Origin of the sequence: Prosthecobacter sp. (assembly GCF_034366625.1) — a bacterium.
GTDB lineage: Bacteria > Verrucomicrobiota > Verrucomicrobiia > Verrucomicrobiales > Verrucomicrobiaceae > Prosthecobacter.
In genome coordinates, this window is sequence record NZ_JAXMIH010000029.1 from 1 (window position 1) to 53,470 (window position 53,470).

A 53,470-nucleotide genomic window follows, 5' to 3' on the forward strand; every position below is an offset into this window, starting at 1 on the left:
ACGACAGTGTCAAAAAAGCGCCGCGCCTGGTTGAACCGGGCGCGGCGTCGAGGAATGCAGGAATGAATCAGGCACCGATGTGCTTGGAGACCAGTTTGGTCATCTCAAACATCGACACCGTCTTCTTGCCGCCGAACACGGCCTTCAATGCGTCATCGGCATTGATGTTGCGCTTGTTCTTGGCGTCCTGGAGACCGTTTTTCTTGATGTAGTCCCGGAGCTTTTTCGTGATCTGGCCACGAGGAGCGGGTTTGCTGCCGACGACGACTCCGAGAATCGCGTCAGGCTGCACCGGCTTCATCAGGGCTGGATTGGGCTTACGTTTGGCTGCGGGCTTCTTGGCAGCTTTTTTGGCTGCTGGTTTGGATTTGGTTGCTGCTTTCTTGGCCATAGTGTTGTTGGCGGCTGTTGCCGTAAGTGCAGGTTATGTGAGCCAGCCGTGAAGCGTCAACGCAAATTTCATCAATCTTTAGGATTGTTTCCCTGCGCAGAAGCCTCTTTTTCGCATCAGCGGCGCAGAGGAAAAGCCGCCCCCCGGGATGCTTTGAGCAGGGCTCATGTGCGCGACACGATTGTGTGTTTTTCGATACATAAAATCAGGAACCAAGGGCTGCACATGCGGTTGGAGCCATATCCGCCGATGAACTCCGACAAAACTTTTCTCAGCGTGCTCATCACGCTGGTCATTCTCTCCGCCATCTTTTTTGTGATCGAGCGCATCGTGAGTCGCGGGCGAAACCGCGTGCAGCCGGTGATCCGGCGAGGCTGGTTCACCGATGTGGTCTATTGGTTCACGACCGTGCTGCTCACAAAACCCCTCGTGCGAGTGATGCTGATCCTCCCTGCGGGAATCTTGATCCTGGCGCAGATTGTGCCCGCAGAGACCTTCAAACTGGGCGCCTACGCCGGCTACGGACCGCTGAGTCATCAGCCGGTGTGGCTGCAGGCGGTGCAGATTTATCTGCTCGGCGATTTTTTCTCCTACTGGACGCACCGGTTGTTTCATCGCGGCCGCTGGTGGCCGTTTCATGCGGTGCATCATTCATCGGAAGACCTCGACTGGCTGGGCAGTCTGCGCGTGCATCCGGTGAATGATCTGGTGAACAAGCTGTCGCAGGTGACGCCAGTGCTGCTGATGGGTTACAACCCCACCGTGACGCTGACGAGCGCGCCCATCCTCACGTTTTATGCCATTCTCCTCCATGCGAACGTGAACTGGGACTTCGGGCCGCTGCGCCATGTGATCGCGACGCCGGTCTTTCATCGCTGGCATCACTCGAAGGACCGAGAGGCCTGGGACAAGAACTTTGCGGGCCTCTTTCCGTTCTGGGACATGCTGTTTGGCACTTTTTACATGCCGAAGGATCGCTACCCGGAGAACTTTGGCATCTGCGAGTCGATGCCAAAAGGCTGGCTCGGGCAGATGTGGGAGCCGTTCGCGTGGATTTTACGACGGGGAAAGAAAGTGAATCCGCTTTGAGGTTTCACACCTTCGCGCGGCTCTCCACCCACTGCACCGCGTAGCGAACCAGCGCCGCGCCATCGGTGATGCCGAGCTTCTCTTTGATGTGCGCACGATGCGCCTCGACGGTGCGTGCGCTGATGCTGAGCTGCGTGGCGATGTTCTTGGTGGCCACGCCTTTGCCGACAAGGGCGAGAATTTCCAGTTCGCGGTCAGTGAGGGCGTCCATGCCGGTGGCCTTGGAGCGGGAGGCGCCGGTGACCTGCTCCAGCATGCGAACATTGAGTGTTTCGCTGACGTAAAGACTGCCGGAGAGGACTTTGTGGATAGCGGTGACGAGGTGATCGGCGGCCTCCTCTTTCATCACGTAGCCACGGGCGCCGGCACGCAACGAACGCTCACCATAGAGCGCCTCATCGTGCATGGAGAGCACGAGGCAGTGCGTGGATGGAAGCACGGCACGGATGTCTTTGACGAGCTCGAGGCCGTTTTTGTCCGGCAGGGTGAGGTCGATGACGGCCAGATCTGGCTTGAGCTTTCTCACGACCTCAAGTCCTTCACGCGCGCTGCCCGCCTCGCCAACAACATCGAGCCCATCCTCGGCACGAATCAACTGCGCGAGGCCGTGACGCATGATGGGGTGGTCGTCGATGAGGACGACACGCTTTACGGATTCTTTGCTGGTACGGGAACGCTGCATGTGACCTGGGTGCCGCCGGCGCTGCGCGGCAAGACGTGGATGGCACCGCCCATCATTTGAGCGCGATGGCTCATGGTCAAGAGACCCATTCCAGTTCCTTTCGAGGCCTTGTCAGGAATGCCCACGCCATTGTCACGCACAGTAAGGACGATATTTCCACTCTGCCTGGCGAGGTGAACATTGATCCGGTTTGCCTGGCTGTGCTTCACGGCATTGGAAACAGCTTCCTGCGCGATGCGGAAAAGCTGCACGGCCATCTGGGTGTCTTGTACCTGGACCGGGTTGTCGTAGCGGAAGTCGCATTTGATCTCGTAGGCGCGCGCGGTGCTTTCCGCCAGCTCCTCCAGAGCCGCCATGAGGCCGCCGGCATCAAGCACTACGGGCATCAGCCCGCGCGAGGTCTCGCGGGCGCGTGTATTGGCCTTGCTGACGAGGTGGACGATCTCCTCCAAACTCCGTGCCTCCGGGCTGCCGGACTTGCTGAGGTTTTTCTGCGCTACTTTTGCCAGGCAGCCGATGGCGGCTAGTTGCTGGCACAAATCATCATGAATGTCCTGTCCGATGCGCACCTGCTCCTCCTCACTGATGTGGAGGATTTTGTCTTCGAGTGCTTTCCGCTCTGTGAGATCGCGAATGATGCCGGTAAAGATGCGCCGGCCGCTGGGAAGCACAGCTTCGCCCACGGAGAGGTCGATGGGGAAAACCGTGCCGTCTTTGCGCTGCCCCACCACTTCACGCCCGATGCCGATGATGCGTTTCACGCCGGTGCGCAGGTAGTTTCGCACGTAGCTGTCATGCCTGGCACGGTAGGGCTGCGGCATGAGCATGCTGATGTTTCGGCCGATGATTTCGCCGATCTTGTAGCCAAACAGGCGCTCTGTGGCGGTATTGGCAGTCTCGATGATGCAATTCTCGTCGATGGTGACGATCGCATTCACCGCCGTCTCGACGATGGTCGCCGCACGCTGCTCACTGGCCTGCAGCGCAGCCTGAAGCTCGGCGATGCTGGGTGTGGTGTGCGTTTTTTTCGGCATGCATCAGCACTCAGTCGGCGGCGGAGACGAATCCGTCGGGTTTCACGGCAAGAATCGAACAGGGGGCGTTTTGCACAATTTTCTCCGCCGTGGTGCCGATGAGCATCTCGCGGAGGCCGGTTTTGCCTCGCGTACCAAGCACAACGAGGCTGGCATGCACCTCGCTGACGTGGTCTAGGATGGCCTCGCGGATGTTGACGCGCTCCTTGATCAGAGCGGTGATTTTGACATCACCGGCATCGCGTGTGAACGGCGCGATGAAGGCGTTCAAATCCTTGCGCCAGTTCTCCACCGCCTCAGGATCGATGGTGGCGGGCAGTGATGGCACGAAGCCGCCGTAGTCCAGCGACATGGCGAGGGCGCTCTGATACACATGCAGGCAGTCGAGCGAGGCACCGTCCTGCTGCGCCACATGCAGCGCGCATTGCACGGCCTTGGCGGAGTTTTCGGAGAAATCGACGCAGGTGACGATCTTTTTGAACGGCCCCTGCGCATCCTCACGCACAACAAGAACATCGACGGGGGCCTTGCGCACGCATTTCGCGGCGATGGCTCCAATACGGTGCGACTCATTCTTCGACCCTTTGGCCCCCATGACGAGCAGGTCGGCGCTGTGTGCACGACAGGCTTCGACCAGTTCGGCAAATGGATGGCCAATGCGCACTTCCGCATTCACCGCCACAGCTCCCACCTCGGATTCAGCCACAAACTTCTTCAGCCGCTCCAGCCAGTCGGCCCGGATGGTGGCTTGGTCGGTGGAGAGCGCCTTTTTCAGCTCATGCACGAGAAATTCATCCATGACATGCACGGCGGTGATGGCGGCGCCGTCGAGCGAGGCACGGCGCGCGGCTTCACGCAGGGCGTTGCGGCAGGACGCGGTGAAGTCGATGGCGGCGATGATGTGATGGAGCTTTTTCATGGTGTGGCTGGATTTGAATGATTTCATCATAGTCTCCCTCTCAAAGCAATGCCGTGCGGCATTTGCGTGCTTGTGGGCGGGCTTTGTCCTACAGACCGGCCTCTTCCTGCGCCTGCTCGACGGCCGCCTCCAACGTCCACAGCGTCTTGTCAAAAGACTTCTGCCGCGCGCGAAATTGCGCCTCCTCGGTGAGACCGTTGAGCGTTTCCATTTCCTTCAGGGCAAAGGTGTGATGCTCTTCGAGCGCCTTTACGCGGGTTTTGAAGTAATCGCGCCCGCCCTGCTCCTTCAGCACGTCGATGTGCGCTTTCCAGCGCGTGAGCACATCGCCTGCCTTTTTCAGGTATTCCTCGCGACTGGTGGTCAGATGCTCCTTCGCCTGCTTGTACCACTCGCGGCCTTTGACCTCGGACGGCTCCTTCACCTTGGAAAATTCGTTCTTCAGTCTCTCGGCGGCGCGACGCAGTTGTTCGTTGAGGCTGTCCTCCGCCTGAACGGAGGCGAGGCAAAGGCCGATGCTTAGGCTGGCAAGAAGGAGATTTTTCATGATGGCGAGGGATACGGCTGGATGCCGTGAACCATGCATGCTCTTTTCTCCGGCGAAAGAATTTCCACGCCGCACCGTCAACTTCACGCCCATGATCCGCACGCCAGCCCTCTCCACCCTCACCTTGGTTCTGCTGTCCGCCCTTTCGAGTGCCCAGCCCGCTACAAAACCCCTGTTCTGGCCTGCAAGGAACGGCCCCACGCTTGACGGTGTCGTCCCGCAGGCGGAGGCAGCACGCATTCCTCTCGAATGGGATGGCGAGTCCGGCAAAAACATCGCCTGGCGCGTCGAGTTCGAAGGCGAAGGCCACTCCACTCCGGTGATCGGTGGCGACTTGATCTGGTTCACCGCCGCCACGACCGATGGCAAACAGCAGTTCGTGTATGGCATCGACCGCCACAGCGGCAAGATCGTGCATCACAAGTTGGTCTTTGAAAACGCCGTCCCTGAGGAACTCGGCAATCCGCTCAACAACTACGCCGCCCCGTCGCCCGTGCTCGAGGAGGACGCGCTTTACGTTCATTTCGGCACCTACGGCACCGCGCGCATCGACCCGGTGACTGGTGCGAAGGTCTGGGAACGTCGCGACATCAACGTGCGCCACTACCGCGGCCCTGGCTCCTCCCCCATCATTTACAGTGACCTCCTCATCCTCACCTTCGACGGCATCAACGAGCAGTTCGTGACCGCGCTCGACAAAAAGACCGGCAAAAGCGTCTGGAAGACCGCCCGCACCACCGATTACGGCGATCTCGACAAAGAAGGCAAGCCCACGCGCGATGGCGACATGCGCAAGGCCTACCACACCCCGGCGGTGTTTGAGATCGGCGGCAAAGAGGTGCTGGTGTCCATCGGTTCGCGTGCTGCCTTTGGTTATGAGGTCAAAACGGGCAAGGAACTCTGGACCATCCGCCACGGTGGCTTCAACGCTGCCATCCCGCCGCTCCGGCTGGGTGGTCTGCTCATCCTCAACACCGGCTCCGAGCGCGCGCATACCCTTGGCGTCCGCCTTGATGACAAAATGACCGGCGACATCACCGAGAGCCACATCCTCTGGGATCGCGAAAAGCGCAATGCCAGCGAATCCGCCCCCGTTCTCGTCAACGGCACCCTGTTCCAGACCACCCGCGGCGGCATCGTGAGCGCGGTCGATGCCAAAGCCGGCAAAGACCTTTGGGAGGACCGCATGGAAGGCCAGCACCTCCCTGGCCCCCTCGTTTTGGGGGACAAGCTCCTCTTCTCCAATGACCGGGGCCAAACCTTCCTCGTCCGCGCCTCGGCGGAAAAATTCGAACTGGCAGGCAAAAACCAGCTCGCCGAGCCCATTTCCGCCTCACCTGCAGCTGCTGATGGAGCCCTCTTCATCCGCACCAAAAAGGCGCTCTATAAAATTGCCATCAAGTAGCCATGCTACTGGGTTTTTGAGACTGCCGTCACTCAAACTACTGCAATTCGCCCATCCAATGTGCATACCGGCCGGGAATCGCTGGCGGTGTCGAACGACCTCAAGGAATGATTTCTATCACTGCACAAGCCGCGTAGGAGAAAAATCCGTGGATTCTCACAAAACCGTCGCAAAGATGTTCGAGTTGTGCTAGTGTCAAGGTCTCTATGGCTACCACTACACCGACACGCAAGACACGTTTCTCACGCCGAGTCCCTGATCATGTCACAGACGAGCTCGTCAATGTTCTATCCAAGCCTGAAACATACGAGTTCAACACTCTTTTTGGCTTGGTGTATGACAATCTCAAGCTGAAAAACGCCGTCAGCGGTGGAGAGGAAATGCTCCGCCTGCGTTCCTACGAGAAGCTGCAGAACCTCGTCAGCCGTGGCCTCTGTGCCAAGGTGGGCAAGACCTACCGCGGTCTCGAAGGCCTCCGCGCTGCACACAACGCCGCCATCGCTGCCCGCAGCGCCGCCGTTGTGGCCCGCACCTCGGCTGCTGCTGCCGCTCGCTAATCCTGGCTTCAATCAGGGCCGCCTGCTTCCGAGCATGGCGGCCCTTTGCTTTCCGGGTTTGACGCTGCCCGGCCTCTCGCTACCCGTCCATGGTCATTCACCCCCATGTTTGAGAACTACATTCCTGTCCTGCTCCAGATCGTCATCGCTGGTGGCTTTGCCGTCGTGACGCTGATCGCCTCCGCGCTCCTTGGCAAATCCGCCAAGCGCAATGCGATCAAGGACTCCGCCTACGAGTGCGGGATGCTGCCCATCGGCGACAGCCAGCCGCGTTTCAGCGTGAAATTCTACATCGTAGCGATGCTCTTCGTGCTGTTCGACATCGAGGTCGTCTTCCTCTATCCTTGGGCCATCATTTACAAGGACTACCTCGCCGCCTTTGGCCCCTCCATCCTTGCTGTGGCCACTGGCTTCGTTTCCATCCTGCTCGTCGCCTTCGTTTATGCCTGGAAGAAGGGTGTTCTCGACTGGAAATCCTAGTCCGTCGTGCCCTGCAGTCCGTTTTCGCCTCCATGATTGCCTACCTCAGCCTGTTTCAGCTCAAGCCCCAGGTAACGGAGGAAAAACTGGAGCACATCATGTCCCAGACCCGCGTCATGCTCCTTCGCGTGCCCGAGGTACTCACCGTTAAAACCGGCAAGCGCGTCAACCCTTCTGAGCCCTACCCGTGGTTCGTCTATCTCGAGGTCGAGAGCATGGACAAGCTCGCCATCTGCCAGGACGACCCGCACTACATCAAATTCCGCGAGGAAGTCCTCAAGCCCAACATCTCCGAGCAGGAATCCACCGCCTTCGAGATGGAGCCGCGCAAGGACGTGAAATACTCCTGATCGTAATCTCAGGGCTGCGTTTGGCGACGCATCAGTTCACGCACGTATTTGCCCAGCATGTCGAACTCAACATTCAGCCGGTCACCCGGCTTCTTCGTGTTCAGATTCGTCAGTTGAAACGTGTGAGGGATGATCCAGCACACCACCGTGCTCTCGGTCACCTCCGCTGCGGTCAAAGAGATGCCATCCAGGCAGATCGAGCCCTTTGAAATGATCAAACCGCGCTGCTCCGCCGGAATCTCGACCTCCAGCCGGTGATCCTGCCCATGCTCGCTCCAATCGAGTATCTTCACCGTCGCATCGACGTGTCCTTGGACAAAGTGGCCGCCAAACCGCGCGCCCATTGCCATCGCCCGCTCCAAATTGACCAGGGAGCCGGTTTGTAGATCGCCAAGGCTCGTGACTTTCAAAGTTTGCATCAACAGATCGAAGCACGCCGTCTGCGCTGCGGCATCTTGCGCCGTCACCGTGAGGCAACAGCCGTTTACCGCCACGCTTTCGCCATCCGCCAACTCGGACGCCATCACACCCACCTGCAACGTCAGCCGCGCGCTCTCGCCGCGTGGCTCCAGCGAAAGGACCGTGCCGGTGGTTTCAACAAGACCTGTGAACATGCGCCGAGATAAACGGGCAAACCGCCGCTGTCGATGCGCTGTTCGCCCAAATCTTCACCGGGAAGGATAAGGCAATGGCGGGCCGTATTGATCCCCGCTGTGTTCCGCCGCTTTCTCCAACTTGGCACCTTGTGTGTCTCCACGAGTCTCCTCTCGGCGGAGCACTGGGCCTTTCAGCCGCTGAAGCCGGTCAAAGGCACCAGCATTGACGAATTCATTCAGAAGAAGCTCGTCGAGCACGGCTTGAAACCTTCGCCACGCGCCGATGCGCACACGCTCGCCCGTCGCGCCTCGTTTGATCTCACCGGCCTGCAACCTGAGCGGACAGATGTGCCCTACGAGCATTTCGTGGATCAGTTGCTCTCCAGTCCCCACTACGGCGAGCAATGGGCCCGCCACTGGCTCGATGTGGCCCGCTACTCGGACACGAAAGGCTACGTCTATGCCCGCGAGGAAAAGAACTGGGTCCATGCCACGCCGTATCGCGACTGGGTCGTGCGCGCGCTGAACGAGGACATGCCGTATGACCGCTTTCTGCTGCTGCAAATCGCCGCCGATCAGGTCGTGCCGCCCAAATCACCCGATCTCGCGGCGATGGGCTTTCTCACGCTCGGTCGGCGCTTTCTTGGCGTCACACATGACATCATCGACGACCGCATCGACGTCGTCACGCGTGGCACGCTCGGCCTCACGGTCGCGTGCGCCCGCTGCCACGATCACAAGTTCGATCCCATTCCCACACGCGACTACTACGCGCTCTACGGCGTCTTTCAGAGCAGCGCGGAAGCTCTCGCTCCGTGCGCCGATGGCGAAAACGCCGAACTAACCGCGCTGGTGAAAAAGAACCGCGATTTGATGACGAAACGCCGCAACGAGCAGATGGCGCGGAACCGCGCCCGCATGGCCGACTACCTCGCCGCGCAGAAACATCTCGACGATTACCCGGAGGAGGTCTTCAGCCAGATCCTCGACGAAAAAGACCTCAATCCCTTCGTCGTGCATCGCTGGAAAGCCTGGCTGGAGAAAAACCCCGGCATTGAAATCACCAACGAGTGGCTTCGCAGCCCCGGCTCGCCCGCATTCGTCCCAGACGAGCACATCGCGAACATCGAGATGTATTTCCCGACCGGCATCACCACCGAGCTGTGGAAGTCGCAGGGCGATGTGGACCGCTTTCTCATCAAAAACAACACCACTCCGGCCCACGCGACTCTTTTGACCGACCGTGCGTTCCCGAGCACGCCGCGCGTCTTCAATCGCGGCAACCCGCTCACGAAAGGCGATGCCGTCTCACGCCAGTTTTTGAGCCTCTTCGGCCCGCAGCAGCCTTTCAAGCAAGGCAGCGGACGTTTAGAACTCGCGCAGGCCATTATCGACCCGCGCAATCCGCTCACCGCCCGCGTCATGGTGAACCGCCTTTGGCAGCATCACTTCGGTCGCGGCCTCGTCAGCACGCCGAGCGATTTTGGCAAGCAAGGCAGCCCGCCGAGCCATCCTGAGCTTCTCGACTGGCTCGCCCAACGCTTCATCGATTCCGGCTGGAGCATCAAGGCCATGCACCGGCTTATCATGCTTTCGGAGACGTATCGTAGAACGAGCTTCCAAGCTCGTTCCAAGGACGAACTTGGAAGTTCGTCCTACACCGACCCCGACAACCGCCTTCTCGCCCGCATGACCCCGCATCGCCTCAGCTTCGAGGAAGCACGCGATGCCTGGCTCGCCTCCGCGGGCCGCCTGAATTTGCGCGTGGGTGGCCGCCCCGAAGGATTGTTCACGGCCAGCAACACACGCCGCACGCTCTACACGCTCGTGGACCGCGAAAACGTGCCGATGGTTATGCGCACCTTCGATTTCGCCAATCCTGATCTCTCCATCCCCCAGCGCACTGAAACCACCGTGCCCCAGCAGGCCCTCTTCGGCCTGAATCACCCCTTCGTCGTCCAGCAAGCGAAGGCACTCATAAAGTGGTCCGCACAACCGGAGCGAAGCGGAGATAGCCAGCCGCAGGCTGCCCGAAGGGCGAGCGAAGCGAGGCAATCCTCTGAGCGGCGCTCCGATGCGGAAAAGACACACTTCATCTACCAGCGCCTCTTCCAACGTCCTCCCACACCCGAAGAACTCACCTCCGCTCTCGCCTTCGTCCAAACCGACACCACGCCCTTCATCGCCGCGCCCGATCACTCGAAGTCCTGGCACTACGGCTACGGTGAATGGGACGAGGCCGCAGGCCGCGTGAAGAACTTCAAGCCGCTGCCGCATTTCACCGGCCACGCCTGGCAGGGCGCGGAAGACTGGCCGAACGCTCAACTCGGCTGGGCACAACTCACGGCCGAGGGAGGTCATCCCGGCAATGACCGCAAACACGCGGTCGTTCGCCGTTGGATCGCACCGACCGACGGCAGCTACGATCTGCATTCCACACTCATCCACGAACCCGAGGTGGGCGATGGCATTCGTGCGTTTGTGAGCCATTCACGCCTTGGCAAACTGCGCAGCACGACTCTGCTCGGTTCCAAAGCGGACCTGCAACTCGACTCCATCGCTTTCCAAGCCGGTGACACGCTCGATTTCATCGTCGATATCGGCAACGGCCTGAACAGCGATCAATTCCTGTGGTCGCCGAAGATCTCACCGTCCGTCACCGCGACCACAGGCGCGGGCGGCGACTCTCCGAGCGACGCTTGGGATGCCCAGAAGGACTTTCCCGCCCAGCCGAAATCCCAACTCAACGCCTGGGAGCAGTTCGTGCAGGTGCTGATGCTCTCGAACGAGTTCATGTTTGTGGATTGATATGAGATGGGGAAGGAGCGTGGATGTACGACTGTTTTACCCTCTTGCCATTCGAGTGATGTCTGGTTCGATAGCGTGCATTAACTGATTATTGAGTTGGTTTCGAGTTGTTGATGCTGTTGCTGATGGATCGAATCCCGTCTGATCTTTTTGAAGAACTACTTTAACGGTTTCAGCCCCCAATCCATCGACATCAATTACCAATGCATACAGCCTGCCGCTTTTCTTGCCCAGAACAGCTACAAGATGATCTTCCATTCTTTTCTCGAATGTCGGCTCTTCAGTGATGTACTTAAATTCAACAACGAATCTTCTTCTGTCGGTGCAGTAGTATCCGCGATATGCTTGAGGGATGTCGTATGGTGAAAGCGACACCTCTAGCTTCACGGCTTTGATTGTTTCCGTGGTTTTGCGATCCAGTAGTCTTGAATCGAATCGATTCCAGACACCTAGTCCTGGCGATTGCTGAGCAGTCTGTTCAAGCATAATCCAATGGTTTCGAATTCTTCTTTTAGATTGTCGTGATTTCTGATGCGGGAATTGCGGGAATCGACCACAAGAACACCCCATCGTTGCCCGCCAACTTCAATAGGGATGCCCCAAAGAGAGCGAGGGAACGTTTGGCCCCTCTTCATACGTTTGGTGACCCAATTTACAGGCACGTTTGTGCTGCCTGCATAGCGCTCAAGAGTTCCCTGTGGGGGAGACACTTGACCAGCCCTCAACTCGGGAAGATCGAAAACATACTGGCAGCCGCCAGTCGCGTAAACACGCCCAGCAAAACCCTCGCACTGATCTGGAGCATCAAGCGGCGCAAAGAACCTCACTTTCGTGTTCAACGTAAAAATTCCAGATCTCTCAAAGGGCACCAACCACCCATGCCAAGGCATTTTCCATTTCAACCAACCAAATGGGCTGGTGAAACTCCAGGCGTGGCGGAAAAGTGTGACTCTATATTGCATCTCGTCATTAATTGCTGGAAACGCATTTCGTCGGAAGTCGTCTAAAAGGGCTTTTACAGCCCGCTCAGTTGCAGATGGGAGCAAGCTGCCACGCATCGCAAGCGACATTGCAGCAATTATCGTGCACAACGGCAAGAACCAAAATCCATTCTCCTGAACTTTCTTGAACTGCGGGCGTAGTGCCTTAGCCAGCCCACTATGACTGCTTGCTGTTTCATTGGTAGCGATTTGGCCAGCCACCGGAATTGTCGCTGCACCAAGCTCCATTCTGGCAACGGCTCCGGCCCCAACTGATAAAATCAAAGCCAACCAGTGAACCACCAGCAAAACTGGTCGCCCCCATCTTCGTAAGAACTTGCGCTTATGCATTAAAGTCTGAGCAAATTGATTTATCTAAAAAAACGATGAAAAACTAATGGGCCAGAATGTCAATCGCTCAAACATGTTGGGGACATAAACATACGTGCATTATGGTTGGTGCGGGAAGATGGCGATACGTGAACCAGCTAGTTTTCCCCTAACTCGTCAAACAATACAAGACCCCAGGTTGTTTGCTCGTATCACACCCGGATGCCACCTCCTCTCACACGCCGAGATTTCCTGCGCCGCTCCGGCATGGGCATGGCGGCGCTTGGCCTGGCGGATTTGCAGGCGGCGAAACCACACTTCGCGCCGAAGGCGAAGCGGGTGATTCACTTCTTCCTCAACGGCGGGCCGTCGCATGTCGATACGTTTGATCCAAAGCCGGCGCTCAAACTCTACGAGGGGAAACAGGTCCCAAGTCATCGCATCACGGAGCGGAAGACGGGCGCGGCGTTTCCTTCGCCCTTCAAGTTTCAGCGCTACGGGCAGAGCGGGATCGAGGTGAGCGAGTTGTTTGAGAAAACAGCGGCACACATCGACGACATCGCCGTCATTCGCTCCATGCAGGCGCAGGTGCCGAACCATGAGCCGTCGCTGATGCTCATGAATTGCGGTGATTCGATCCAGGCTCGTCCCAGCATGGGCGCTTGGCTGACGTATGGCCTTGGCAGCGCGAATGAGAACCTGCCGGGCTTCATCGCGATGTGCCCAGGTGGCATGCCGATCAAAAGCGCTGAGAACTGGCAGTCCGCCTTCCTGCCCGGCGCGTTTCAGGGGACGTATGTCGATTCGAAGCACGAGGCGGTGGATCGCCTGATCGAAAACATCCGCAGCCCGCATGCGGACACGAGCGTGCAGCTTCGCCAGCTCGACCTGCTGCGTCGCATCAATGCCGCGCATCGGGCAGAGCGTAGTGATCCACGGCTGGAGGCGCGGATTCAGAGCTTCGAACTGGCCTTCCGCATGCAGATCGAGGCCGCAGATGCTTTTGATGTGAGCAAAGAGCCTCAACATATTCGCGAGTTGTATGGCGAGGGCGTGCATGCGCGGCAGACGCTCATTGCACGGCGCTTGCTGGAACGCGGCGTGCGCATGGTGCAGCTCTGGCATGGTGCGGGGCAGCCGTGGGACAATCACGACAACATCGAGACGAATCACCGCAAGCTCGCCGCGCAGATCGACCAGCCCATCGCCGCGCTGCTGCATGATTTGAAGCAGCGCGGCATGCTGGAGGACACTCTGGTCATCTGGGGCGGTGAATTCGGCCGCACACCGACCGTGGAGCTCGCCGGAGGCAAATCGAAGTTGGGACGCGATCACAATCACTATGGCTTCAGCGTCTGGATGGCCGGGGGCGGCATCAAAGGCGGCACCGTGCATGGCAGCACCGATGAATTCGGCTTCGCCGCGCAAGACAATCCCACCAGCGTGCATGATCTGCATGCCACGATCCTGCATCTGATGGGCCTCAACCACGAGGAGCTGACCTACCGCTACGCCGGTCGCGATTTCCGGCTCACGGATGTGTATGGCGAGGTGATCCGTCCGATCGTGGCTTGATCAGCTTTTCTCACAGAACTTCCGAAACGCCTCCTGCTGCTCCGGCGTCGCCACCCCGGCCACGATATGACCCGCAAGGCTTCGGAGAGCCGCCGCTTCCGATCCTGAAAGCCCAAGCTGCTCCACCATCGAGCGGGCAATCGCCGCGAAGGTGTTGCCGTTGTAAAAACAGAACGGAGCCATGCGATGGCAGCGGCGGCAGAGATCCACCACTCCCATCAGCGTCATCGGTTGTTGATGGGACGCCTCCCAAAGCGTCTTGGTGGTTTCGTAGCCATCCGAGGTGGGTTTGTGCAGCGCGTTCTTCTGTTCGCACAGGGAAGCATTCTGAAAGATTACCAAATCCCACGGCACCTCGGCCAGCCATGCTTTAACCTGGCTCATGGCGATCAGAATTTTGATTTCTTCACTGCCGCCTTGGCCTGCTTGATCTCTTCCACGCCAGCACTCCTCAAGAAGCCCTTGCCTGTCTTTGCATAGACTGGATCAGCGGCGAAACGATCCTGAATCGCCAGCGCATCCTGCAAGATGGCCTGCGCCAGCGGATGATTCGCATACTTGGCTTTGAGTGCTGCGTCCATGCGCGAAGAATACCTCTTGGGGCCGGTTCCGGCAATGCTTTGTTCCGACCTACTGCTTCAAATACGCTATGAGGTCCGCCATCTGCTGGGGGGTGATGGCGGCTTCGAGGCCTTCGGGCATCAGGGAAATGCCAGGGCTGGTCAGGGACTTGATCTCACTGCGCAAAACGGTGTCCGTGCCGCCGTCGGCACGTTTCAGCGTCAGGTTGCCCGCCGTTTCACTCGCGATGAGGCCAGCAAGCGTCCGGCCATCATTCGTCTCGACGATGTAGAGCGCAAAGTTCGGCGAGACCTCGCGGTTCGGGTCGAGAATGTTGGTGGCGAGCTGTTCGGCGGTCCACGCTTTGATCGTGCCGAGGTGCGGGCCGACATCGTTGCCCTTGTCCGCGAATTTGTGGCAGACCATGCAGGCGGTTTCATAGACTTTGCTGCCGCGCGTGACGTCGCCGGTCATCGACATGACCGAAGCGTATTTGGCGATGACCTCCTTGCGATTCGACGACGAGCCATCGCCGATTAGTTTCGCGATGCGCTCGGCCAACGCGGGCGTCTTCTGCCGCCCCAGCGTTGCCTTCGCGGCGACGCTCAGCTGCGCGGGCGTGATTTTCTTCGCCTCGATGGCGTCTAGGAGCTTGGCGATGCGGTCCGTGCGCGACAGCAGGATCGTGGTGGCCTTGTCACGGAGTGTGGGAGTCAGCTTCGGCCATGATTCGATGAGGATGTCGGCAACAGCCGACTCGCGGTAGCTGCCGAGGGCTCCGAGAGCGGCGAGCTGGAGTTCAGCGGGCATATTCGATTCAAAAAAAGAAGACCATAGCGTTTCATCGAACCGGGAGATCGTCCGTGCGGCAATCAACCACGAGAAATCGGTCGAAATACTCGAATTTGATTTTAAACCAGCCGCCGAATGCTCAGCAACTCGATCAATCCAATCGATGGCCGATTGCTTCATCTCCGCAGACCGCGAGGTGATAGCCTCACGAATAGACCTGCCCGTCTTGGCCCGAATCGCTTGGGCTACGCGCGCCGTGATGAGCACCATTTGCTGATGTTTGTCTTCGCTTCGGGCTCCGTAGGCTAGATTGGCGAGAACATCTGCGGAATCACCCTTTTCCAAATCCTGGACCAAAATCTTTACGATCTGCTCCATCAACTCCTGCCGGCCAATCGTCATGGGAAGTGTGACAAGGGTCTTTAATTGAAAATGCAGCGACCCGCGCCCGGCGAGCAGAATCATCGGGCGCAACCATGGATCTTCGCAGCCTTCGATGATGAAATCACGCCATGCGAAAGCTGATTCAAAAGCGATGTCTCTCCCTGCCATGAACATCGACCATGCAAAGCGGGCATTGGGATCTTTTGATTTGGTCAGGTGCTCGAAGTGACGATGCGTGGGCCAGCCTTTGTCGATCCATGAGCTTATCACGTCGGCGACGGCTCTCTGAGCTCGTCCGGGCCATTCTTTGACAAAGGCAAACGCACGGGCATCAGCATCTTTCACCATGCCTTGAAGCAGAAACAGTGCGTGTGTCTTGCCTCGTGGCGAACACTGGTTGCCTTGAATCAGATCCGTGAGCATCCAAGTCGAGGTAAAATCTTGGCGCTCAAACAGCAAACGTTGCGCGGTTTCGCGGTGCCAGGCGTTGGGGTGGTCGAGGAGGGTGACGAGGTCTTTGGTGGGCGCGTGGCTTAGCAAAGTGGTCCGCACAGTCCTCTGTGCGGTTCGGGTGTTGGCGTTTTGCGGACTTTGGGTGCCAGCGGGTGGATTCGTTGACGCACTGGCCTGCGGTGCGCCGCTCAGGGGACTGAGCGGACCACTCTTTGGCGCTAAGCGCCAAATCCGCCCGCGATCGCGACCACGCAGCAGATCGACGGCGGTGTGGATGTCGTCGGGGATGCTCCAGGGGTGCTCGATGACTTCGCGGTACATGTCGCAGACGTGGAGGCAGCCGTCGGGGGCGTTGACGAAGTTCACGGGGCGGAACCAGAGGTCGTCGCTGGTGCAGAAGTTCTTGGTGCCATCGACTTGCACGGCTTTGAAGGTGACGCCGTCGGGCACGAGCTTCATGCGGTAGAAGAGATTTCCGGCCACGTCGGCGACGAAGGCGAAGTCGCGATACTCTTTCGGATACGCATCGCCGCGATAAACGGTGATGCCAGCGCTGGAGGTGACGACACCAGCGCCGACGAGCTCACTTTTTGGCAGGTGGCTGCCTTCCTGCACCCAGCGTTTCGCGCGGAAATCGCGCCAGGGCTCGGGCGGGCTGGTGCGATAGACGGGAAGCTGGTCGCCAGCCTCGGCGCAGTCGTTCAGGGCGCTGGGGACGACGAGATACGGGTTCCGCGCGAGGTAACGATACGGCAGCACAACGTGCTGGCAGGGATTGCGGATGTTGCAGAGGAAGCGGTTGCCCCAATCATCGAAGGTGTTGCCAAAGCGTGCGCCGCCGCTTTCGAGGCGCACATCGCCGGTGCTGGGATCGAAGGAGAAGTCGTTACGCTTGATGGGGAGCGGTTTGAAGTCCTTCGGCAGCGGCATGACGTCCTCGCTGCCGGGCACGCGCTGGATTTCGCCGCCATTTGAGCCACCGGCGATGTAGATGCGGTGATCGAGGCCCCAGATGGGGTTGTTCATGACGGCCTGGACGTTGAGCTTTTTGAAGCCAGTGAAGACTTTTTGCCGCACATCGGCCACGCCGTCGTCATTCGTGTCCTTGAGATACCAAACGTCTGGCGTGGCGGTGACGAAGATGCCGCCTTTCCAGCACGCGGCACCGGTGGGCCAGGAGAGGCCGTCGGCAAAGACGGAGGCCTTGTCGAAGATGCCGTCGCCATCGGTATCGGTGAGCAGGCGCACCTTGCCGAGGGGCAGGTCGGTGGGGTTTTCTTGGGCAGGCTTGTGCGCGGCTTTGTCCGTGTAGGGGTAGTCGTTCATCTCGCACACGTAGGCGCGGCCATCGGCATCGTAGGTGATGGCCACGGGATCGGTGACGAGCGGCTCAGCGGCGATGAGTTGCATCTCGAAGCCGTCGAGCACGTGGAAGGTCTTCGCGGCGTTTTGCGGCTCCACTGGCGGGGTGGAGGGGAACTTCAGATCCTTTTCAGCAGCCCAGGAAAGGCCTGAAAAAGAAATCACGAGAAACAGACCATGCTTTGTCATGCTCTCAGCACGAATGGCGCGGACGATTTCTTACCGCGCGGCTTCGGCGCATCACTCAGCGCCGGAGCTGTCCATGACGCACTGCACCCAGGTGAACACCGGTGTGTGCGGCGCGTAGAGATGCCGCAATTGGGCAAAACTCGCCGAGTCCGGCGACCCGTAGGGACCTGTCTCGCTCATGGTCTGATCCTGCTTGTGTGTGTGCTGCAGGCCAAGCACATGGCCAATCTCATGTGGCAGCCATTTCGTGATGGGATCGCCCACCAAGGCGAACGACTTCGTGCTCCACCATTCGGACGGATCGAGGTAGATGTGGCCGCGTTCGCTGCTCCAAGGGAAGGTTGCGTGTCCCATGCTGCCAAGCTGGCCGTCCCAAGCGCGTCCGGGCGGTTTGCCGAAACTGATCACGATGTCAGCCGGTTCGCCGATCCGGGCTTGGGCAAAGGTGAAGACGCCAGCGGCCTCCCAACTGTGGAAGCTCTCATTGATCTCCCGCAGCAGCTCGGCCTCAGAGAGGCGCTCAGGCACCGGTGTGGTGGTGTCCAGGCGCCAAGTCAGGTGCCGTTTGTTCCAGAGCTGCGGCTTGCTGTAGCTGACCGGCGTTTTGCGAATCTGCTGCTCCTGCCAGGCAATCTCGTGATAGGCGCAACTGCCCAGGAGACAGGCAGTTCCTAAGGCAAGGCTTAGCGCGAGTGAGTGTTTCTTCATGGCAGAGGTGAGATTCGAATTTTTGAATCTCACCCATGAGATGAATTCGCATATGTAAGAGTTGTAAATGGTTTTTCACGCCCAAGTCACATAATTCCGGCCAGATTTTGCCCCCCTTGCATCCCCGCCATGACTCGCCACACTGGCAGCCCCTTTTCCCCGCCATGGCCTACATCAACGAAAACTACAACAAGCTCAAAGCCGGTTACCTCTTCCCCGAAATCGCCCGCCGCGTGAAGGTCTTCACGGAGGCCAATACCGAGGCCGCGAAGCGCCTGATCCGCTGCGGCATCGGCGATGTGACCGAAGCGTTACCTGAGGCCGTCCGCACGGCCATGCACAAGGCTGTCGATGAAATGGGCGACCGTGCCACCTTCCGCGGTTACGGCCCGGAGCAGGGCTACGACTTCCTGCGCAATGCCATCGCGGAGCATGATTTCAAATCACGCGGGCTGAACATCGAAGCGGATGAGATTTTCATCTCCGACGGCAGCAAGTGCGACACCGGCAACATCCTCGACATCTTCGGTGCCGGGAACAAGATCGCGATCACCGACCCGGTGTATCCGGTTTACGTCGATACAAATGTCATGGCTGGCAACACCGGCGACGCCGACGAAAGCGGCGCCTACGCTGGCCTGCATTATCTCAAATGCACGCCTGCCAATGGTTTCGTGCCTGACATTCCTTCCGAGCCTGTCGATCTCGCTTACCTCTGCTACCCGAACAATCCGACGGGAGCCGTCGCCACTCGCGCACAGCTCGAAGCCTGGGTGAAATACGCCCTCGCGAACGGCACCACGCTCCTCTACGACGCCGCTTACGAGGCGTTCATCCGCGATCCCGAGCTGCCGCGTTCGATTTATGAAATCGAAGGCGCTCGCGATTGCGCCATCGAGTTCCGAAGCTTCTCGAAGAACGGTGGCTTCACTGGCGTGCGCTGCGGCATCGTGGTCATTCCGAAAGGCCTCATGGGCAAAACGAAAGCAGATGGCAAGCAGGCCATCCATCCGCTCTGGAGCCGCCGTCACAGCACCAAGTTCAACGGTGCCTGCTACATCGTCCAACGCGGTGCGGAGGCGATTTACAGCCCCGAGGGCAAGGCGCAGGTCAAAGCACTCATCGAACACTACATGGGCAATGCCGCGCTGCTCGTCGAAGCCTGCAAGAAGGCTGGACTCCAAGTCTTCGGCGGCGTGAACGCTCCCTACGTCTGGGTCGGCTGCCCGAACGGCGTCACGAGCTGGCAGATGTTCGACAAGATGCTCAACGAGGCTAACGTCGTCATCACACCCGGCAGCGGCTTCGGCAGCGCCGGCGAGGGCTACTTCCGCATCAGCGCCTTCAACAGCCGTGCGAACGTCGAAGAAGTCTGCCGCCGCATCGCGAAGCTGTAGTCCCGTTTACACGAAATCCGTGATCGAGCCGAAGTCGGCGTCGAACAACCGGCGATACGTGCGGAAGGCGAAGTGGTCCGTCATGTTCGCGATCCAGTCGCAGACGAGGCGGGCGCGCTCGTTGGCGGATTCGGCTTTCTGAATCTCCTTCTCGATGGCCGCTGGCATGAGATGCAGACCTTTCGGCTGCACTGACTCGATGTAGCGATCCTTGAGCACCTCAAACAACCGCGTGAGGATGAAATCGGCCTTGTGATCGAGCTGCTGGAGCTGCGGGCTGAGGAAGACGAGGTCGAGTGCGATCTTCTTGTGCAGATCCGCCCGGCGGCGCTGCACCGGATCGATCTCCAGCGCGAACTGATGCCTGCGCGTGCTCTGGCTGAGGAAATTCGCCGTCGGCACCAGTTTCGTCGCACGAATGCATTCGCCAATGAGGCGGTTCAGCCGTCCCTCGACTCGATTTTCGCGCATCGCCTTGCTCAAGAAGGCCACATCAGCCTTGTCGTCGTCGCTGAGGGTTTGCTCCTCCACCCAGCGCTCCAGTCGCTGAACGTTGACGAATCCAGCGTGAATACCGTCAGCGATGTCATTGAGCGAGTAGGCCGTGTCATCCGCCCAGTCCATGATCTGGCATTCGATGCTCTTGAAGGAGTTGCGCGCCTTGCCGGGAGTGAGCTCCGCGGGGAAAGCCTGTCTGCCCATGGTGAAATCGAGCCATTTGTCCTGATCGTCGTAAAGGTACTGGTTGGCTTTGTTCGCGGGTTTTTCCGTGAAGATCGTCTTGTATTTCAGCACGCCATCCAGCAGCGCCCGCGTGGGGTTCATGCCGCTGCGCCCTTCACTAAAAAGTGTCTGCGTCAGGATGCGCAGCGTCTGCGCATTGCCCTCAAAGCCGCCATAGGGCTGCATCAGCTTGTGCAGCGTGCGTTCACCCGCATGACCAAAGGGCGGATGGCCTAGATCGTGACTGAGGCACGCACTTTCGACGAGATCAGGGTCGATGAAGCAGTCATCACCCAGCGCATCACTTTGCTGTGTCAGCCAGGCGCAGATGCTGCGGCCAATTTGAGCCACCTCGATGCTGTGCGTGAGCCGTGTGCGGTAGAAATCATACTCGCCCGACAGAAACACCTGCGTTTTGTTTTGCAGACGACGGAACGCGCTGCTGTGGATGATGCGGTCACGGTCGATCTGGAACGGATTCCGGTACTCACCGGCGTGCGACGGGCGTGGATCGAGCGTCTCGAAGTCAAAGGTGGAGTAAAAGCGGTTCGCGGGCATGCGTGGTGTGCCGCGATGCTAGCAGGTCATTGCAGCCGGGCAAGACCGCTGCTCAACCTTGCCGGCGAAACGAGAACTGCCCCGTCGGCACCTCATCAGTTGAGTTCGCGGCCCGTTGTTTCCGTTTTCCCTCCACAAAGGCGGGCTGGAACGGCAGATGCTGCGCCTGTTTGATCTCCTCGTCAGACACGCCCTTTGCCCGCATGCGGCTGCGTTCGTAGATTTTGGCTTTCTGTATTTCGAGCATGGAATTGCGGAGATAAGACCTCTGGGCCTGGCGGCTTGTTCAAAACTGCCCCGTGTTCAGCAACACCAGCGTGCAGGTCTCCTCGCAAGCAATCCCGGCTTTCTGCAAAGCCTCTGCCAGCACCGCATTTTCTGCGCCAGGATTGAAAATCACCCGGCGGGGCTTCAGTGCGACAAGCTTGTCCTGCAATCCCGCCGAGATCGCCGCGCCGACATACATCGTCACCGTGTCCACCGGGCCGGAAATCAGGCTCACATCCGCCACCACCGCGATCCCCTCGATTTCCGCCAGCTTTGGATGCACCGGCACCACTTCATGGCCGTGCTGACGCAGCATCAGCAGCGCCCGGTAACTGTAGCGTTCGGGATTGTCACTGGCCCCCACGATGACGACGCGTTCGGTATTCATGATTTGTCGATGTCTTGTTCGTCGAGGTGAAACAGATGCAACGCCCGATGCGCCGCCGGTGCCAGCACGATGCCCATCACCGAAATGAGCACCAGCCCGCTGAACAATGCGTAAAACGACGCGAACAGCTTAGCCTCATCCGAAGTCAGCTCGTTCACCGGCCCCATGCCGCCCAGAATCATCGAGGCGTTCAGCAGACTGTCGATCCAGCCGAATCCGGCGATGAAATGATAACCCAGTACGCCAATTGCCAGCGCCATGGCAGCCACCCCGATCGCCAGGCCGAAGAACGTCACCATGCGGCGCAGGAACGCATGGCGTGGTATGAGCGGGGCGGTGCGTGACTCAAACATGGCGTGTCACCATCCCGGCGAAGCCATAAATTGCAAGACCGGCTCCGCCTTTCCCACCTCGCTCATGAGCACGCGACCATCATGGCAGCCAGTGATGAGACGCGTGGTTTGGTCGTGGCGAAGCACCAGCATCACATTCACACGATCCTGATGCTGGGCGATCTTCTCCTTCGTCTTGCGGGACTTCGCATCCATCGAGACGACAGAGCCGTTGCCCGTTGCGGCCAGCGGCGTCTCTGCGTCGAGAAAACCCACCGCCAGCACCTCCGTGCGGCCGTTTGGGCGCAGCGTGCTGTCTTTTTTCGCGTCTCCATTCCGATCCCAGCGGCGAATCTCGCCCTCCACGTCACCGCTGATCGTTTCCTTGCTGTCGGCAGTGAATGCCACGCTCAAAACCGCGCAATCGTGGCCGGTGAAAGTCGCTTCGATTTCCCCGCTCGTGGCGTCGATGCGCTTCGCGGTGCGGTCACGACTCGCCGTGGCGATGTGTTGGCTGTCGGGCGAGAAGGCCAGGCCCATGATCCAGTCTGCGTGCGGCTCGATCTGCCACTTCATTTTTCCGGAGGGCAACTCAAAGCAGCGCACAAGGTTGTCCGCGCCACCGCAGGCCAGCAACTTGCCATCGGGGCTTGCGACCATCGCCAAAACGCAATCACGGGCATTCACGAGACGCTTCCGCTCGGCAGGTTTCGACGGATCGACGATCCAAACTTCGCCCGAACGTCCCGGCACGCCCCCTGCCAGCGCAAGTTGATGATCCACCGTCCACGCCAGCGCCAGCACGCGCTCCGGCATGCCGCCAAGTCGCGATTTGAGCTTCCCCGTCGCCACATCCCACAAAGTCACTTCAAAATAACCACTGCATGCCAGAGTGCCGCCGTCCGGACTCAGCGCCAGCGCTGTGACCGGCAGAGGACGCGGATACTTGTCGGGCGCCAGGGTTGCCTCCTTTTCCGGCACCACCGCCGTCAGCGCGGCTTTCTTGTCCGCCACATCCAACTTGGCACCGCGGGCGATCCATTCACGGATGAGCGCGATCTGCTTTTCAGACAACGCATCGGCCTTCTTGGGCATGCGGTCGTCTCCATCATGCGCCACGATCAGACGGAACAGTTCGCTCTCGTCCGGTTTGCCCGCCACAACAGGCGCGGCCTCGCTGTCGCCCGCTTTGAGCATCAGTTCGACCGTGTCCAGCCGGTAGCTTCCCTTCGCCTTGCCCGCACGATGACACTCCACGCACTGGTCGATCAAAATCGGCGCGATCTGCTTCGAGAAGGACACCTCCGCGGCAGCCATGGAGGAGAGGCATAGAAAAATCAGGGCACGAAACATGGGGGCTGAGGAAAACGTCTCCCATGGACGAGTTTGTCTGCTTTGCATCAAACGAATGCCTCTTTAACATCGCCTCATGAGCCCGAGACCTTGGATCATCGCCGAAACGAATTGGAAGCACGTCAAAGCCACACGCTATGAGGTTGCCATGCTGCCGTGGGGAGCCACGGAGGCTCACAACTGGCACCTGCCCTATGCCACCGACTCGCTGCAAAATGACGCCATCGCCGCCGAAGCGGGCCGTATCGCCTGGGAAGCAGGCACCAAGGTCGGCATCCTGCCAAACATGCCCTTCGGCGTGCAGACCGGCCAGCTTGATGTGCCATTTTGCATCAACATGAATCCCACCACGCAGATGATGGTGCTCGAGGACGTGATCAGCAGCCTCGAAGGCGTCGGCGTGATGAAATTCGTCATCATGAACGGCCACGGCGGCAACGATTTCCGCCAGATGCTGCGCGAGCTTCAGGCACGGCACCCGAAGATGTTCCTCTCCACCGTCTCGTGGTTCAACGCGGTCAAAGGCGACGACATCTTCACCATCGTCGGCGATCACGCTGATGAGCGCGAGACCAGCCTCATGATTCATCTACATCCCGATCTGGTACTGCCGAAGGCCGAATGGGGCTCCGGCACTGACAACCATTGGAAACTCAAGGCCATCCACGAAAAGTGGGCATGGGCACAACGCGCTTGGACCAAAGCCACGAATGACACCGGCTCCGGCGATCCGCAGCATTCCACTGCGGAGAAAGGCAAGCGCTACTTCGAGGCCCTTGGCGCGAAAATCGCGACGTATCTCATTGATCTCGCCACCGCTGACATCAGCGATCTTTACGAGAAGTCGAAATGATCCGCTTTCTCGTCAGCCGCATCGTCCAGGGCATCATCGTGATCTTCGCGGTGATCACGATCACCTTCACACTGTCACAGATGGTGCCGGGCGGGCCGATCCGCGCTGAGCGCAACGCCACGCCTGAAGCGATTGCGGCGCAGCGGGCTTACTACGGCCTCGACAAGCCATGGATTGTGCAGCTTGGACTTCAGCTCAAACACTACGCCACGCTCAATCTGCCCGACTCGTATCACTACAAAGGCCGTGGCGTGGATGAGATCATCGCCTCCGGCTTCCCGGTATCGGCGACCGTGGGTGTGGCGGCCCTGCTCATTGCACTGGCCATTGGTGTGCCGCTCGGAGCCATTGCAGCGCTGCGACCCAACACGCTCGAGGATCGTGGCAGCACGCTCGTGGCCACACTCGGCATCTGCGCACCCAGCATGGTGCTGGGACCGCTGATCGCGATGCTGTTCGGATTGAAGCTGCGCTGGTTCAACGTCTCCGGCTGGTTTGATTCGTCGGACTGGGTGCTGCCCGCGCTCACGCTCGGCATCATTTACAGCGCCTACATCGCGAGGCTCACGCGTGGCAGTTTGCGCGAGACACTGGCGCAGGAATTCATACGCACCGCCCGTGCCAAGGGGGCGGGCGAGACATCGGTCGTGTTTCTGCATGCGATGAAGCTCGCCAGCCTGCCAGTGCTCAATTTTCTTGGCCCCGCCGCCGCAGGATTGCTCACGGGCTCGTTCATTGTCGAAACCATCTTCCAATTGCCCGGCCTCGGCCAGTTCTTCATCGCCGCGGCCACCAACGGCGATCACCAGCTCACGATCGCCATCTCCACCTTCTACGCCGCGCTCATCGTCGGCTTCAACCTGCTGGTGGACATCCTCCAGGCGCTGCTCAACCCACGCATCCGTCTTCACGCATGAGCAGTTCCGCAACAACCGGCATTTCACCCATGCGGGCCGCATGGCGGCGGCTCATGCGACACCGCATCAATGCCTGGGCGCTTTGGTTTCTCGTCGCGCTCGTCGTTTTGTGCGCTGTCGGGCCTTCCCTCTCGCCTTACGAGCAGGCGCAGCAGGATCTCGAGCTCAAGGCCACGGATCCAAGCTTCTCGCACTGGCTCGGCACGGATCCACTCGGGCGCGATATGATCACGCGCATCCTGCACGGCGGCCGTGTGTCGCTGGAGGTCGGTTTGCTCGCCACCACGGTCGCCGCGATCATCGGCGTGTTTTACGGCATGATTTCCGGCCTTGCGGGCGGTCGCACTGACGCTGCGATGATGCGCATCGTGGACATCCTGTATGCGTTTCCCTTCATCAACTTCGTCATCCTCCTCATGGTCATCGTCGGTCGTGAGTTCTGGCTCATCTTTGTCGCGATTGGCGCGGTGGAATGGCTGACGATGGCGCGTGTGGTGCGCGGACAGGTGCTCGCATTAAAAAACCTCGAATTCATCACCGCCGCACGCGCCAGCGGTGCGGGCTTCTGGCACATCGTGTGGAAGCACCTGCTGCCCAATGTGATCGGCCCCGTCATCATCTACGCCAGTCTCACCGTGCCCGGTGTCATGCTGCTGGAGGCGGCGCTGAGTTTCCTCGGCCTCGGCATCCAGCCGCCCGATGCGAGCTGGGGCGTGCTGATTCGTGAAGGTGCGAACTCCATGGAGACCTATCCCTGGTTGCTGCTTTATCCCGGCATCTTCTTCTCCGCCACGTTGCTTGCCTTGAATCTGCTGGGCGACGGCTTGCGCGACGCCTTCGATCCCAAATCCTCGTCTCAGCACTAGGCGAAAAAATATTTTCATGGAACCTGAATAGGCCGGAAGCGGCCTCGTCAGAGAGTGCGGAAACAAATTCCACCCTCCCATGAAAACACTCTTCTCTGTCCTTGCTGCGGCCGCCGTTCTTGGCTTTGCAGCTCCCTCCACCGCCAAAGCCGACCACTTCTGCAACGGCCAGACCCGTGTGGTTGGGTACAACTCCTGCGGCACGCCGATTGTCGCCCAGTATCGCATCGTCGGTTACGATCATTGCGGCCGCCCGATCGGCCAGTGGGTGACGCTGCCTCCGCAGCAGCCGAACTATGGCTACAATCCGGGCTACGGTCACGGCCACCATCAGCACGGCTACAGCGGTTACCGCCCTTCCTACAGCCGCCCGCGCAGCGGCATCAGTTTCAACTTCGGTTTCGGCAGGTAGTAGCGCCGGAATCTGAATTCTGAAACCCCCACGCGGCCCCGCCCATGCATGGCGGGGTCGTTTGTTTGTCCGGACGAGCGGATGGAGTCGTGGAGTATTGGAGTGGTGGAAGGACATCAAAACCCACCACTCCATCACTCCATTGCACCACACCGTCGCCTCACCACTCCAGTTGCACGAACACCTGCCCGCGTGTCATGTTCGCGGTCATGCGCTGGATCATTCGTGTCTTCATTCTCGCCACCTTCGTCGGTGGCATTGCGTGGTTTCATCATGTGCGCACACACCGGCCCACACGGGTCGAGGAGGCAAACCGCAACGGCATTCTCCTCGCCGGCAACGGCTCCGAACCCGCCACGCTCGATCCCCAACTCGCCAGCGGCCAGCCGGAGCACATGATTTTTCACGCCCTCTTCGAAGGCCTCATCGCCCCCGCCCCCGGCAATCCTGATGGCGATGCCCCCGGTGCCGCAGCCTCTTGGACGCATGAAAACTTCACCACCTGGACCTTCAAACTTCAGCCGGACGGCAAATGGAGCGATGGCTCACCGCTCACTGCCGCCGATTTCCTCTATGCCTACCAGCGCATCCTCACCGCACAGCTCGGCGCCGATTACGCGAACATGCTCTACCCTCTGCTCAACGCCGAGGAGTACCACACCGGCAAGATCAAGGACTTCTCTGAGGTCGGCGTGAAGGCGCTCGATCTCCACACGCTGCAAATCGCGCTCAAGGGCCCTGCGCCCTACCTGCCCAGCATGATCAAGCACTACTCGTGGTTCCCCGTGCCGCAGCACGCCATCGAGAAGCACGGCAAAATCAGCGACCGCAACACGCGCTGGACACGCCCCGCCAACATGGTCAGCAACGGCGCCTTCAAGCTCAAGCGCTGGGATGTTAACCAAGCCGTCGAAGTCGAACGCAACCCGCACTACTGGGACGCCGCGAACGTGAAGCTCAACGGCATCGTCTTCCTCCCCATCTCCAGCGACACCACTGAGGAACTCGCCTTCAACGACGGACAGCTCCACGTCACGCTCACCATGCCGCTGTCTAAGATCCCCGTTTATCGCGAGGCGAAGTCGCCCTTCTTCCACAACGATCCGCTGCTCAGCGTGTACATGTATCGCTGCAACACCACGAAGAAGCCCTTCGACAATCCGCTGGTGCGCAAGGCGCTCGCTTTCGCCATCGACCGCGAAAGCATCACACGCAACATCCTCCGTGCCGGACAACAACCCGCCACGGGGCTCACTCCGCCCGGTTGCAATGCCGACTACAAAGTCCCGGACATCATGCGCTTCGATCCGGCTGAGGCGCGACGCCTCCTCGCCGAGGCAGGTTTCCCCAATGGCAAAGGTTTTCCGCCTTTCGACATCCTCATCAACACCAGCGAATCTCATCGTTCGATCGCCGAGGCCGTGCAGGCCATGTGGAAGCAGCACCTCAACGTTCCAGCCGGTGTTTTAAACCAGGACTGGGGCGTCTATCTGGAATCGCAGCGCAAATTCGACTACCAGATCGCCCGCTTCGGCTGGGTCGGCGACTACCTCGATCCCTCCACCTTCCTCGCCATCTGGCAGACCGGCGACGGCAACAACAACACCGGCTGGGGCAACAAACGCTACGACGAACTCATCAATCAAAGCTTCCGCGAAGGCGATGCCGCCAGGCGCCTGCAACTGCTCAACGAGGCCGAGACCATCCTCCTCAATGAAGCCCCCATGCTGCCGATCTATTGGTACACGCATTCATACTTGATGCGTCCTGAGGTCAAGGGCCTGCTGCCCTCAGTGCTCGAACACCGCTGCTACAAGGCAGTGGAACTGAAACCGTGATTGATGAAAACAAAAAGGCGCGGGATCATCTCCCGCGCCTCGCGCTTGCTTCAAACTGTGCTGCCAATCACCCGGCCTTGCGCCAGATCGTCGTGAGCGTGCCCTTGAAGGTGATCTTCACCGCTTGGGACGGCACCAGCTCACGAAAATGCGGCGATGCCTCGCGTTCCACGATTTCCCATTGTTCAATGTGATCACCGTTCAACGTCGCATGCACCGGAATGGACTCGGCATGCTTGCAGACAAAACCGTTTTGGCGTTCACGCTCGACGCTCCAGCCGGGCGCAAGCTGCCACGTCACCACATGCAATGTTTCGTGGCTGACCTCATCGCAGATCTCCACGTAACCCTCAGCCACATGCACAGCACGCTGCACGCACTGCCCGTCGCATTCGAGGCTTGTGACACAGATGTCCTCATGAACCTTCAGTTTGGGCGCTGCATGATGTTTCATCCAGAGAAACGGCCCCAAACGCTGCGGTGTATGACGACCAGCAACGGGCACCGGGCCGTTGTGGGCCTCCCACGAGGCGAGACGCGAGCGCAGCGCGGTGTTGCCGTAATAGGCACCAGTCCCCGGATCAATGACCAGCGCATGCTGCTCAAACCAGAGCGAGACATGCAACGCATCGAGATGCCCGTGCGCCGCCATGCTGCCAAGGCCGAGCGGCGACGCATCGGCACGCACCGTCCAGCGTGCATCGCGCCAGACCGCCTGCCCGCTCTCCGGCTGCAGCAGCCACTTGCTGCGCATGGATGCTTTCACACCTTTCGGCGGCTCGCCCAGCCAGTAGCGCAACGCCGAGCCATCCGCCCGGCCCAGCAGCCAGCCGCGAAACTCAGCGGCCACATTCGAACGCTTTACCGCCAGCGGCAGGACCTGCGCGTCATCCGAGTCGCCGAAATCCCAGCATTCGGGTGCTTCGACGACGTCCACGAAGAACTGCGCCGCTTTCGTCAGCCGTTCCAGCACCTCGCCTTTCAAACCATCCGACGCCAGACCCGCATGCCAGCTCATTTCCCACGCAAAGAGGTGATAATGCAGCGCCTGCTCCTTGTTGCCGCCATCAGACGCGAACTGACGCAAAATCTCGCGCTCCAGCAGCTTCCACACGCGTTGCGCCGGACAGGTCATGAGCGCCAGCGACGGCCAGCGCGTGATCGCCATCACGAGGGCGCTCAATTCACCGATGAGATGGTTGTTCGCCGAGGAACCGAAGGATTTGCGCCGCCAGACCCACCATGCATGCACCGGGACGATGCGCGCCGTGAGCTCATCCTGACGACGCGCCAGTTCGGGGTCGTTGCAGCCGCGCACGAGCGCGTCGAACCAGCAGAAGTTCATCAGACGCAGTCCTGCTTCGAGCGGACTCGTCCAGTTGATGCCGTGGCCGGGCGGGTTGCGGTCGCACCAGTCTTCGAGCCAGAGCTGTGAGACGCGGATGGCATGCACATCGCCATTGAGCGCGCTGTGCATCGCCATGCGCGTCATTTCGGACCAGCGATTGATCTCCCAGATTGCCCTTGCATCGGCATCGTGCTCCAGATGTCGATGATCCAGCTTCCGAGCCGGAATGTCGGGATCAATCACCACGCCCAGCGTCGCATCGCGATGCCAGCAGGGCGGCGCGCCGACCTCGACGCTTTTCCAGCCGAACAGCCTCCACTCGCCGCGCACCAGCTTCTCCGCATCGGCAGCCAGTTGTTTGCGCAGCTCCGGCGGCACGCGTTCACGCCACGGCAGCTTTGGATAATCGGCAAACGTGCCGTCCCATGCCTTGCGCGAGATCTTTTTGAGATTCGCGGCTTCGCCCAGCCGTCCCCAACGCTCCACCACGCGACGCCCGATCTCGCCCAGGCTCATCGCACGCAGCCGGTGCGCATACCACGACATCTTTTTCTTCATCACAACACGATTCCCCGTCCCTCGCGGATCGACTCCAGCACCGCAAATGTCAGTCGCATGCTCTGCCGCGCCTCCTCATACGGCAGCGGATGCGGTGAACCGCCCTTCAAAAAGGCCAGCCAGGCCGCCATTTCCTCCGCATGGCCTTTCGAGGCGAATTTCTTCACCGTCTGTTTGCGATTTTGGAAAATGGAGAGCCTCATGAAGTTCTCGCACTCTATAACAGAACCGTTGGCAAACACACGAAACGATTCCTTGGGAAACGCCGGGTCGCCTTCCGCCGAATAAACGATCTGTGCCGACGATCCATCCGCGAACTCAATTTGAGCCGTCACTGAATCCGGCACCGTCGGGCGGCCCACCGTCTGCGCCGTCACCTTCACCGGTCTGCCGAGCACATGGCAGGCGAAATCAAAAAAGTGACAGGCTTCGCCGAGCACGCGACCGCCGCTTTCATCCACGTTCGCATACCAGTGATCCGGTGCCAGAACGCCTGCGTTCACATGGAAGGCCAATGTCTTCGGTCCTGGGATGATTTGCAGCGTTTGCATCATCGCGAGCGTCGCTGGTGCAAAACGCCGGTTGAAGCCCACCATGATGCTGCCAGTGGTGGAACTCATCGCCTCATCAATCTGAGACAGTTCTTCGCGAGTGAGACAAAGTGGTTTCTCCACAAACGTGTGCTTCCCGCTTTGCAGCGCCTTCAGCACCAGTGGCGCATGCAGATGGTGACGTGTGCCGATCATCACCGCCGCGTGAGACAGGCTGCCAGCCTGTTCCGAACCCACAGGCTGGCAGCCTGTTTCACCTCCGAGCACTTTCGCCGCATCTGTTTCCGCGTTCGCGAAGCCGAACTTCTCCTTCACATGACGAGCGCTGAGGCCAGTGGCGTTGACGATGGTGCCGAGTGTGATTTCCCCTTTCACATGCGGCAGCAACATCGTGCGGGCAAAGTTCCCTGCGCCGATGACATCGAGCGTCTCAACGCCGTTCTGTAGTTCCGCCTTTAGGCGGTCCTGGATCTGTGACTCCGCAGCAGGCTTCACCTCCTCAGGCCGACTAAAGCCGGGACTACAATACTCAATCACGACCCCTAGCTCGCTCTCCAGCTTGTCATAAACCTCCAGCACACCCTCAAACCCCACCCGCCGCGTCGTCACGGGCTTCAAATCGAGCTGACCCGTGTGCATCAGCTCCAGACACGCTTCAAAGTTCCGGTTCTCCGTCCAGCGCACATAGCCGATGGGGTAATCCTTCCCGCCCCACTCGTACTGCGGATCGTAACGTCCCGGGCCGTAGCTGCGCGAGTAGCGCACATGGATGTCTTTCATGTAGGCCGTCTTCCAGGACAGTTCGGCATCGTAAATGCCGGTGATCACCATCACGCCTCGATCCCGCAGACACGCGATCGCCTGGTCCGCCGGACCGCTCGACTTGCCGCCCACGCAGATGATCACCGCGTCCACGCCGTGCCCGTTCGTCCATTCACGCACCACGTCCTCGACCTTTGTCTCCGCCGGATTCACCACCCGCTCCGCACCCATCGCCAGCGCGGTTTGCAGACGCGATGAAACGAAATCCACCGCCAGCACACGGGCACCGGAGGCCTTGAGCAAACTTGTTGCCAGCAGGCCGACGAGTCCCTGGCCCATGACCATCACGCGATCTCCCAGCCGTACCTCGGCCTGACGCACCGCCTGCATCGAGATCGACGCCAGCGTCGTGTAAGCCGCCTGCCAGTCCTCCACGCCCTCGGGAACCGGCGCCGCCAGCAGATCCGGCACCGAGATCATCTCCGCATGAAACGCGCACTCCGCGCCGCCGCAGGCCACGCGATCACCGACACGGAAACGTGAGTTCAACTCATCCACCGCCACCACCACGCCCGCCGCCGAGTAGCCCAGTGGCGTCGGCGATTCGAGCCGGTTGCGCACTTTCTCCAGCGCCGCCTTCCAGCCCAGCGTCTTCGCCGTGTCGATCACCTTCTTGACCTGATCAGGCCGCGCCTTCGCCTTTTGCAGAAGCGACATCCGCGCCTGCTCCACCTTCATCCGCTCCGTCCCCGGCGAGATCACCGAACACGTCGTCCGCACCAGAATCCCCCCCGGTGGCGGCACCGGCGCAGGGACGTCCTGGAGTTCCAGGCGTCCGTCTTGGTATTGGGCGAGTTGTTTCATTCAGTAATAGGCCGATCTCCGTGGTTAGGATTCATCAGTCTCACAAACTTCGCGTCCGTTAAGCAGATCGAATGCATAAATGCTGTCATGATGTGCGATAAACGCAGGTAAGGTCGAGTGACGACCGCCTGCCTTTCTCCAACATTTGGCAAACCATGACACAAACTCTGTAGAGGCGATGTCCCAAGTATCCAGTCCCTCTTGATCATACTTGGGGTCTTCTAACACTGCCTCAGGTATCGTGGACTTTGTGGATTTCAGTAGCGTCTGGACTTTGGATGCTTGTCCATCACCCTTCAGCCAGTAATAAACCACGGGGAAGCGGTCGCTGAATTCTGGAGAATCGAATTCAAATCTTAATGAACTGCAACTTTCGGGCGCTTTAACGCCCAAGATTTCCTGGAGTTCCTTTGTCAACCGCTCACTCAGGTGATTCAGTTCAACTTTGATCTGAGTACGCAATTCTTTTTCAAGTTTGGACGGGTTCATAGTGAACTATGCACTCTTGCGGTGGATATCCATTTGTGCTTTCCGGCACTTGTCTTCTCCACTTCCTGCACCTCACGCAGCGTGAGGGTAAAATCATCGCCCAATTTCTTCAGCAAGCCCGCCCGCATCGCCTCCGCACGGCTACTTTGCCACTGCGGGCCGGGTTGAAAGCGGCATTCCACTTCGCCGGGTCGTTCTTGGAAGAACTGCACGGCCAGGAGGCCGTCGAAGATGTTGTCGTGCATGTTGATCGCGGTGAGTGAGATGCGGCGACCGGTGGCGCTGATGAGAAACTCGTAGTCGCGGCCCACGACCTCCGAAACCACGGCACTCGTCATTCCGCCTTCGTCATTCGTCATTTTCGCCAGATCTCCTGTGCGATACCGAATCAGCGGCATGACGTGATTGTGAAACGAGGTGCCGATGATTTCGCGATGGCCGTCGGCATTTGCCTCGCCGAACTCGACGAAGCCGTAGGTCGGCCAGAAATGCAGGTGATTCGAGGTGCGCCCCTGCGCGGCGAGCACCACGCGCTCGCTGTGACCATACCAGTGGCAGACGCGGGCACCGAAGAACTCCTCCAGATGCTGCTGTGACTCGGGGGTGAGCTTCTCCGAACCGCAGAGCAGCGAAGTGAGTGGGAAATCGAGCTTCAACCCCGCCTGCGCCAGTCCGCGTGCCAACATGAGTGCCGCGCTGGGATACGCATGCAGGTGCTGCGGGCGAAACTGGTTCAACGCGGCCACATACTCCGGCAGACGCTCCGGCGTGAGGTGATACGAGGACAGGATGAGCCAGTTCCGCGTCGCATCGTAGTAGCTGATGCCGCCGCGTGCCTTGCTCGACGTGACGCCACCACGAATCACCGCCACGCGATCTCCCACGCGATACCCGCGCCGTGACCACTGCGCTTCGAGGTAAGCCTGTTCTTTGGGCCGACTCACGCCCTTGTGCAGATAAAATCCGACCGGCACGCCGCTCGATCCGCCGGTGGTGATGTAGATGCGCTGTTTCGCGGCGAACTCTGGGTTCACCATCTGCTCGCGATGTAAAAGGAGATCCTGTTTCGTTAGCAGCGGATAGTCCGCCAGTTGCTCCAGCGACTCAAACTTTGCTGGATCAACACCGCAGGCCGCGAAGCGCTCCGCGTAAAACGGTGCTTTCGAGGCCGCGATCAGTGATTCGCGCAATGCTGCCACCTGATACCGCCGGACCGTCTCCACATCCCACATCTCCACCTCCCGCGCCTCGTTTTGAAACCGTGTGTAGGCCGAGCCGTAGCGCAGCTTGGCAGGAATCGCCCGATACGCCCGTCCTGCCAGTGATTTGACCGGCTGCGGCGCTGCCTCGTAGAGCTTGAGCAGCGGATAGAGGGTGTCTTCGAGAGACATGTCGTCCGCGACTCTGTCGCGGTGGCTTAAAATGAACCGCGAGCGGACTCGCGGACTACTCAGCAATTACGCCAGCCGACGCCGACGGCGCACCATCCAGGCCACGCCGCAGCAGGCGATCAGCATCGCACTGCCCGGCTCCGGCACCGGAGCAAAGGAGGCGATGATGAGGGCGTCCTGCCAGTTGTCCGGGTCGGCCGAGGGAAACAGCGTGTTGGCGATGTAGTAGCCGTGGGTGGCAGTGTAAGTGTCGAAGAAGGCGTTTCCTTTGCCCTCCACATCGGTGAGGATGTCTTGGAAGATGCCGGAACGTGCGATGCCCGCCGGGGTGATGCTGCCATCGTAGTAGTTCACAAAATCGCTCATGTCGGTGAAGTCCTCCTTCACCGTCTTGCCGTAGGTCTCGGACAGGAAATTCTGCACGGCGAAGAACGGATTGTAGAAGGCATCGTCGTTCGCATAGAGCGAGGAGTCGCTGCTCTGCTCGATGAAGCGGCCTGAAGGGCCCGCCAGCGTGTTCCAAGGCAGGTAGGTGTCGAGCACATATTCCATCACCGCAACCTGACGCGGAATGGCCGTGGTGTAGAGGGATGGGTCGCCGGTGTAAATGCCAAGGCGTTCGGTGTTCTGCTGGTCCCAGCCGTCCAGGAACGACTGCGAGTCCGCCGTGATTGTCTGCCCCAAGGTCGGCACCTGCACTGCGGGCGGTCCTGGCTCCACGCACATCCACCAGTAGTTCTGGCCGTCGATTTCGTACACGCCTCCCGAGCCATTGTCGTCCACTCCGGCCACCGAAATGGTGGCGGCGCTGGCCGTGGCGGTTAAAGCAGCAAGCATTGGCAAAAGGAACCTAGACAGTTTCATAGATTATGAAATTTATGACATAATCGACCTAAATCGAGGTTTAATTTATGAAAACCATAAAATAAGCCGGATTGTCTCCTCGTTCAGCCTGTTCAAGTCCGGTTGGCATGCGTGCTCAAGATCCGTATCGCCGCCATGGCGGCCCCGAACCCGTTGTCGATGTTCACGACGGTGAGGCCGCTGGAGCAGGAGTTGAGCATGCTGAGCAAGGCGGCGATGCCGCCGAGGTTCGCGCCGTAGCCGATGCTGGTCGGCACGGCGATCACCGGTGCTGCGACGAGGCCGCCGAGGACGCTGGGCAGCGCACCTTCCATGCCCGCGATGGCGATGACGAGGCTGGCGCTGCGCAAATCATCGAGCCGGGCCAGAAGACGATGCAACCCGGCCACGCCGACATCGGTGATGCGATTCACCCTGGCTCCGGCAAATTCGAGCGTCTGCGCGGCTTCTTCGGCGACTGGCAAATCCGACGTTCCAGCGCACACAACGGCCACGGGAGCCGATTTGAATGAGCCCTCCATCTGGCCGATGCGGTACAGCCGCGAGACACCATCGTAACTACCGGTGGGAAAGCGTTGGAGCAACAGGGTGGCCATCTCGGGTGTCACGCGTGTTGCGAGAGCGCAGCCATGCGCGGCGACGAGGGCGGTGAGGGCATCGGAGGTTTGTGTGAGCGTCTTGCCTTCAGCATAAACGGCTTCGGGGAAGCCCTGGCGGATGACGCGATGAGTGTCGGCAAGCACCTGGCCGGCTTCGGCAAAGGGCAGCGTGCGCAGACGTTCCAGCACCTGATCAGGCGGGAGCTTGCCTTCGCTGACTTGGGTCAGGAGTTCGCGGAGTTTCGATTCGTTCATACAGCGCGGGCTTGAAGCACTTCATTCATGCTGCCGGAGCGCAAACCGGCGAGATCGAGCGTGATGTAAGTGTAACCGACGGCACGCAACGCGGAGGTGATTTCCTCGCGCTGCTGCAAGGCACGCGGCAAATCGGCCTCGGGCACCTCCAGACGAGCGACATCGCCATGATGGCGCACGCGCAGCTCACGAAAGCCGAGATCAAACAGCGCGGCCTCGGCGCGTTCGATCTGCGAGAGCAGTTTGGGCGTCACGCTCGTGCCGTACGGCACACGCGAGGCGAGACAGGCGGCGGCAGGCTTGTCCCAGTTCGGCAAGCCGAGGGCTTGGGCGGCTTCGCGCACGTCTTTTTTCCTGAAACCGAGATCGTGCAACGGACTGAGGATTTTCAGCTCACGCGCGGCGGCGCGACCGGGGCGCACATCCAGCGTGTCCTCGGCGTTCATGCCGTCGAGCACATGGGCGATGCCGTTTTGCTCCGTAAACTGCCGCAGGGCGCGATAGACGTGATCCTTGCAAAAGTAGCATCGGTTCGGCGCGTTCGCCTGATACGCAGGATCGTTCGTTTCCTCCGTGGGCAGCAGTTCAAGACGAGCACCGAGTTGGTTGGCGAGTGCGGTGGCCTCGTCTTTCTCACTCTTCGGCAAACTGGGTGAGACGGCGAGAAGCGCGACAACGTTTTCGTCCCCCAGCGCATCGAGCGCGGCCTTCAGCACCAGCGAACTGTCCACGCCGCCGGAGTAGGCGACGGCGACACGGCCAAGAGGCTTGAGGTGAGCGAGGAGCTTGGAAATCATGAGTGTGGCATCAAATCCTTCTGCAAACGCGGCGCAAGGCTGCGGATGAGGGAGAGGATCATTTCGACGGTTTCCTCATCATTGCGACGACGCTCGCCACTTTGCTGCGGCGTGAGATTGTCCGTGACGCGGGCCATCACGGACGGGTAGGCCCAGCGATGGTTCACGTTGTGCAGCACGCTGTCACGCAGGCTCAACATCTGCCGCTCAAGGTTGCTCGGCGTGCTGACATCGACGCCGACGAACCAGTAAACATAGTGCGCACGCAGCGGCAGCTTGGTGCCGTCATCGAGCAGCACTTCGCGCTCAATGGCGAGATCCCGCACGCGCAGAACTCCGCCAGAGATCAGTTTGACCTCACGCACGCGTGAATCGGTGACCGTCCAGCCCTGGCCGTCGAGGCACACCTCGGGGCGATGAATGCTGCGACTGTCATTCCCGGCGATGACGAGCGAGGCGTGCGCGAGATCGCGATTCTCCACCGAGCGACCTGGTGTGCGATAGGCACGTTTCACGATGATCGTGTCGGCGGGGAGCAACGCGCGCTCCTTGTCGCTTGGCGGCTCGGATTCGCCGACGAAACTGCCCGCCACCATCGGCAACTCAGCCAGCACGCCCGCTTCATCGCCACCTTTGGCCTGTGGTGAGAACTGGCACAGCAGCATGGTCATGCCGCAGAGCGCGAAAAGAATGAAGGCACGGGCGATCATGACACGGAGGAGACAACCTGACGCGAAATGGTGCGTGAGCGTTTGAAGCCGAGTCCGCTGCATAGACGGTTCAGCAGCCAGGAGGCGGATTGAAGCAGCAGCAGCGCGACAAGAAAGACCACGATGCCGGTGAGTTCGTGGAAGGCGGAGACTTCCTTCTCCACATCGCCGATGGCCCAGTTCTGGCCGAAGATCATCGCCGCGAAGATCAGCACAAGGATGCGCACCATGTTCGCCACGATGGCGATTGGCAGGATTGTGCTGAACAGCGCGAACCTGCGCCACATCACGCGCTGGCGGAAGTAACTGAACAGTGCCCCGACTACCAACAGCGCAAACAGCGAGCGCATGCCGGAGCATGGAGCGGCGATGCCCACGCTGAACAACTCGCCCGCCTTCCGGCCGAATTCGAGGTTTGGCATGGATTGCAACGCGGTGCCGGACACGAGCGCATCGACACCGACGGCATTCAGCACGAAGCCTGTCGCTTGCACCATGATGAGCCGCATCTGATAGCCAATGCTCTCCTCCAGAAATGGCAGCGGCCACAGGAAGCCGAGCATCAGCCACGCAAACAGCCGGACACGACTGCGCTGCCCGCCTTCCAGCCAAAGCGCCGTGCCCGCAAGCAGCACCATGATCGCGAGATAGCCGCAGTAGAAATTGTTGGCGCGAAATCCGGCGAAGTAGAGGAACAAGGCCAGGACAATGAGCACGAAACCCCATCGGTTCGATGATTCTGGAAGCTGCGCGACCTCATTTCGCCGCCGCCAGAGCAAGTAACCGACAATGAACGGCAGCAACGCACCATGCTGCCATGTGGCATCCTTCCACTGCATTAGCAGCTCAGCGAGTATCGTGCGGCGAAAGTGGCCGTAGCCCGCGGCATATGGCTGCACGGCCATCAGCAGCACGAGGCTGGTGGCCAGCATGATCCAGGAGATGACTTGCTTGCGGTTCATGCGGTTTTGCGGAAGGCGCAGCGGAGAATGTCGCCGAAACCGAGCAGACACAGCAGTTTCTTCAGCGGCTCCTTCCAAGGCTTGCTTTCATTGATGGCAAATGTGCGGCGAAACTCGACCGCACAGCGTTGGAAGCCTGATTTTTCCACCAACGACGTCAAACTGGCCGCGGTGAAATGATTCACATGATGATCGAGCACGAACTGCCAGCGCAGGCCGCGCAGACGGCGCATGTGACTGCCCCAGTTCGGCACTTCAATCACCAGCAAGGCGCCAGGACGGAGCTTCTGGTGGATTTGTGCCAGCACGACACACGGATCTGCAAGGTGCTCCAGCACATGAAACAGGGTAATCACATCGAGACTGCTATCGGCGATGCTGTCGGGGATCGTTTTGCCTTCGAGCCATGCGATCTCGGGATGATGCGCTTTCCCATCGCTCACGGCTTTGTGACTGTCTTCGAGCACGAGAGCGGAAAAACCGGCCTCATGGGCGGCAAGCGCGGTCCTGCCGATGCCGCCGCCGAAATCGAGCAAGCGGCCGGTCTGAATGAAGCGCCGCACGCTAGCGATGCGGTCGCGCTCGGTGGCAGTGACCCGGAGAGGATAGCTTTCCACAGGCTGGTTGGCCGGATCGTAGTAATCGCGGCTCGAATACGGATCACACCAGGTCGCACGGTCGGCAAAGACGAGGCCGCAGGCACAGCACCAGAGGTGGCAGGCACCTGCCTGGCCGATCTCGGCCTTGGCGGTTGTGTCACAGGCGGGGCATTTAGGAGCCGCGCTCATGACACAAGTCGTTGCGTGCCTGTCACGCGTGATGGTAGGGTTCGCCAGCATGACGCTGCTCGTCTTTAAAGTGAACCAACTCGGCGACAACGTCGTGTTCCTGCCTGTCGTGCAATCGCTCGTGGCGGCGCATCCCGACTGGCGCATCGTGGTGCTCACGAGTCCGACGGCGGCGCGGTTGTATGAAGTCTGCTGCCCGCAGGTGGAACTGCGCGTGTTTGAAACGGCGCAGTTCAATGGCGCATGGCGCAAACCCTGGTTGCTGGCCCGCATGGCGGCTGAATTGCGGGCTTTGAAGCCGGATGCCTGCTTGCTCGGCGATGATCAAGGCAACGTGGCGCATCTGCTGGCGCGCTTGAGCGGCGCGAAGCTGTGTGTGGGACCGCAAACACCGCATGTGAAGCTGAATTTCCTGATTCCTTATCGTGTTGCGGTGAGCGAGAACCTGTCCGGGGCTTCACACAATTGGATCATTGCCATGACGCACTTTGAGTTGTCGGGGACAATGCCGACACCGGATTTGAATGCGTTCGGACGCGATGAATCGGGTGCGATTGTGATTCACGCGGGAGCGAGCCGCGAGTATCAACGCTGGCCGATGAGAAACTTCGTTGAGCTGGCGAACCGGCTGGCGGAGACGCATGCGGTGCGCTGGATTGATCAAGCGGATGACGCTGGTTTGAGCGACGCGGTGCAGCGAGTGAAGACAAGCACGCTGGATGAGCTGGTGCGTGTGATCGCGGGAGCGAAGCTGTTTGTCGGCAACAATTCGGGACCGATGCACATCGCGTCGGCTTGTGGCATTCCAGGAGTCATTTTGATCGGACCATCCTCGTCGCGCTGGGATCCGGCGTGGCATCGGGAGAGGTTTGATTTGCTGCGTGAGCCGAGATTGAGCTGCCAGCCGTGTGACAGCGCCACAAAGCCGGTGAATCGCTGCCTGAACGTGCAAGCACCGATGGCGTGCTTGAATCGCTGGAGCGTCGATGCGGTGCATGAGCGGGTGATCAAACTTTGCAGGCCATCGTGAATAGATCGGGCTGCGTGCAGCGCAGGTCGATGAAACGTTCCTTCGCTGCTTCGCCGTGGCGTATTTTCAGGAGCAAACCGGCCAGCTTGAAGACCATGTGACCAAGGATGCGGCGAATCTGGCCACTGGTGGAGTTGGAGCAGTAGTGGCGGCCTTGAACGGAGATGTGCTTGAAGCCGCAGGCGCGGAGGCACTGGGCCATGCTGGCGGGAGTGAGGCCGATCTCGTGGGTGAAGTCGCCGTAGCGGATGGCGGACGAGAGCGGGCTTTGCGCGTTGAAGGTCAGCAGCCACAGTTCGCCGCCGGGTTTGAGCGCGTTTTTGGCGGCAGTAAGAAAGCGGATAAACTCATCCTTGGTGAAGTGCTCGATGATGTCCTTCGCGTGCAGCAGATCGAACGCGGCATCTTGCGATTCGAGGAAGGTGATGACGTTTTCCTGCACCCAGTTGCGCGAGGGATCGTTTTGACGGGCGATGGCGAGATCGGCAGGCGAGAGATCGACGCCGGTGAGTTTGGAGAAACCCTTGGCTGCTATCCAGGCGAGCCATTCGCCCTTCCCACACCCGAGATCGGCGATGATGGCATCCCGCTTCGGCGGCAGTTGATCGTAAGTGGCGTCGTATTGCGCATGCTGCACGCTGACATCGAGAGCTTTCTGCCCACCAAAGGAGGCGGAATAGTCGCGATAGAGGATGTCGCGGTAAGTGCTCATGCGGCGATCTTTTGATGGATGAACCCGGCCCAGTCGGCAGCGACAGCGCCATGGGTGTAATGAGTGCGGGTGTGTTCGAGCTGGCTATGCGCCATGGAAGCGCCGTTCATCACCCGGCGAATGCACCCGGCAAGCGCCTGCGCATCGCCATGGGGGAAAATGGCTTCTTCGTGATTGATGACCTCGGGGATGGCACCGCTGCTGGACCCAAGCGTGGCGACTCCGCAGGCCATGGCTTCGATGAGAACATGGCCGAACTGCTCTTCCCAGCACATGGTCATCGTGCGCACGGGTTTGCTGGCGAGCACAAAGACATCGAGACAGCGCAGGAAGGCGGGAATCTCGAAATGCGGCCGTGGCGGCAACAGATGAAGCCAAGGACGTGTTTTCTGCTGTTCCTTGAGCCACGATTCGAGTACGCCGGAGCCGAGAAGGGCGAGATGGACGCTTCCCAAGTCGTCGCAGGCCTGAAACAGCTCGCGAATGCCTTTTTCCTCGGTCAAACGGCCGCAGTAACCAATGATGAAGGTGTCTGAAGGCAATCCTTGGGCTTTGCGCAGTTCATCGCGCTCTGCGCGCGACGCGGGCTGATGATTGACGAGATCGATGCCGAGTTGCGGAGCGACAATGACGTTTTCTTTTCGTGCGCCACGCTTTTGCACAAGTTGTGTGGCTGCTTGATTGCCAGCGATGATGAAATCAGTCGTGGCAGTCATGCAGCGATAGATTCGTGCGAGGATGAAACCCTTCCAGCCGGGACGCTCGACATTTTCCCAGGTGAATTCGCCGAACAGAGCATGCGGTTGAAGCACCGACTTCCAAAAGCGTGCCTGCCAGCAGACGACAGCCCAGGGTTCGTTTTCGACGAGGATGACATCGAAGCGGCGTGAGCGCATGACGGCGGCAAGGCCAGCATAGAGGAAGGTGGTGTCGCGTTGACCACGCCGGGAGAGACGAATGAGCTGGTAGCTGCGTGTGGGCGCATCACTGTCGTTGTCGAAGTCGGAGGACGGACGGCCGAGGATGACGCGCTGCTCGATGGTGGAAGTGACGCAGACGAGATCGAAATGCGCGGCGAGCGCCTGGAGCTTCTTACGGTTTTCGAGCGCGGCGTAGGTATGACTGATGAGCAGCAGGCCGGGTCTCATGCGGTGGAGGCTTCGTGCAGACTCGTTTCGTAAGCGGGCGATTCGGCGGCACAGGCAGCGGCGAAGATTTGCGCCCAATCGTCGCCTGCAGGCAGGATGCGGTGGTGCTTGAGCAGCAGGCGGCGTGAGTGTTCGAGCGCTTCGAGGAACTCGGGAGAATCGTGCCGCTCATCGATTTGACGATAGGCGTGTGTCCAGGCTTCGGGATCGAGGTTGTGGAGCATCGGTACGGGATACTGGCACTCGGCAAAGAGTTCGGTGAGTCCCATGCTGCGGTTGGCGAGAACAGGAATGCCAGCGGCGATGGCCTCCAGCGCTGCGGTGAGGCCGGCGGAGCCATCGCAAGGAACGATGGGCAGCAAAACAGCGGGCGCGGCAAGCAGATGCTCGAGGTACTCACGATGCGAGGCATTGGTGACGAGTTCGAAGCGCGGATCGGCAATTTCGGTGGCGAAACGGGCGTGCAACGAGTCCGAACGGGCAATGCGCGTGATGGAGATGCCACTGTGAAGCAGTGGCGGCACGATGGATTCGTCGCGGCTGATATTGCCGGGCAGAAGAGCACGGAGATGCAGCGCATCGGGCGCAGGCTGGAACCAGCCGGTGTCGATTTTCCACGGGCGTGAGACGACGCGATGAGCTCCGAGATGTTTAGCGGCGGAGGCAAACTGCTCGTGCGTGATGCACTCGATTTGGAAGGCGGCAGGGGCGGTACGCAGTTTCGCGGCGAGGTTTTGCCATGCGGTGTCGTGAAAGGCGACGCGACGGATGATTTTGCCTTCGGTGCGGAACATGCCGAAACGCGCGAGCATGAGCAGGATCGCGTAATGCATGCCGTCGAGGCAGTAGATCATGCGGACACGATGCAGCGTGGTGTAGTTTTGCACGATGAGGCGGAACGCATCGACCATGCGGCGTGTGGTGCCGCGCTGGCGGCGGTGATAGTCGCGTTCGAGCTGCTCGTCGTTTTGAAACCACGCACCGACGAGCGCTTTGCTGCGAAACGGCATCGGCGCTGGATCGAGGAAACGACGCGGCCTGCCGCTCCAATCGCGCAGGGCGTAAGGAGCCAGGACGACGAGCTGGGATGAATCAGCCATGCGGCAGGGTGCGATTGAACGGCACGGTTTGAGTGCGAGCGAAGGCCGGATGATGCAGATGCACCGGCTGTGGCGCAGGTTGTGACGGCAGGCTTTTTTTTACCCGCAGGCTTTCCTGATGAATGATGCAGGCGTTCAAAGCGCCGGCGATAAACCAGAAGAAGAAATTCACCGGGAAGGTGGAGGTGACGTTGCCGGCAAAGACGTTGTGAACGAGGAGGCCGAACTCGATGCCGACCATCCACAGGCAGATGCTGAAGGTGGGCGTGCCACGCAGACGGAGAACGCTGCGATGGAAGGAATGCAGCGCGAGCGCGGCGATGATGAGCACGAGACTGAGCGGCAGCCAGCCGATTTCGAGCAGCAGGTTGGAGATGAGATCGTGGCTGGCGACCATGCGCGCCTCATGCATGTCGGCGGCTCCTTTGGTGCCATAGCCGAACATGGTCCACATGAGCGGGTTGTGCACGAGATCGTGCATGCCCTCCAGGCGGTCGCAGATGGTCCAGAAGCGCGCGAACTGCTCGCCGATGGCGGTGCCGCCGAAGCTTTCGAGCGCCAAGAGCGTGAGCTTGGTGACCCAGTTGATCAAATCCTGCGCGAAGATGCAGGCGGTGAAGAACAAGGCGGTGACGGACGCATAGAGCGTGACCGTGCCACGCGCGCTGCGCAGCACTGGCAGCAGCAGCAGAGGCAAGGCCCAGTTGATGTTGGCAAAGCGCGTCATGCTGGCGACGCAGCCAGCGACAAAGATGCCAAAGAACACGAAGCTCATCATGCCCCAGGCGTGCGTACCGGTGTCGCGATGATGGCGGCGCACCATAAGCGCAAGGCAGGCGCAGATGGCGCAGCTCGTGCCGAAGGGGGAGCTGTCCACGAGCGTGGAGAAGGGGCGCGGACGCACGTCGTCGAGATGTTTGGAGAGAACGGTGAGGCCGGAGCGCAGGTACTCGATTTCGAAGTCACTGAGGCCGAAGATCTGCTGCTTGAGGCCGTAGAGCGCGACGGGTATGAAGATGATGAGGCAGTATTTGATAAAGGTGACGATTTGCTCCGGCGTGCGGAAGACGCAGGGAACGACGAACAGCAGAAACATGTAGGCCGCGCCATCGGCGAGCTGCGTGGCGGCCGCGTTGAAACCACCGCCGCTGCGCAACGCGGAGACGGCGGAGATGATGAAGCCCAGGATGCAGACGAGCAGGGAGATCAATTTGCGCCGTTGATACAGGCTGCCGTCATGCAGTGAACGCACGAGCGTGCCGAGACAGATGCCGGCGAGTGTGAGCGGGCACAAAGCGCGCACCCACATGACGTCGTTCATGGTGACGTGGCCGTCGAAGATCATCATGCGCTTCAGCAGGTCGCTGTAACCGGCATAGATGACCATAAGGTAGAGCGCGAGGCGTGGCTGCACCACGGCGAGAACGAAGGAGCCAAGCGAAAGGAACTGCGCGAGAGCGCCGATGGAGTTGCCACCAGCGAGCAGCACGGAGAGCATGACGTACACCGCGCCGATGCCGCCGAGGAAGATGATGAATGCCTTTCCTTGCATAAGATCAGGGATGAAGCAGCGCACGAACGCGCAACAGCGTGAAACGCGGCAGTCCGACGAAAGCGCTCGTCATGAAACCGGAGACATGCATGCGCAAACCAGGAGACAGATAGGTGCAGACGACCCACGCGAGCGTGTAGGACACGAGCGTTGCCCAGGCGGCACCGACACCGCCGTGTGCGGGAATCCAAACGAGATTGAGCCAGGCATTGATGGCCACGGCGAGGATGACGGAAGAGAGATTGGCCGCGAGACGATCTTCGACGGTGAGGATCTGCGTGCGGGCGATGCCGATGGCGTACGGAATAAAGGCCCAGGCGTGAACGCGGAGCATTTCGCCGCTGCGGGCGAATTCACTGCCAAAGGCGGTGGACATCCAGGGTGAGAGAAGCAGCAGCCCGGCGGCCACGACGAAGGAAAGGATGACCGAGGCGGAGAGGTAATCGACGACACGCTTTTCAAACAAGACAGAGTCGTTTTGACGAGCCTCCATCAAACGCGGCAGGAATAGCGTGGCAAGGATGCCGGGCACGAAGTAGGCCATTTCGGAGACGCGAACGGCAGCGCCGTAGATGCCCGCCTCTTCCGGGCCGCGCAGCCATTCGATCATCATGGTGTCGAGACGGAATAGCAGGATGAGAGCGGCCTGCGAAGCGAGCTCGGGCCAGGAACGGCTGACAAGGGCAAGTGCGCGGGAGAATTGGAAGGCGCGGGGTTTGACACGACCGCCATGATGCCAGAACACGAAGGCACTGAGAGCGATGAAGACCCAGCCTTCGAGAGCGTAGGTCAAAGCGAAGAACCAGAGCGGGGCGTTTTGCCAGATGCCGAGGGCGATGCAAAAGGCGCTGACGATGAAGCCAATGAATTGAGCGATGACCGCCTTTGAAACACGTCCGTGGGCTTCCAGCCATGCGAGTGTCTCGGTGGCAGGATTGGTGAGGATCTGCGTGCCATAGACTGCGAGAAGCAGCGCTCCTTCGGGTCTGCGCCAGCCAATCCAGGCAATCAAACCGGCGAAAAGAACCACAGAGACGATGAAGCGTGCGGTGATCGTGATTCCGAGCACGGCGGGCTGATCGCTGCCATGCTTCATGAGTTCGCGCACGGTGTAGCGTGCGAATCCAAGCTCGCCAACGCTCAGCAAAATCGAAACGACGGCCATGGCGACGGCGAGATGGCCGAATCCGGCACCGCCGAGGTGACGCGCGAGCGCGCAGGTGAGCACGAAGCTCAACAACAGGCGTGCCATGCGCAGCGTCGTCGCCAGCGAGAGCGTTTTGAGGATGTGACTGCCAGCGACCATGAAGGACGCGAGTGGCGGGCTTTAAGCTGCCGCAAAGCTTTGCTCTGCGACATCGCAGAGAAGATGCCCGATGAGGAGATGGCATTCCTGGACGCGTGCGGTGATCGCAGAAGGCGCTTTGAAGCTCAGTTTGGCCTCAACGGCACAGTCCGCGCCCTTTTCACCCGTGAAGGCGATGGTGACGCAGCCGCGTGCGTTGGCTGCCTGGAGGCCGAGGAGAATGTTTTTACTCGTGCCTGAAGTCGAGATGCCGATGGCAACATCGCCGGGCTGGGCGAGAGCTTCGATCTGGCGCGAAAAGACGGTTGCAAAGCCGAAGTCGTTGCTGTGCGCGGTGAGAATCGAAGTGTCGGTGGTTAAGGCTAGACCAGCGAGAGCGGGACGGTTGATGCGATAACGCACGACGAGTTCGGCAGCGAGATGCTGCGCATCGGCGGCGCTGCCACCATTGCCGAAGAAGATGATTTTTTTCCCATTTCGCAGCGCGGTGAGCCAGGCTTCGGCCAGCGGGGCGATTTGATCGTTCATCGCACTGAGTTTGGCGATGGCGTCCTGATGCTCGCCGAGGTGCGTTTTGAAAAGGGATGAAAAATCGGTGCTCATGTCATTCAAAGGCTGCCAGCAACTCGTCGGGCGTCAAGGTGGCGGTGCCGAGCTTGCCTACAACGATGCCGCTGGCGTGATTGGAGATTTCTGCGGCGTCTTGAAGGGTGAATCCAGCCGCGAGGGCGAGTGTGAGCAGGGCGATGGCGGTGTCGCCAGCGCCGGAGACATCGAACACTTCACGCGCACGCGTGGGGATGTGATGCGGGGCTTTGTCGCGCTCGAAAAGCATCATGCCTTGCTCACCGAGCGTGACGAGGACGCTGGCGACATTCCATTTGGCGAGCAGAACGCGGCCGACTTCGAGGAGATCTTTGTTTTCGAGCGGAACTTCGGGCAACAGGTGGTCTTCGAGTCCCGCAGCAGCGAAGGCTTCGAGGCGATTTGGTTTCACGAGCGAGACACCGGCCCAGGGCAATGGATTACGCGGAGATGGATCGACGGTGACGATCAATTTGTGCTCGGCGGCGATCTTGGCGACCAACTGCATGAGTTTCTCGGTGATGAAGCCCTTGCCGTAGTCTTCGAGGATGATGGCGTCGAGGTTCGGCGCGAGTTTTCTCAAGCGTTGCCCGACTTCGGCAAGTTCGTCATCGGTCTGCGGCAGCAGTTTTTCGCGATCGACGCGGACAATTTGCTGCTGCCGTGCGACGACGCGGGCTTTCGAGATCGTGGGCAGGGTTTCGTGAACGAGCAGCGGTGCGGGATCGACCTGGTCTTCGATCAGCAGAGCGCGGAGTTTGTCGGCGGCCATGTCTTTGCCAACGCGGCCCATGAGATGCGTGTGTGACGAGAAGGGCGAGATGTTGCGGGCGACGTTCGCCGCACCACCGGGATAGAATTCTTCTTTGGTGACTTCGACGATGGGCACCGGTGCTTCGGGTGAGATGCGGCGGACGTGGCCCCAGATGAAATGATCGAGCATGACATCTCCCACCACGAGGATGCGGCACTTCGCGAGGCTTCCGAGGCAGTTGCGGGTGAAGTTCATTTTTTGCGGCGCTCGCGCACGGCGGCGGCGAGTTCTTCGAGCATGCTTGCCGTGGTTTCCCAGGAGACGCAGGCATCGGTGATGCTCTGGCCGTAGGTGAGGGCTTGGCCGGGCTTGGTGTCCTGGCGGCCTTCGACGAGATGGCTTTCGATCATCACGCCAGTGATCGCTTTGCTGCCGCCGCTGATTTGTTCGGCGATGGAGGCGGAAGCGACGGGCTGCTTGCGGTAGTCCTTCAAGCTGTTGCCGTGGCTGCAATCGACCATGACGCTGGCGGGCAGGCCGCGCGCAGTGAGCTGATCGGCGACGGTCTTGATCGAGGCAGCGTCGAAATTCGTGCCGCCTTTGCCACCGCGCAGGATGACGTGGCAGGCGTTGTTGCCCTTGGTGTTCACGATGGCAGCGACGCCGTCCTTGGTCACGGACAGGAAGCAGTGCTGGCCTTTGGCTGCCTCAATGGCATCAAGCGCGACCTGAATGCCGCCATCGGTACCGTTTTTGAAGCCGACGGGCATGGATAAACCGGAGGCAAGCTGGCGATGCACCTGGCTTTCGGTCGTGCGGGCACCAATCGCGCCCCAGACGACGACATCGGCGATGTACTGCGGCGTGATCACGTCAAGGAACTCCGTGCCGGCGGGGATTCCGCGTTTGGTGAGCTTGATGAGCAAATCGCGCGCACCACGCAGGCCGCTGTTGATGTCGAAGGTGCCGTCGAGGTGCGGATCGTTGATGAAACCCTTCCAGCCGACGGTGGTGCGTGGCTTTTCAAAATAGACGCGCATGACGATCTCGAGATCAGCGGCGTATTTTTGACGTGCCTCAATGATGTGCTGGGCGTATTCGAGCGCGGACTTGGTGTCGTGGATCGAGCAAGGACCGACGACGACGAGCAGGCGGTCATCCTTCAGTGTCAGAATCGCCTCGGCACGCTTGCGGGAGTCTTCGATGAAGGCGGATTCAACCTCTCCCAGCCGGAACTCGTGCATGAGCAGGGCGGGCTGGATCAACGGCAGGATTTCAGCGACGCGGAGGTCGTCAGTGGGATGCGAAAGACTCACGGCAAGTTAGGGGCGAAAAGCGGGCGCGCAGGATGGAGGATTCTGGCCGGGAGGAAACTGAAAGTTGCGAGTTTTCAGTGCGGCGTGGTTTGTGATCAAGCTACCGCCCTTGGTGCCCAAAGCTCAGGCACCACCGCAAGGCGATGGAGATGGGGTGCGCACGGGACGCAGGCATGGAGGGCCGGAGAGGCGGCCGCCACTCATGGGAAATATGCCAATTACAGAAATTTGGCATAAATCAGGTATTTTAGCAAAGCTAAATATCAAGTTCATGGCTCCGTATTGGGTGCTTGAGGGCAAGACGGCTGTGGCGATTAACAAAAGAGGGGCGGACTCGCGTCCGCCCCTGAATGAGTCACGAATTGGAAAACTCGTGTTACGAGAGGTCTTCGCCCACGGCGTAGCGGGTGAAGCGGCGGACGATGAGGTTTTCGCCCAGCTCGGTGATCTTGCCTTTGATCAGGTCGCGGACGGTGATGTCCGGGTTCTTGATGAAGGCTTGCTCAAGGAGGCAGTTGTCGGCGTAGAATTTCTCCATTTTGCCGTCCACGATCTTGTCCACGATGTTGGCAGGCTTGCCTTTGACCAGCTCGGCGCCGATTTCGCGTTCCTTGGCGACGAGATCGGCGGGAGCGTCTTCGCGCTGGAGGAAGCGTGGGTTCGAGGCGGCGATGTGCAGGGAGATGTCCTTCACGAGGGCCTGGAAGTTTTCGTTGCGGGCGACGAAGTCGGTCTCGCAGTTCACTTCGATGAGCACGCCGATGCGGCCGGCCATGTGGATGTAGGAGGCGATGATGCCTTCCTTCGTCTGACGGTCGGCCTTCTTCTCGGCCTTGATGGTGCCTTTTTTGCGGAGGATCGTTTCAGCCTTTTCGAGATCGCCTTCGGCCTCGGTAAGAGCGGCTTTGCATTCCATCATGCCTGCGTTTGTCTTTTCACGCAGGGTCATGACGAGTTTAGCGGAGATTTCAGCCATGTGTCGTTGGTGGGGTGAAAGATTATTTCTTCGCTTCGGCGGTGGCGACGATGACGGGGTCGATCAGCTTCTGCAGGATGATGCGGATGGAGCGGATGGCGTCGTCGTTGGCGGCGATGGGGTAGTCGATGATGTTCGGGTCGGCGTTCGTATCGACGAGGGCGACGATCGGGATTTTCAAGCGGCGGGACTCATGCACGGCGATGTGCTCGCGGGCGGAATCGACGATGACGACAGCGTCCGGGATCTTGCCCATGTGGCGGATGCCGCGGAGGTTGCGCTCCAGCTTGATGCGCTCACGGTTGAGGCTGGCCAGCTCCTTCTTGGACATGAGCTTGACCTCAGGCTTGTTGTCGATGTCTTCGAGGTAATTGAGACGGGCGATGCTTTTCTTGATCGTCTCCATATTGGTGAGCGTGCCGCCCAGCCAGCGATGGTTGACGTAGAACTGGCCGCAGGCCTCGGCGGCCTCTTTGATGGCTTCCTGCGCCTGGCGCTTGCAGCCGACGAAAAGGATTTTTTTGCTCTTGCGGGCGAGATCGGCCAAGAAATCGGCGGCCGTGTCGATCTGCTTGACGGTTTCCTCGATGTTGAGGATGTGGATCTGGTTTTTGGTGCCCATGATGAAAGCCTTCATCTTGGGGTTCCAACGCTTGGTCTGGTGTCCGAAGTGGACGCCGGCTTCGACGAGCTCGGCTAGGATCTGTATTGACATGTGTTTGGTGTAAGGTGCCTGTCTTCCGCACGCTTTGGGGGCAAAACGCTCAGCCACAAGGGCTGATCCGGTCGAACGGGCTTCGGGTTGAACCCTTTGGCCTGACCAACGTGGCCCGGCAAAAGGGGCGCGATGTTACCGGCATCCCCTGCTGCGGCAAGTGGTTTTTCGTCCTCGAAAACCTTACACGGCAGCACGCCCCTGCCCTGCTTGCCAAAACAACCCGCCCGTCGGCATCATCCTCTGCTCCAGCGCCGGTCAGAACATCGTCCGCTACACCCTCGACAACCTCCCCAGCAAAGTCCTTGGCCAAGGAGTATCGCCTCGTCCTGCCGGAGGAGATGGAGAGGGCACGGAAAGTTATTGCGAAGCGCTGATTCTCCAATAGCGCCTGCAACAAATCTCGCCACCAACTCATCTATGAGGCATCCGCCCAAATCCGGTCCAAATCGAAATATCAGAAGAGTGGTTTTCGATAATCCAAACGGTTCCCCCAAAAGCCGTTCTTGGCAGGTGGTCTTCAACATGAAAGGGCTTCCTCTTATCACTGCTTCGATCCCTTGGAAAAGGCATGGAGGTGAAGATGAGGCACTGGTCTTTGCGAGACGGCTTCGAAATGCTTTTGCAGAAGAATTTGCTGCTTCGGAACGGGTTTACGGAACACGTGCAGTTCGAGGTGGATTCTTCGACGAAGGAAGCGGTCACGGCGTCTATCTCTACCACAAAGAAGATCACAGAGGTGTGAAAAAATATCCGGTGTGGCGGGCATCAGTGTATGCACCTGACGGCAGGAGGCTTTACCGGGAATTTCTGGTTAATAAGTATGGGAGTTCAGAAGAGGCAAAGGCCGCTGCCGTGCAGGCAAACAACGCCAGCATGACGGAGTTCAGAACGCGCAAATTACGAGACGAATCTCGGCGAATGATTGAGCGCTCACGAGGTCAGATTGATGACAACGAGGCAACGGCTCCATTGGCTTTGTTTCTGCCCCCTCCGGAGGCTGATAGCAAAGTCTGGCGCTATATGGACTTCACAAAACTGATCTCGATGTTTGAGCAGAAAGGAGTCTTTCTGTCACGAGCAGACAAGCTGAATGATCCATTTGAAGGTTCTTTTACCAAAGTGAATCAAGAGTTGCGCCCACTGGTACGAAAATATCTGCGTCTTACCGGTGGCCTGAGTGCTGCGGAGATTGTTCAAAAACTGCGTGAATGGGTCGGTGCAAGTTGTTGGCATGTGAACTCCCATGAATCCGCTGGAATGTGGAAGCTTTATGCACGTTCAGAGGAGGCCGTCTGCATTCAAACAACTTATGACCGACTTTGCACCATCATGCCGTCAGATGCTCGAATTGGAATGGTTCGTTATGTCGATTACCGGAATCAGTGGATTCCGGAAAGCAATCCACTCGCACCCTTCATGTTCAAACGCCTGTCTTTCCAACATGAGCAGGAGCTTAGAATCCTGAAACCTCTCGGGGATCTTAACGCATTACAGTCGCTCGTAGATATTCCGCACAACAAGGCAGAGGGAGAGTTGATATTGTGTGATTTGACCCAGATCATCGAGGCTGTTCATGTGGCACCCGATGCTCCCGCTTGGTTCGAGCAATTGGTCCGCAGCGTTGTTTTTCGTTACTGGGGCACTGCGATACCTGTGAAACGATCAGGTTTGGCAGATTCCCCACTGTGGTGACAAAATTTAACAGCTTTCCTTCAAACCAACTCCCTCAACGGCGCTCCTTGATCCACGATGAAATTCGGCCTGCCCTGATGGTCCATGTAGGTCGCATCCAGCGGCACCCCCATGTGGTGGTAAATGGTGGCGGCGAGGTCGCCGGGAGTGACGGGGCGTTCGGCGATTTCGCCGCCGTCTTTGGAGGACGCACCGATGACTTGTCCATGACGGAAGCCGCCGCCGGCGAGGGACATGGACATGACATGTGGCCAGTGGTTGCGGCCGTCGATGCTGCCTTGCGTGCCGAGGTTGGGGGTGCGGCCAAATTCGCCCATGGCGATGACGAGGGTGTCATCGAGCATGCCGCGCTCGGCGAGATCGCTGACGAGCGTGGTGATGACGTGATCAAAAACGGGCAGCAATGGGCGCAGGCCGTTCCAGATGCCGCCGTAGGGCGGGATGTTGTCACCGTGGTTGTCCCAAGTGCCGGAGGCACTGTGATTGCTGAGGTCGATGGTGACGAAACTTGACCCGCGCTCGACGAGACGACGCGCGAGCAGCGCTTGCTTGGCCCAATCGTGCGCGCCGAAGCGGTCGCGCACCTTTTGCGGCTCCTGGCTCAAATCGAAGGCCTCCTGCGCACGGCCACCGGCGACGATGTCGAAGGCTTTCTGGCCGAACGTGTCCATCGCGCTCATCATGCCGCTGGCGTCGAGTTCGGCGCGCAGGCCGTCCATCTGCTTGCTGAGCGTCTGGCGAGCGTGCAGGCGGTCCATGCTGAGGCCGGAAGGCAATTGAAAGAGCTTCGCGGCGTTGTTGCCGTCAAACGGATCATACTGCGTGCCGAGGTAGCCGCCCCAGGCCACATGCGAGCGCGATTTCATGTTCAGCACGACGTAGGGCGGCATCGACGGGTGATTCGAGCCGTGATGCTTCGCCACGATGCTGCCAAAGGACGGGTAATACTTCGCCTTCGGGTTCGTGCGCGGCTCGTTGGCGAGATTCGCGGTCTGCATGACCATGTTCGGCTCATGATTGCTGAAGCGGCAATCGACCGAGCGGATGATCGTAAACTTGTCGAGCATGGCGGCCTGCTTCGGCAGGAACTCGCAGATGCGCACGCCGGGCAGCTTAGTGGCGACGGTCTTAAAAGGGCCGCGATTTTCGATGGGACGGTCCACCTTTGGATCCCAGGTGTCGATGTGCGAGGGGCCGCCGGTCATCCAGAGCAGGATGACGGCTTTGTTGCTCGCTTTGGCCTTCCCTTCCGCACGCAGCTTCATCAGCCCTGGCAAAGTCAGGCTGCCAAGACCAGCGAGGCTCGTTTTTAAAACCGAGCGTCTGCCATGCACAACGACACCATCGCGCACACGCGGGTTCATAAACATGAACGCGTGAGGATCGCTATGACCGGCACAGGGATGATCGGATGATGGCATCCGCAGTCATACGAGAGCTACGGCACGGCTCTAACCGAGGCACTTCTAAAGTGGTCCGCACAGTCCTCTGTGCGGTTCGAAGGCCGCGGGACATGCATTCCGCACAGAGGCCTGTGCGGACCATTT

General features: G+C 59.7%; 53 protein-coding genes. 15 read left to right on the forward strand and 38 right to left on the reverse strand.

The features are described from left to right. Nucleotides 1-67: 67 nt before the first annotated feature. Entirely contained in the window at nucleotides 68-391 is a 324-nt protein-coding gene (locus tag U1A53_RS26155; RefSeq protein WP_322284858.1) for an SWIB/MDM2 domain-containing protein, read from the reverse strand. A gap of 249 nt (nucleotides 392-640) precedes the next feature. On the opposite strand from U1A53_RS26155, the gene U1A53_RS26160 reads away from it, so the two are divergent. After that, nucleotides 641-1,480 carry a sterol desaturase family protein gene (locus U1A53_RS26160; RefSeq protein ID WP_322284859.1) on the forward strand — a complete coding sequence of 280 codons (840 nt, stop codon included), beginning with the start codon at nucleotides 641-643 and terminating at the stop codon, nucleotides 1,478-1,480. Between the two features lie 4 nt (nucleotides 1,481-1,484). Here U1A53_RS26160 and U1A53_RS26165 read toward each other — a convergent pair whose 3' ends face one another. The 4 genes from U1A53_RS26165 to U1A53_RS26180 all read right to left on the reverse strand — a co-directional run bounded on the left by U1A53_RS26165 (nucleotide 1,485) and on the right by U1A53_RS26180 (nucleotide 4,662). Then, complete coding sequence (locus U1A53_RS26165; RefSeq protein WP_322284860.1) at nucleotides 1,485-2,162, reverse strand: response regulator transcription factor; 678 nt, start codon at nucleotides 2,160-2,162, stop codon at nucleotides 1,485-1,487. After that, on the reverse strand, nucleotides 2,129-3,196 hold the full coding sequence (locus U1A53_RS26170; RefSeq protein WP_322284861.1) for a PAS domain S-box protein: 1,068 nt from the start codon (nucleotides 3,194-3,196) through the stop codon (nucleotides 2,129-2,131). The genes U1A53_RS26165 and U1A53_RS26170 overlap by 34 nt, the downstream gene beginning before the upstream one ends. 10 nt (nucleotides 3,197-3,206) lie before the next feature. After that, nucleotides 3,207-4,115, reverse strand: coding sequence for a universal stress protein (locus U1A53_RS26175; protein ID WP_322284863.1), 909 nt, complete (start codon nucleotides 4,113-4,115; stop codon nucleotides 3,207-3,209). An 88-nt stretch (nucleotides 4,116-4,203) separates the two neighbouring features. Continuing rightward, on the reverse strand, nucleotides 4,204-4,662 hold the full coding sequence (locus U1A53_RS26180; RefSeq protein WP_322284864.1) for a hypothetical protein: 459 nt from the start codon (nucleotides 4,660-4,662) through the stop codon (nucleotides 4,204-4,206). Between the two features lie 91 nt (nucleotides 4,663-4,753). On the opposite strand from U1A53_RS26180, the gene U1A53_RS26185 reads away from it, so the two are divergent. From U1A53_RS26185 to U1A53_RS26200, 4 genes are all read left to right on the forward strand, one after another. Then, nucleotides 4,754-6,067 carry a PQQ-binding-like beta-propeller repeat protein gene (locus U1A53_RS26185; RefSeq protein WP_322284865.1) on the forward strand — a complete coding sequence of 438 codons (1,314 nt, stop codon included), beginning with the start codon at nucleotides 4,754-4,756 and terminating at the stop codon, nucleotides 6,065-6,067. 206 nt (nucleotides 6,068-6,273) lie between these two features. Beyond that, entirely contained in the window at nucleotides 6,274-6,624 is a 351-nt protein-coding gene (locus U1A53_RS26190; RefSeq protein ID WP_322284866.1) for a hypothetical protein, read from the forward strand. A 105-nt stretch (nucleotides 6,625-6,729) separates the two neighbouring features. Further along, entirely contained in the window at nucleotides 6,730-7,104 is a 375-nt protein-coding gene (locus tag U1A53_RS26195; protein WP_322284867.1) for an NADH-quinone oxidoreductase subunit A, read from the forward strand. A 32-nt stretch (nucleotides 7,105-7,136) separates the two neighbouring features. Continuing rightward, the gene (locus tag U1A53_RS26200) at nucleotides 7,137-7,454 is read left to right on the forward strand and encodes a Dabb family protein (RefSeq protein ID WP_322284868.1); all 318 of its coding nucleotides are present in this window, start codon (nucleotides 7,137-7,139) and stop codon (nucleotides 7,452-7,454) included. A gap of 8 nt (nucleotides 7,455-7,462) precedes the next feature. Here U1A53_RS26200 and U1A53_RS26205 read toward each other — a convergent pair whose 3' ends face one another. Further along, a complete protein-coding gene (locus tag U1A53_RS26205; protein WP_322284870.1) occupies nucleotides 7,463-8,068 on the reverse strand; it encodes a riboflavin synthase in 606 nt (201 codons plus the stop codon). Nucleotides 8,069-8,167: 99 nt separating this feature from the next. Between U1A53_RS26205 and U1A53_RS26210 the strand changes: the two genes are divergently transcribed. Continuing rightward, nucleotides 8,168-10,858 (forward strand): DUF1549 and DUF1553 domain-containing protein, encoded by a 2,691-nt coding sequence (locus tag U1A53_RS26210; RefSeq protein ID WP_322284871.1) that lies wholly within the window; start codon nucleotides 8,168-8,170, stop codon nucleotides 10,856-10,858. Nucleotides 10,859-10,894: 36 nt separating this feature from the next. On the opposite strand, the gene U1A53_RS26215 is transcribed toward U1A53_RS26210, so the two are convergent. Together U1A53_RS26215 and U1A53_RS26220 are read right to left on the reverse strand one after the other, a co-directional pair. Next, the gene (locus U1A53_RS26215) at nucleotides 10,895-11,344 is read right to left on the reverse strand and encodes a hypothetical protein (protein ID WP_322284872.1); all 450 of its coding nucleotides are present in this window, start codon (nucleotides 11,342-11,344) and stop codon (nucleotides 10,895-10,897) included. Continuing rightward, the gene (locus U1A53_RS26220; RefSeq protein WP_322284874.1) at nucleotides 11,308-12,189 is read right to left on the reverse strand and encodes a hypothetical protein; all 882 of its coding nucleotides are present in this window, start codon (nucleotides 12,187-12,189) and stop codon (nucleotides 11,308-11,310) included. The genes U1A53_RS26215 and U1A53_RS26220 overlap by 37 nt, the downstream gene beginning before the upstream one ends. A 201-nt stretch (nucleotides 12,190-12,390) precedes the next feature. Between U1A53_RS26220 and U1A53_RS26225 the strand changes: the two genes are divergently transcribed. Then, a complete protein-coding gene (locus U1A53_RS26225) occupies nucleotides 12,391-13,743 on the forward strand; it encodes a DUF1501 domain-containing protein (RefSeq protein WP_322284876.1) in 1,353 nt (450 codons plus the stop codon). Here the strand turns inward: U1A53_RS26225 and U1A53_RS26230 are convergent, their stop codons facing one another. The 4 genes from U1A53_RS26230 to U1A53_RS26245 all read right to left on the reverse strand — a co-directional run bounded on the left by U1A53_RS26230 (nucleotide 13,744) and on the right by U1A53_RS26245 (nucleotide 18,192). Next, a complete protein-coding gene (locus U1A53_RS26230) occupies nucleotides 13,744-14,127 on the reverse strand; it encodes a hypothetical protein (protein ID WP_322284877.1) in 384 nt (127 codons plus the stop codon). 5 nt (nucleotides 14,128-14,132) lie between these two features. Further along, nucleotides 14,133-14,324 carry a hypothetical protein gene (locus U1A53_RS26235; protein ID WP_322284879.1) on the reverse strand — a complete coding sequence of 64 codons (192 nt, stop codon included), beginning with the start codon at nucleotides 14,322-14,324 and terminating at the stop codon, nucleotides 14,133-14,135. 49 nt (nucleotides 14,325-14,373) lie between these two features. Beyond that, the gene (locus U1A53_RS26240) at nucleotides 14,374-17,460 is read right to left on the reverse strand and encodes a PVC-type heme-binding CxxCH protein (protein WP_322284881.1); all 3,087 of its coding nucleotides are present in this window, start codon (nucleotides 17,458-17,460) and stop codon (nucleotides 14,374-14,376) included. A 75-nt stretch (nucleotides 17,461-17,535) separates the two neighbouring features. After that, complete coding sequence (locus tag U1A53_RS26245; protein ID WP_322284882.1) at nucleotides 17,536-18,192, reverse strand: matrixin family metalloprotease; 657 nt, start codon at nucleotides 18,190-18,192, stop codon at nucleotides 17,536-17,538. 164 nt (nucleotides 18,193-18,356) lie between these two features. On the opposite strand from U1A53_RS26245, the gene U1A53_RS26250 reads away from it, so the two are divergent. Continuing rightward, nucleotides 18,357-19,589, forward strand: coding sequence for an LL-diaminopimelate aminotransferase (locus tag U1A53_RS26250; RefSeq protein ID WP_322284883.1), 1,233 nt, complete (start codon nucleotides 18,357-18,359; stop codon nucleotides 19,587-19,589). 6 nt (nucleotides 19,590-19,595) lie between these two features. Here the strand turns inward: U1A53_RS26250 and dgt are convergent, their stop codons facing one another. The 5 genes from dgt to U1A53_RS26275 are packed head-to-tail and all read right to left on the reverse strand — an operon-like array spanning nucleotide 19,596 to nucleotide 23,174. Continuing rightward, nucleotides 19,596-20,870 (reverse strand): dGTP triphosphohydrolase, encoded by a 1,275-nt coding sequence (gene dgt / locus U1A53_RS26255; RefSeq protein WP_322284884.1) that lies wholly within the window; start codon nucleotides 20,868-20,870, stop codon nucleotides 19,596-19,598. A 52-nt stretch (nucleotides 20,871-20,922) separates the two neighbouring features. After that, a complete protein-coding gene (locus U1A53_RS26260) occupies nucleotides 20,923-21,117 on the reverse strand; it encodes a hypothetical protein (RefSeq protein WP_322284885.1) in 195 nt (64 codons plus the stop codon). A 39-nt stretch (nucleotides 21,118-21,156) separates the two neighbouring features. Then, entirely contained in the window at nucleotides 21,157-21,525 is a 369-nt protein-coding gene (locus U1A53_RS26265; protein WP_322284886.1) for a CoA-binding protein, read from the reverse strand. Then, a complete protein-coding gene (locus tag U1A53_RS26270; protein WP_322284887.1) occupies nucleotides 21,522-21,824 on the reverse strand; it encodes a hypothetical protein in 303 nt (100 codons plus the stop codon). Before U1A53_RS26270 ends, U1A53_RS26265 begins: the two co-directional genes overlap by 4 nt. Nucleotides 21,825-21,884: 60 nt before the next feature. Further along, complete coding sequence (locus tag U1A53_RS26275; RefSeq protein WP_322284888.1) at nucleotides 21,885-23,174, reverse strand: c-type cytochrome domain-containing protein; 1,290 nt, start codon at nucleotides 23,172-23,174, stop codon at nucleotides 21,885-21,887. Between the two features lie 112 nt (nucleotides 23,175-23,286). Here U1A53_RS26275 and U1A53_RS26280 point away from each other — a divergent pair, with 112 nt between their 5' ends. The 5 genes from U1A53_RS26280 (at nucleotide 23,287) to U1A53_RS26300 (ending at nucleotide 28,096) form a co-directional block, all read left to right on the forward strand. Beyond that, entirely contained in the window at nucleotides 23,287-24,063 is a 777-nt protein-coding gene (locus tag U1A53_RS26280; protein WP_322284889.1) for a creatininase family protein, read from the forward strand. Next, a complete protein-coding gene (locus U1A53_RS26285) occupies nucleotides 24,060-24,980 on the forward strand; it encodes an ABC transporter permease (RefSeq protein ID WP_322284891.1) in 921 nt (306 codons plus the stop codon). The genes U1A53_RS26280 and U1A53_RS26285 overlap by 4 nt, the downstream gene beginning before the upstream one ends. 29 nt (nucleotides 24,981-25,009) lie before the next feature. After that, a complete protein-coding gene (locus U1A53_RS26290) occupies nucleotides 25,010-25,846 on the forward strand; it encodes an ABC transporter permease (protein WP_322284917.1) in 837 nt (278 codons plus the stop codon). A gap of 79 nt (nucleotides 25,847-25,925) precedes the next feature. Then, a complete protein-coding gene (locus tag U1A53_RS26295; RefSeq protein WP_322284892.1) occupies nucleotides 25,926-26,258 on the forward strand; it encodes a hypothetical protein in 333 nt (110 codons plus the stop codon). 209 nt (nucleotides 26,259-26,467) lie between these two features. After that, nucleotides 26,468-28,096, forward strand: coding sequence for a peptide ABC transporter substrate-binding protein (locus tag U1A53_RS26300; protein WP_322284893.1), 1,629 nt, complete (start codon nucleotides 26,468-26,470; stop codon nucleotides 28,094-28,096). A 67-nt stretch (nucleotides 28,097-28,163) separates the two neighbouring features. Here U1A53_RS26300 and U1A53_RS26305 read toward each other — a convergent pair whose 3' ends face one another. From U1A53_RS26305 to U1A53_RS26350, 10 genes are all read right to left on the reverse strand, one after another. Beyond that, complete coding sequence (locus tag U1A53_RS26305) at nucleotides 28,164-30,002, reverse strand: alginate lyase family protein (RefSeq protein ID WP_322284894.1); 1,839 nt, start codon at nucleotides 30,000-30,002, stop codon at nucleotides 28,164-28,166. After that, nucleotides 30,002-32,179, reverse strand: coding sequence for a bi-domain-containing oxidoreductase (locus U1A53_RS26310; RefSeq protein WP_322284895.1), 2,178 nt, complete (start codon nucleotides 32,177-32,179; stop codon nucleotides 30,002-30,004). Before U1A53_RS26310 ends, U1A53_RS26305 begins: the two co-directional genes overlap by 1 nt. A 24-nt stretch (nucleotides 32,180-32,203) precedes the next feature. Further along, nucleotides 32,204-32,668, reverse strand: a complete 465-nt coding sequence (locus U1A53_RS26315; RefSeq protein ID WP_322284896.1) for a hypothetical protein — start codon at nucleotides 32,666-32,668, stop codon at nucleotides 32,204-32,206. Then, nucleotides 32,665-34,059 carry a hypothetical protein gene (locus U1A53_RS26320; RefSeq protein ID WP_322284897.1) on the reverse strand — a complete coding sequence of 465 codons (1,395 nt, stop codon included), beginning with the start codon at nucleotides 34,057-34,059 and terminating at the stop codon, nucleotides 32,665-32,667. The genes U1A53_RS26315 and U1A53_RS26320 overlap by 4 nt, the downstream gene beginning before the upstream one ends. Nucleotides 34,060-34,125: 66 nt before the next feature. After that, on the reverse strand, nucleotides 34,126-34,896 hold the full coding sequence (locus U1A53_RS26325; protein ID WP_322284898.1) for a hypothetical protein: 771 nt from the start codon (nucleotides 34,894-34,896) through the stop codon (nucleotides 34,126-34,128). Nucleotides 34,897-35,015: 119 nt separating this feature from the next. Then, nucleotides 35,016-35,777: a nickel pincer cofactor biosynthesis protein LarB gene (gene larB, locus U1A53_RS26330; RefSeq protein ID WP_322284899.1), complete on the reverse strand. Its 762-nt coding sequence runs from the start codon at nucleotides 35,775-35,777 to the stop codon at nucleotides 35,016-35,018. Next, the gene (gene larE, locus U1A53_RS26335) at nucleotides 35,774-36,574 is read right to left on the reverse strand and encodes an ATP-dependent sacrificial sulfur transferase LarE (RefSeq protein WP_322284900.1); all 801 of its coding nucleotides are present in this window, start codon (nucleotides 36,572-36,574) and stop codon (nucleotides 35,774-35,776) included. The genes larB and larE overlap by 4 nt, the downstream gene beginning before the upstream one ends. Beyond that, a complete protein-coding gene (locus U1A53_RS26340; RefSeq protein ID WP_322284901.1) occupies nucleotides 36,571-37,284 on the reverse strand; it encodes an exosortase-associated EpsI family protein in 714 nt (237 codons plus the stop codon). Before U1A53_RS26340 ends, larE begins: the two co-directional genes overlap by 4 nt. After that, nucleotides 37,281-38,246, reverse strand: coding sequence for an exosortase/archaeosortase family protein (locus U1A53_RS26345; protein ID WP_322284902.1), 966 nt, complete (start codon nucleotides 38,244-38,246; stop codon nucleotides 37,281-37,283). Before U1A53_RS26345 ends, U1A53_RS26340 begins: the two co-directional genes overlap by 4 nt. Beyond that, on the reverse strand, nucleotides 38,243-39,034 hold the full coding sequence (locus tag U1A53_RS26350; RefSeq protein ID WP_322284903.1) for a class I SAM-dependent methyltransferase: 792 nt from the start codon (nucleotides 39,032-39,034) through the stop codon (nucleotides 38,243-38,245). Before U1A53_RS26350 ends, U1A53_RS26345 begins: the two co-directional genes overlap by 4 nt. Here U1A53_RS26350 and U1A53_RS26355 point away from each other — a divergent pair. Next, a complete protein-coding gene (locus tag U1A53_RS26355) occupies nucleotides 39,033-40,064 on the forward strand; it encodes a glycosyltransferase family 9 protein (RefSeq protein ID WP_322284904.1) in 1,032 nt (343 codons plus the stop codon). The two genes, U1A53_RS26350 and U1A53_RS26355, sit on opposite strands and share 2 nt — an antisense overlap. Here U1A53_RS26355 and U1A53_RS26360 read toward each other — a convergent pair. From U1A53_RS26360 to rpsB, 10 genes are all read right to left on the reverse strand, one after another. Continuing rightward, entirely contained in the window at nucleotides 40,042-40,776 is a 735-nt protein-coding gene (locus U1A53_RS26360; RefSeq protein WP_322284905.1) for a class I SAM-dependent methyltransferase, read from the reverse strand. The genes U1A53_RS26355 and U1A53_RS26360 overlap by 23 nt on opposite strands. Continuing rightward, nucleotides 40,773-41,924 carry a glycosyltransferase gene (locus U1A53_RS26365; RefSeq protein WP_322284906.1) on the reverse strand — a complete coding sequence of 384 codons (1,152 nt, stop codon included), beginning with the start codon at nucleotides 41,922-41,924 and terminating at the stop codon, nucleotides 40,773-40,775. The genes U1A53_RS26360 and U1A53_RS26365 overlap by 4 nt, the downstream gene beginning before the upstream one ends. Continuing rightward, on the reverse strand, nucleotides 41,921-43,024 hold the full coding sequence (locus tag U1A53_RS26370; protein WP_322284907.1) for a hypothetical protein: 1,104 nt from the start codon (nucleotides 43,022-43,024) through the stop codon (nucleotides 41,921-41,923). Before U1A53_RS26370 ends, U1A53_RS26365 begins: the two co-directional genes overlap by 4 nt. Continuing rightward, complete coding sequence (locus tag U1A53_RS26375; protein ID WP_322284908.1) at nucleotides 43,017-44,576, reverse strand: hypothetical protein; 1,560 nt, start codon at nucleotides 44,574-44,576, stop codon at nucleotides 43,017-43,019. The genes U1A53_RS26370 and U1A53_RS26375 overlap by 8 nt, the downstream gene beginning before the upstream one ends. A gap of 4 nt (nucleotides 44,577-44,580) precedes the next feature. After that, nucleotides 44,581-45,882: a flippase gene (locus U1A53_RS26380; RefSeq protein WP_322284909.1), complete on the reverse strand. Its 1,302-nt coding sequence runs from the start codon at nucleotides 45,880-45,882 to the stop codon at nucleotides 44,581-44,583. 21 nt (nucleotides 45,883-45,903) lie between these two features. Beyond that, nucleotides 45,904-46,485: an SIS domain-containing protein gene (locus tag U1A53_RS26385; protein WP_322284910.1), complete on the reverse strand. Its 582-nt coding sequence runs from the start codon at nucleotides 46,483-46,485 to the stop codon at nucleotides 45,904-45,906. A 1-nt stretch (nucleotide 46,486) separates the two neighbouring features. After that, on the reverse strand, nucleotides 46,487-47,476 hold the full coding sequence (locus tag U1A53_RS26390; protein WP_322284911.1) for a PfkB family carbohydrate kinase: 990 nt from the start codon (nucleotides 47,474-47,476) through the stop codon (nucleotides 46,487-46,489). After that, nucleotides 47,473-48,537, reverse strand: a complete 1,065-nt coding sequence (locus U1A53_RS26395) for a 3-deoxy-7-phosphoheptulonate synthase (protein ID WP_322284912.1) — start codon at nucleotides 48,535-48,537, stop codon at nucleotides 47,473-47,475. The genes U1A53_RS26390 and U1A53_RS26395 overlap by 4 nt, the downstream gene beginning before the upstream one ends. A gap of 376 nt (nucleotides 48,538-48,913) precedes the next feature. Continuing rightward, nucleotides 48,914-49,513, reverse strand: a complete 600-nt coding sequence (gene tsf / locus U1A53_RS26400) for a translation elongation factor Ts (protein ID WP_322284913.1) — start codon at nucleotides 49,511-49,513, stop codon at nucleotides 48,914-48,916. Between the two features lie 22 nt (nucleotides 49,514-49,535). Further along, nucleotides 49,536-50,228, reverse strand: a complete 693-nt coding sequence (gene rpsB, locus U1A53_RS26405) for a 30S ribosomal protein S2 (protein WP_322284914.1) — start codon at nucleotides 50,226-50,228, stop codon at nucleotides 49,536-49,538. Nucleotides 50,229-50,648: 420 nt separating this feature from the next. Here rpsB and U1A53_RS26410 point away from each other — a divergent pair, with 420 nt between their 5' ends. Further along, nucleotides 50,649-51,923, forward strand: a complete 1,275-nt coding sequence (locus U1A53_RS26410) for an AP2 domain-containing protein (protein ID WP_322284915.1) — start codon at nucleotides 50,649-50,651, stop codon at nucleotides 51,921-51,923. 20 nt (nucleotides 51,924-51,943) lie between these two features. Here U1A53_RS26410 and U1A53_RS26415 read toward each other — a convergent pair whose 3' ends face one another. Beyond that, the gene (locus U1A53_RS26415) at nucleotides 51,944-53,287 is read right to left on the reverse strand and encodes a DUF1501 domain-containing protein (RefSeq protein WP_322284916.1); all 1,344 of its coding nucleotides are present in this window, start codon (nucleotides 53,285-53,287) and stop codon (nucleotides 51,944-51,946) included. Between the last annotated feature and the right edge of the window lie 183 nt (nucleotides 53,288-53,470).

Bases quoted from the DNA above. Each gene is read 5' to 3' on its own strand.
- U1A53_RS26200 (WP_322284868.1), top strand. From the start codon at position 7,137: ATGATTGCCTACCTCAGCCTGTTTCAGCTCAAGCCCCAGGTAACGGAG.
- U1A53_RS26270 (WP_322284887.1), bottom strand. From the start codon at position 21,824: ATGGTGACGTTCTTCGGCCTGGCGATCGGGGTGGCTGCCATGGCGCTG.
- U1A53_RS26260 (WP_322284885.1), bottom strand. From the start codon at position 21,117: ATGCTCGAAATACAGAAAGCCAAAATCTACGAACGCAGCCGCATGCGG.
- U1A53_RS26380 (WP_322284909.1), bottom strand. From the start codon at position 45,882: ATGGTCGCTGGCAGTCACATCCTCAAAACGCTCTCGCTGGCGACGACG.
- U1A53_RS26305 (WP_322284894.1), bottom strand. From the start codon at position 30,002: ATGAAGAAAAAGATGTCGTGGTATGCGCACCGGCTGCGTGCGATGAGC.
- U1A53_RS26390 (WP_322284911.1), bottom strand. From the start codon at position 47,476: ATGAACTTCACCCGCAACTGCCTCGGAAGCCTCGCGAAGTGCCGCATC.
- U1A53_RS26295 (WP_322284892.1), top strand. From the start codon at position 25,926: ATGAAAACACTCTTCTCTGTCCTTGCTGCGGCCGCCGTTCTTGGCTTT.
- U1A53_RS26175 (WP_322284863.1), bottom strand. From the start codon at position 4,115: ATGAAAAAGCTCCATCACATCATCGCCGCCATCGACTTCACCGCGTCC.
- larE (WP_322284900.1), bottom strand. From the start codon at position 36,574: ATGATTTCCAAGCTCCTCGCTCACCTCAAGCCTCTTGGCCGTGTCGCC.
- U1A53_RS26345 (WP_322284902.1), bottom strand. From the start codon at position 38,246: ATGAACCGCAAGCAAGTCATCTCCTGGATCATGCTGGCCACCAGCCTC.
- U1A53_RS26170 (WP_322284861.1), bottom strand. From the start codon at position 3,196: ATGCCGAAAAAAACGCACACCACACCCAGCATCGCCGAGCTTCAGGCT.
- U1A53_RS26365 (WP_322284906.1), bottom strand. From the start codon at position 41,924: ATGAGACCCGGCCTGCTGCTCATCAGTCATACCTACGCCGCGCTCGAA.
- U1A53_RS26235 (WP_322284879.1), bottom strand. From the start codon at position 14,324: ATGGACGCAGCACTCAAAGCCAAGTATGCGAATCATCCGCTGGCGCAG.
- tsf (WP_322284913.1), bottom strand. From the start codon at position 49,513: ATGGCTGAAATCTCCGCTAAACTCGTCATGACCCTGCGTGAAAAGACA.
- U1A53_RS26315 (WP_322284896.1), bottom strand. From the start codon at position 32,668: ATGAACCCGTCCAAACTTGAAAAAGAATTGCGTACTCAGATCAAAGTT.
- U1A53_RS26165 (WP_322284860.1), bottom strand. From the start codon at position 2,162: ATGCAGCGTTCCCGTACCAGCAAAGAATCCGTAAAGCGTGTCGTCCTC.
- U1A53_RS26415 (WP_322284916.1), bottom strand. From the start codon at position 53,287: ATGAACCCGCGTGTGCGCGATGGTGTCGTTGTGCATGGCAGACGCTCG.
- U1A53_RS26195 (WP_322284867.1), top strand. From the start codon at position 6,730: ATGTTTGAGAACTACATTCCTGTCCTGCTCCAGATCGTCATCGCTGGT.
- U1A53_RS26350 (WP_322284903.1), bottom strand. From the start codon at position 39,034: ATGAGCGCGGCTCCTAAATGCCCCGCCTGTGACACAACCGCCAAGGCC.
- dgt (WP_322284884.1), bottom strand. From the start codon at position 20,870: ATGCCCGCGAACCGCTTTTACTCCACCTTTGACTTCGAGACGCTCGAT.
- U1A53_RS26250 (WP_322284883.1), top strand. From the start codon at position 18,357: ATGGCCTACATCAACGAAAACTACAACAAGCTCAAAGCCGGTTACCTC.
- U1A53_RS26340 (WP_322284901.1), bottom strand. From the start codon at position 37,284: ATGATCGCCCGTGCCTTCATTCTTTTCGCGCTCTGCGGCATGACCATG.
- U1A53_RS26265 (WP_322284886.1), bottom strand. From the start codon at position 21,525: ATGAATACCGAACGCGTCGTCATCGTGGGGGCCAGTGACAATCCCGAA.
- U1A53_RS26290 (WP_322284917.1), top strand. From the start codon at position 25,010: ATGCGGGCCGCATGGCGGCGGCTCATGCGACACCGCATCAATGCCTGG.
- U1A53_RS26180 (WP_322284864.1), bottom strand. From the start codon at position 4,662: ATGAAAAATCTCCTTCTTGCCAGCCTAAGCATCGGCCTTTGCCTCGCC.
- U1A53_RS26360 (WP_322284905.1), bottom strand. From the start codon at position 40,776: ATGAGCACTTACCGCGACATCCTCTATCGCGACTATTCCGCCTCCTTT.
- U1A53_RS26355 (WP_322284904.1), top strand. From the start codon at position 39,033: ATGACACAAGTCGTTGCGTGCCTGTCACGCGTGATGGTAGGGTTCGCC.
- U1A53_RS26320 (WP_322284897.1), bottom strand. From the start codon at position 34,059: ATGTCTCTCGAAGACACCCTCTATCCGCTGCTCAAGCTCTACGAGGCA.
- U1A53_RS26280 (WP_322284889.1), top strand. From the start codon at position 23,287: ATGAGCCCGAGACCTTGGATCATCGCCGAAACGAATTGGAAGCACGTC.
- U1A53_RS26300 (WP_322284893.1), top strand. From the start codon at position 26,468: ATGCGCTGGATCATTCGTGTCTTCATTCTCGCCACCTTCGTCGGTGGC.
- U1A53_RS26385 (WP_322284910.1), bottom strand. From the start codon at position 46,485: ATGAGCACCGATTTTTCATCCCTTTTCAAAACGCACCTCGGCGAGCAT.
- rpsB (WP_322284914.1), bottom strand. From the start codon at position 50,228: ATGTCAATACAGATCCTAGCCGAGCTCGTCGAAGCCGGCGTCCACTTC.
- U1A53_RS26370 (WP_322284907.1), bottom strand. From the start codon at position 43,024: ATGGCTGATTCATCCCAGCTCGTCGTCCTGGCTCCTTACGCCCTGCGC.
- U1A53_RS26275 (WP_322284888.1), bottom strand. From the start codon at position 23,174: ATGGCTGCCGCGGAGGTGTCCTTCTCGAAGCAGATCGCGCCGATTTTG.
- U1A53_RS26225 (WP_322284876.1), top strand. From the start codon at position 12,391: ATGCCACCTCCTCTCACACGCCGAGATTTCCTGCGCCGCTCCGGCATG.
- larB (WP_322284899.1), bottom strand. From the start codon at position 35,777: ATGAACGAATCGAAACTCCGCGAACTCCTGACCCAAGTCAGCGAAGGC.
- U1A53_RS26325 (WP_322284898.1), bottom strand. From the start codon at position 34,896: ATGCTTGCTGCTTTAACCGCCACGGCCAGCGCCGCCACCATTTCGGTG.
- U1A53_RS26245 (WP_322284882.1), bottom strand. From the start codon at position 18,192: ATGAAGAAACACTCACTCGCGCTAAGCCTTGCCTTAGGAACTGCCTGT.
- U1A53_RS26155 (WP_322284858.1), bottom strand. From the start codon at position 391: ATGGCCAAGAAAGCAGCAACCAAATCCAAACCAGCAGCCAAAAAAGCT.
- U1A53_RS26230 (WP_322284877.1), bottom strand. From the start codon at position 14,127: ATGAGCCAGGTTAAAGCATGGCTGGCCGAGGTGCCGTGGGATTTGGTA.
- U1A53_RS26285 (WP_322284891.1), top strand. From the start codon at position 24,060: ATGATCCGCTTTCTCGTCAGCCGCATCGTCCAGGGCATCATCGTGATC.
- U1A53_RS26375 (WP_322284908.1), bottom strand. From the start codon at position 44,576: ATGCAAGGAAAGGCATTCATCATCTTCCTCGGCGGCATCGGCGCGGTG.
- U1A53_RS26215 (WP_322284872.1), bottom strand. From the start codon at position 11,344: ATGCTTGAACAGACTGCTCAGCAATCGCCAGGACTAGGTGTCTGGAAT.
- U1A53_RS26190 (WP_322284866.1), top strand. From the start codon at position 6,274: ATGGCTACCACTACACCGACACGCAAGACACGTTTCTCACGCCGAGTC.
- U1A53_RS26220 (WP_322284874.1), bottom strand. From the start codon at position 12,189: ATGCATAAGCGCAAGTTCTTACGAAGATGGGGGCGACCAGTTTTGCTG.
- U1A53_RS26185 (WP_322284865.1), top strand. From the start codon at position 4,754: ATGATCCGCACGCCAGCCCTCTCCACCCTCACCTTGGTTCTGCTGTCC.
- U1A53_RS26410 (WP_322284915.1), top strand. From the start codon at position 50,649: ATGAGGCATCCGCCCAAATCCGGTCCAAATCGAAATATCAGAAGAGTG.
- U1A53_RS26205 (WP_322284870.1), bottom strand. From the start codon at position 8,068: ATGTTCACAGGTCTTGTTGAAACCACCGGCACGGTCCTTTCGCTGGAG.
- U1A53_RS26160 (WP_322284859.1), top strand. From the start codon at position 641: ATGAACTCCGACAAAACTTTTCTCAGCGTGCTCATCACGCTGGTCATT.
- U1A53_RS26310 (WP_322284895.1), bottom strand. From the start codon at position 32,179: ATGAAACAACTCGCCCAATACCAAGACGGACGCCTGGAACTCCAGGAC.